This is a genomic window from Actinomadura sp. HBU206391 (assembly GCF_014323665.1).
In the GTDB taxonomy this organism is placed as follows: Bacteria; Actinomycetota; Actinomycetes; order Streptosporangiales; family Streptosporangiaceae; genus Actinomadura_C.
Window position 1 is genome coordinate 1 of sequence record NZ_JABVEB010000041.1, and the last position, 43,880, is coordinate 43,880.

Consider the following 43,880-nt stretch of genomic DNA (forward strand, 5'->3'; position numbering starts at 1 on the left):
TCATCCGGCATACCAACGGCACACCCGTGATCACCCTGTGCTGCGCGCCCGACTGGATGAAGGGCGGGCCCCAGGGCCGGACCGACTGGTCGCGGCTCGAGGAGGCGCCCTACCCGCGCTACTACGACGAGTACGCCGAGCTGGCGGTGAAGGTCGCGCGGCGCTATCCCGACGTGAGGTACTACGCGGTCTGGAACGAGTTCAAGGGCTTCTTCGACGAGAGACGCAACCGCTGGGACGCCGAGTCCTACACCGTGCTCTACAACAAGGTCTACAGCGCCTTGAAGTCGGTGAACCGGCATATCAAGGTCGGTGGGCCGTATGTCCCCATGAACGGTTACTCACCGGAATGGCAGGGGCCGCCCTCGGCGGTGCGCGGGCCATGGGGGAGCGTCGACCAGCGCGCGCTCGACGCGGTCGACTACTGGATCAAGCACAAGAAGGGCGCGGACTTCGTCGCCGTGGACGGGTCCACCGTCTCGGAGGACCGCGGGCTGCGCCCGGACGAGTTCACGGCGCTGGGCAAGTTCTCGGCCATCACGCGCTGGCTGCGCGGGCGGGCGGACGGGCTGCCGGTGTGGTGGGCGGAATGGTATGTCGCGCCCGAACACAGTACGTGGTCGGACCGGCGGCGGGACGCCGTGCACACCGCGGCAATGATGGAGTTCGCCCGCAGTGGCGCGGCGACGGCCCTCTACTGGAATCCGCAGCGCGGGTCGCCGGGAAACTGCCCGGGCTGCCTGTGGTCCCCTGGTGCCGGCGGTGAGGTGACCCCGGCTCTCAGCATGATCCAGAGGTTCGCCCGGTGGTTCCCGCCGGGCACCAAGCTGATGGACGTCTCTGCGACCCCCGCCTCCGTCCGTGTGCTCGCCCAGAAGCGGCACATGGTCGTCGTCAACACCACGGACAAGCCCACGACGGCGACGGTCGACGGTAAGCGGATGCGGCTCAGCGGCTACAAGGTCCGCTGGGCCGACCGATAGGACAGCCCGTGGCCCTGGACTCGGCCGCCGCCGACATCGATCTGGTGAGCATGGACTTCTGGGCCCGCCCGCCCGCCGATCGGCTCGCCGCGTTCGCCCGGCTGCGGGCGCTCGACCGGCCGGTGTTCTTCCCGGAACCGAGAGTGCCCCTGGTCCGGGCGGGGCACGGCTTTTACGCGCTCGTACGGCACGCGGACGTCGTGACGGCCAGCCGGCACGCGAAGGTCTTCAGCAGCGAGCCCGCCGCGACGTCGCCGGAACCGCCGCCCTGGCTCTCGCTCGTCCTCGGCACGCCCATGGTGAACATGGACGACCCGCGGCACGCACGGCTTCGCCGGATCGTCTCTCGCGCGTTCAGCCCCAAGATGCTCGACCGGTTGCGTGAGGACATCGAGGCGACTGCGGCGCGCATCGCCGACGACCTCGGCGCGCACGGCGCGCACGACTTCGTGACCCAGGTGGCGGCCCGGCTGCCCATTCACGTCATCGCCGCGATGATGGGCGTTCCGGAGCATCTGCGTCCCCGCGTGCTGAGGCACATCGACGCCATGACGGAGTACTCCGGGGTACGCGGCTCGCTGGCGAGCCCGCGCACGCTGCGCCTGCTCGGCGGGAACCTCGCGGCCATCGGCCGACTGCACCGCCTCGTCGCACGCCTCGGCCGCGAGCGGCTGCGCGAGCCGGCCGGCGACCTGGTGTCGGCGCTGGTGAACGCCAACGTGGACGGCGAGGCGCTGTCGATGCGGGAACTGGGCTCGTTCTTCGATCTGCTGCTCGTCGCGGGCAACGAGACCACCCGTAACGCGCTCGCCCACGGCCTGAAGCTGTTCACCGACAACCCTGGCCAGCGCGATCTGCTGCTGTCGGACTACGAGGGCCGCGCCGCCGGTGCGATCGAGGAGATCGTCCGCTGTTCGTCGCCGATCATCCAGTTCCGCCGTACGCTCACGCGCGAGCACGAGTTCGCCGGGCACACGATCGCGCCGGGCGACAAGGTCGTGCTCTTCTACATCTCGGCCAACCGGGACGAGACGGTGTTCGAGGACCCGGACGCCTTCGACATCACCCGGTCGCCCAACCCCCATGTCGGCTTCGGCGGCCCGGGCCCGCACCTGTGTCTCGGCGCGCATCTGGCGAGGATGGAGCTGAGGGTGATGTTCCGTGAGCTCTTCGAGAGGTTCCCCGGGATCGGCGCCGTCGGTGAACCCGAGTACCTGCTCTCCAACTTCGACAACGGGATCAGGCGTCAGCCGTTCACCCTGCGGGCAGGGCCGGCCTGAGGCGGGGTCAGTGCCGGATCCGAGAGACGCCCAGCAGCGCGGCCGAGATCACCGTGACGGCGGCCAGCCCGCCACCCGGTGACCACAGCGAGGTCACCAGCATGACCTCGGCCACCAGCGCGACGATGACGAGACCGCCCGTCGCCGAGACGACGGCCCGGCCGGCCGGATCCAGTCCGGGCAGCAGTGCCGCGCAGGCGGCGGTCGGCGCTGTGACCAGCAACAGCAGCAAAATCACGGTCATGTCGGCCCTCGAGGTCGGTGGGTGTGGTCAGTGCAGGATCATGAAGCGTTCGACGACGACTGCGATCAGGCCGGCCAGCAGCGGGACGGCCAGCACCGTGTAGGGACGCAGCCTCCGTCTGCCAGGCGCCGTCCGCAGCCGCCGCAGTTCCCGCGCGATCAGCAGCCCCAGCAGTACGGGGAGATAGACCACGCCCGCGGGGGTCCATGGCGTCAGGCCGATGCTCAGCCGCGCCGCCGGCCGCAGCGGAGGATCCGGCTGCGGTGGCGGCGACCGCAGCGCGAACACCGCGGCGTCCGGGTCGGCGAAGACGACCTGAAGGTCGCGCGACTGCGACAGGGCCGCGCGCAGCCGGGCGCTGTACGAGACCGGCAGGCCGCCGCTGAGATCGAGGTAGGCCTCGTGGCCGCGGGTGGTCACGAAGAAGCCGGTCTGGCCCTGCTCGCGCAGTTGCGCCGTGATCGCCTCGACATCGCCGGCTGGATCGAGGGACGTCTGGAGCACCGGATACCCGAAGCGCTCGTAGCCGTGATGGCTCCACGGCATCACCGGGAAGCCACTTGCGGTGGTGTCCTCCGCGGTGAGCCAGACGACGTCGATCGCACCTTTGGGGCGCCGTTCGAGTATCGCGTCGAACGCCTTGACCTCGCCCGGCCGGACCCGCTCGAACCGCTCGTTGCCGAACCGTACGAGCACGAACCCGAAGACGAGCACAAGCGCCAGCGCGCCCGCGGCGAACATCGGGACGGTGTCCCGGAGCCGGAGCCGGAGCCGTGGCCGTCGTCGAGCCGCCGCTGCGACGACCGGCGCGGTGCGCGAGTCGGGCGCCGGGTCGCCGACCGGGCCGACGGTCCGCGCCGGGAAGAAGAGGTAGGACGTGAGGATGCAGGCACCGGGCAGCATGAAGAAGTAGGTGCGCAGTGCGATCTCTCCGCCGTAGCTCTGCAGACCGAAAGAGGCGAACGGCGCGAGCAGCAGCACCAGGGCGACGCGGTCGTCGGTCCGCCGGGCGCGCCGCCGCAACAGGCCCAACAGGGCCAGGAGCGAGACCAGGACCGCCAGCGCGACCCTGGCGAACTGCACTCTCGCGAGCTCGGCGCTGCCGTCCGTGATCCGCTGGCCGACACTGGCCGACAGGTTGGTGCCGAGCCGTCCCACCCCACCGAGCACCTCGTTCAGATGTCCCGCCCAGTAGGCACGTGTCATGAAGCTGAGCCACGCCACGAAGACGACCGCGCCGAGCAGCGGCAGCCCGCGAAGGGTGCAGCGGCGGGCGAGCACCAACCCGGCAGTCGTAGCGATCATGAGGAACGGGGTGAGCTGGTGGGCGGCCGTGGCCACCACGCTGACCGCCACCAGCAGGAGGAACAGGACCGCGCGCTCTCGGACGCCGATCGGCCGTGGCGGCAGCTCACCGGGCTCCATCGGGCCGAACGTCCAGTCGTAGGCACGCCAGAACCGCCCGGTGCGACGCGCGCCCGGGCTGCGGCGGCGGCGGCCCTGTCCCCGGATGGTGGCCGGGGGCGGCCGGAACCAGTTCAGCAGGATCGCGACCCAGCACAGGTACAGCAGGTAACCGAAGGCCTGGGGGGACAGGTAGTCCTGGCCGACCCAGTTCGCCACCGGGAACAGCCAGGCGGCGAACCACTTGGCCCGCCAGCTCGCCTGCAGCGTCCGGAGGATCAGGGCGAAGGGGCCGAGGTAGAGGAGATTGGTCACCACCGGTGCCCAGTGCAGCACCGGTTCCAGGTCGTCCTGGCCGATCGCTTTGGTCGCGAAACCGACGAGGGCGAAGAAGCCCGGCCAGTTGAAGCGCGCGTCCAGCATGGTGTCCACGCCGTGGGTGCGCGTGATGTATTCGATGAACCCCGCGTGCTGCCAGGCGGTGGGAAAGCGCGCCACCGGCTCCAGGGCCTGGGCCAGCGCGTGCAGCGAGACGGCCATGCCCAGCAGCTGTGCGGTCAGCAGCACCGGGCGTGGCCGGCTCAGCGCCAGCGTGATGAGGAAGTTCGCGGTCAGCACCGCCACGCCGAGCAGGGTCAGCGCCGGCAGCACCGAGATCACCCCGTAGCCGCTCATGGTGTCGAGCCGCACTCCGCGCAGCGGCAGCCAGAACAACGCCAGCCCCAGCACGAGGAGCAGGCAGACCACGATCGCGGAGTACGGCAGGCCGCCGGTCCGCACGCCGCTCGCCCGGGACCCGGGTCGCCCGGCTCCGGACCGCCGGTCGCTCCGGCGCCCGATTCTCCGCCGCCCGATTCTCCGCCGTGCGGGCGACCGGGTCGTGGCCGGTCTCGCGGTGGTGCGGGTCGCCGTGGACCCCGTCCCCGCGGTGAGGGTCCCGGCCGTGTGCGTCTCGGTCCGCCGCGGCCCGCGGGGCATCGTCAGCAAGCGGCTCTCCTTGGACCGTTGGCCGCCCGGTCGTCTCCCGGGGAGGCGGCGCGGCGCAGGGCGGGGAAGACGGCGACGGCGATGGCCGCGTGCACGAACAGCACGCCCACGCCCGTGCCGATGAGGATCGATTCGGTGGGCACCACGAGCACCACCGCGAGCGTGCCGAGGAGACGGGCGCCCTGGATGACCGCGATCCCGCGGGTGCGTGACCGTACCCTCAGCACACCGAGGTAGAGCTCGATGACGGCCTTCGGGAGCGTGGCGGCGGCCAGCAACTGCAGCAGTGGCGCACCCTGGGCGGCGTAGCCGGGGCCGAACACCTCCAGCGCGAACGGGCAACAGACGATGGTCAGCGCCGACACGGGGACCAGGAGCGTCACCGTGCGCCGCAGGGCCGCCCGCACCTTCTCGGCGAATCGGGTGTCGTCGAAGGCGCCCTCGACGGTGAGCGACATCGCCATCGTGATCGACAGCAGGTTCAGCATCATGCCGAGCACCCACGCCATCGTGAAGTAGGCGTTGGTGCGCGGATCGATCTGGGCCGCGACGACGACCGGGACGAGGTTGATCGTCGCGTGGGCGAACAGCCCGCCCAGGTAGTCGCCGCCGACATAGTGTGCGATCTCGGCACTCGTGGGACGTGGCCGGCGTCCGTCGGTCGCCCGGGCGTGAGCCGGGATCAGCCGGCGGAAGATGAAGAGGTTCACCGGTGCCAGTGACACGATCACCGGGAGCATCCAGGAGAGGCCCACGCCCTCGCGCGGCAGCGCCGCGGCGAAGGCCACCAGCAGCACCACCTTCACCAGGCCGAAGACGGTGTTCTCAATCGGCACCCAGTGCGCGCGGCGCAGCCCGGTGAAGACCGCGTCCTGCTGGGTGAAGAGATTCCACGCGAAGGCCATCACGAGGAACCACAGCCCTGGTCCGAGGCCGTGCAGGTGCGCGAACGACGGCCCCCACCAGTCCAGCGTGACCAGGAAGCCGAGCGCGATGACGACGGCGGCGCCGGAGCCGACGGCATAGCTGGTGGCGACGAACGCCCCGGTGGCCTGGCCGGTCTGCGGAATGAACCGGATCAGCATGAAGTTCAGCGCGGTCAGGCCGCCGACGAACATGACGGCCTGGATGACGGCCCAGTTCCGGCCCACGTCGGCGGGGTCGTAGTGACGGGCGGCGAGGAACCAGTAGCCGAGCCCCAGCACTCCGGTGATCCCGCCGTTGGCCATCAGCGCGTAGGCATTGCGGAACAGCGGGTTGGACAGCTCGGCCGCCACGCCGGCTCGCGCGGTGGCCCGCGCCGCCGAACCGCGCGCCGCGACATCACGGCCAGGTGGGGAGGCCGCGGGGGTGAGATCAGACATCGCGCAGCATTCGCTGGGCCGCGTAGCGCGATCGCCGCACGATGGCGTAGCCCTTGGTGAGCGCCCGGTCCAGACGGTAGCCCGGTTCGCCGTCGACGATCCGGCCGAACCGCTCCAGCGAGATGCCGGCCCGGATCGTCAGCCGGGGCAGCGCCAGCCGGTCGTGCCGGCCCCGCACCGCGACCTCGTTGGCCACCGCGCAGGCACTGCGGTAGCCGGTGTGCAGCACCGCCTGCCGCACCCGGGCGCTCGAGTAGCCGTAGGGGTAGGCCATCGCCCGCACCTGGACCCCCAGGCGATCCTCGAGCAGGCCCCTGCTGCGGATCAGCTCGTCCCGCAGACTTCCGCCGGGCAACTGGTCGAGCTGCGGGTGGCTGTGGCTGTGCCCGCCGATCTCGATGCCGTGCGCGGCCGCCTCCCGCGTCTGGCTCCAGTTGAGCGTCCGGTCCAGCGGCCGGCCGGCCGCGTCCGGTCCCGCGTCGGCCAGCCAGCCGGTCGTGACGAAGACGGTCGCGGTGAACCCCAGATGTTCGAGCACGGGCAGCGCCCGCTCGTGGAAGTCCGCGTATCCGTCGTCGAACGTGATCACGATCGGTCTGCCCACCACCTCCGGCGCGGGGCCCGATGCCGCCGGTGGGGAGAGTGCGGAGAGGGGGACGGGGGTGAGGCCGCGATCCTTGAGGAGGGCCATCTGGTCGGCGAACGCGCTCGGGTGAACGGCGAGCGGGGCGGTCGCCGCGGGCGGGTGCTCGCTGATCGAGTGGTACATGAGGATCGGAACGCCCGTCATCGCGCCGCCCCCGGCCGTCCGCCGGCCCGTTCGGCGCGGACCGCGCCGGGCTCAGGAGTGCTCCCGCCCAGGCCGATGGAGCCGGCGGCATAACCGAACGCCGTGCAGGACAGGCCGGTGACGATGGCGGCCGCGCGGCCGAGGCCGCCGAGGTCGCCGCGCACCGTGTCGCGTAACCCGCGGATCGCGCCGCGCGGCAGGGCGCGGAGCACGTGCGCGCGTTCGCTGGACAGCCCGTCGCGGGCCCCGACGCTGCGGGTGACGAGCGCCTTGGACAGGCCCTCCGCGTAGCAGCGGGCGCGGAAGTAGCCGAACCGCGCGCGTTCCGGTGGAACCCGGTGCCAGATGACCGCGCGGTCGTCGAACAGCATGACGGCACCGGGGCTCCGATGGCCCAGCCGGATGCAGAACTCGGTCTCCTCACAGCCCAGCGGCCTCGGGCCGGAGCCTCGGCCGATCCCGGTCGTGAAACCACCGGCCAGTTCGAACGCCCCTGCGCGGAACGAGCAGTTGCCGCCCATCAGGTTGCGGACGGGCCCGGGCGAGAGCCCCCGGTAGGTGCAGCCGACGGTCCAGTCGAACTCCTCGGGGAACCAGCCCGGCCGCCGGCCCGTACCGCCCGCGACGGCGAGGTCGTGGGGGCCGGTGCCCACGAGTTCGCGGGGGGAGGGGGCGCCCGGCCACAGCGGGATCGTCAGGCCGCCGACCCCGATGACGGAGGGGTCGGCGAAGCCCTCGGCGAAGGCGGCCAGCCAGCCCGGGGCGGCCACCGCGTCGTCGTCGAGGTAGGCCACCACGTCGCCGCCGGCGAGTTCGGTGCCGGTGTTCTTGCCGCCGGAGAGCCCGCGCGCGTGCCGGTTCGCGACGACGACGACGTCCGGCAGCGCCGCCTTGAGGCGAACGTGCAGCTCCGGGTGGTGGTCGACGGAAACGATGATCTCGTGGGGTGCGTGCCGCTGGGTGCGTACGGACGTGACCGCCGCGTGCACGTCGTCCCAACGCTCCTCGGTGAAGGCACAGATGACGACGCTGATCCGGGTACCGGTGCCGGTCAGGGGAACCGCCTCCTCATGCGCGCGTAGGTCTTGAGCATCCGGTCGGCCCGGTCGTACACCCGCGGGTTTCTCAGCGCGGCGTTGCGGGCCATGTTCACCGGGGCGGTGCGAAGCCAGTGCAGTCCGGCGCCCAGGCGGGCGTGGGCGACCCTGCCCTCGGCGATCCGGATCTCGCGGCTCTTGAGCTGCTCCTTGAACTGCTTGCCGCCACGCCCCATGGCGATCTCGGTGATGCCGTGCTCGGCGCAGGCCTGGGCGAGCCGCAGGTTGCCGATCAGACCGGGGGAGTACTGGGCGAAGCGGGTGTCGTAGGCGGTGAACCAGCCGGCGACGGTCGCGCGGTGGCGCAGGTCGAAATTGGCCGCGACCGGCTGGTCGCCGGCGTACAGGATGTTGAGCATGCCGAAGCCGGTCCGGTGGAAATGCTCCACCAGCCGCACGATCCAGGGCCGGGCGAACCGGTCCATCCGGCCGGTGCGCCGATACTGGTCGGACTTCCAGCGCATCAGCAGCCGCAACAGACCCGGATCGGACGACGCGAAGACATAACGCACCTCGCCGACCTCCCGGCCGAGCTTGCGCTCCTTGTAGCGGACGGTCTTGTAACTCTTCGGCGCCGCCCGGCGCGTGACCTCGGCATAGGCCTCGAAGCCCGCGCTCAGATCGATGATGGGCTCGGCCCTCTCCACCGTGTGGTGGGGCTTGAACGTCGGCTGGTGGGCGAGCAGGTGGTCGAAGTCCCAGACGCTGAGCCGGCACGCCCTGAGCAGCGCTCGCGCGTCCAGCAGCAGGTCGGGCGGCGCGATGATGCCCTGCAGGTCGGTGAGGCCGGATCCGACGGGATGGCCTATGCCGAGGGCGGAGCGCTCATGCGGGAAGAAGGCGACGACCTCCGTGCCCTCCTCCACGACTGCGACCCGGACGCCTGGGCGGCACCGGCCGACGCCGACGGTGAACTCAGGGGTGAGGAAGGGATTGGCCAGTGCCGGGTCGGATCGCTGCAGGGCCCGCCATCGTTCGATCTCGGCGGTGCCGAGGTCGAGCGGGCCGACGAGGGTGACCTTCATGGCTCACCGGCTCTCGACGCGGCCGAGGGCGGTGGACTGCCAGTTCACCGCTACGGGCTCCAGCGGCTGCGTGGCGGGTGTGTCGCCGAGCCGGCCTCGGAAACGGAGCCGGAGCATGGTCTTCAGTACCCGCCAGCCGTCCCGTAGCGTGCGCAGATTGGATTCGCCGTACCGGCGGTCGCGTTCATGGCTGGCGACCTCGGCCATCCGGAGGCCCGAGCGCACCGCGTTGACGCACAGCTCGGTCTCGATCTCAAAGCCGGTCGAGGTGAGCTGGAGCCGCTCGACGGCGGACCGGCGCATCGCGACGTAGCCGTAGCACAGGTCGGTCCATCTGGTCCGGTACAGGAGGTTGGCGAGCCGGGTCAGCCACCGGTTGCCCCTGCTGCGGATCCGGGTGAGGTCGTCGGACGCGCCTCCGCAGCCGTAGCGCGTGCCCTTGACGATGTCGAACCCGCGGCCGATCAGCGCTAAGAAGGCGTCGAACTCGGCCGGGTCCATGCTGCCGTCCGCGTCGAGCATGATGAGCACTTCGGAGGTCGCGGCGGCCATCCCGGTCCGCATCGCGCTGCCCTTGCCGATGGGCGGTTCGATAATGATCACTGCGTCTGGCCGCAGCAGCCGGGTGATCTCCACCGTGCCGTCGGTGGACTCGCCATCGACGATCACGACTTCGTCCGCCGCGGTCAGCCGCGGCAGAAGCCATCGAAGGTTCTCCGCCTCGTTGAGCGTCGGGATGACGGCGGTGACCGTGGGCCAGTGAGTGCTGTACCGCTCGAGACCGAGTCGGTGAGGCTGCCGTACGAGTGGTGCGCTCGAGGCGCCATCGGCGCGCGCGAGGGGGTCGGGCGTATGCATGGTAGCCCCCGTGGGAGTGGTGTCTGCTCATTTGACGCCAGCCGTCCCCGTCATGCGTCGAGTAATCACGCATCGCTCCCTTTGGTGACGCAGTGCTCACCATGCATGCCGTACCATTCCGTCACATAAGGGGTCGGTCACTCGCCGTGACCGGGCGCGTATGCAGCGTTAGTCCTGACTTTGAGCCACGGAGCCGCGTTCGGTTGCGGCTTTACCCAAAGATGAATATCGGATTACCGCCACATGACCCGGCGCTGCCCATGGATCTACCCGGGCGGGCGGCTCGGCGCGGCGGCCGCGCGGACGGCCGATTCGGCCGAGACCACCGAGCCGGCTCGGACGGCTGAGCCGGCCCGGGCCCCAGGCGGCTCGGCGACCGGTGCGGCTCAGATCACGAAGTGGCGGAACGAGCTGAGCGGGATGTGCAGCCAGGACGGGCGGTTGCGCGCCTCGTACAGCACCTCGTACACGGCCTTGTCGTACTCGAAGGCGCGGAGCAGCACCTCGTGCGCGGCCGGGTCGGGCCCGCCGCCCTCGGCGTAGCCGCGGCAGAACGCGATCCTGTTGCGCTCGGCCCACTCACGGGCGCGGAACTCCAGCTGCTCGCCCAGCTCCGGGGCGATCTGGCGCTGCCCGGCGAGCAGGTGGCGGGAGGCGTACTCGAAGGAGCGGAGCATGCCTGCGACGTCGCGCAGCGGGTGGCTCGGGTGGCGCCGTTCGACCAGCGTGTGGAGGGGTTCGCCCTCGAAGTCGAGCAGCATCCAGCCGCGTTCGGTACGCATGACCTGGCCGAGGTGGTAGTCACCGTGGATTCGCTGCACCGCCAGCGGCTCGTCCTGCTTGGCGAGGTCGTCGAACACCGTGTCGATCATCGCGACGTACGGCGCCAGTTCCGGCACCACGAGGACCGTCTCGTGCAGCCGCCGGTGCATGTCCTCGGCCATCGCCCGGATGTCGTCCACGGGGAGCTCGGACACTCCGAAGGCCCTGGCGAGGTCGCGGTGCACCGTGGCGGTCACGATGCCCAGCCGCTCAGCCTCCGAGGCGAAGTCACCGCCCACCTCGTCGGCGTGCAGGTCCGCCTCGGCATAGAGGTCACGGACACTCGTGGCCGCGAGCCGCCAGCCGTCGGTGGCCGTGCGCAGGAACCCCGACAGCATGGCGAGCGTGGTGGGCTCACCGTCGAGATCCATCTCAACCCAGCCGTGCAGCGCCGGGATGTGCTCGCACCCCACCCGGGTGAGCCCGAGGTTGAGCTCGAGATCGGGGTTGGTCCCAGGGGTGATCCGGCGGAACAACTTGCAGATATAGGTCTCCCCGAAGATCAGGGAGGTGTTGCTCTGTTCCGCCGGGCTGGCCAGGCTGACCAGGTCGGTCTCGATCTCCTGCCCTGGCACGGCCCGCAGGCGCAGCGGGCCGGTGTCGGCGTTGCGGGCCATTCCGGTGAGCAGCATCCGGGTGAGCTCGGGATCATGCACGGCGTCGTAGACGTGCCGCCCGCCCAACTGCCCGATCTCGGCGTACTCCAGCCGGCCGGGCAGTTGCGCGCGCGTCCCGAGCAGCAGCTGGTAGCGGTCGACGGCCGTGCCGGTCCCGGCGGCATGGCCGACCCCGATGATGAGGTGGTGCAGGCCGGGGTCACCGCCGGTCAGCTCGGTGGCGTCGAGCACCGTGACCGTGCGCACCTCCCGGCCCTTGCCGGCGAACCAGCGCTGCCGGGGCACCCACTCCTCGAGGAGCCCGCACAGCCCCGGCAGATCGACGACGTTGTCTGGGGCCGGTACCCCGCTGGGGTGGTCGGACGACCGCACGAACTACTTCACCTCTTCTTGTTCTTCGCCTTCTGTCTCGCGGGTGGCAGGAACGGGGGGTAGGAGGAACCAGTAGAAACCATGCCCAGGAAGCGTGAGGAGATACGGCAGCTCGCCGGCTGCGGGGAACTGAACGCCGCCCATGCACTCGATCGGCGTGGATCCCTCGAAGCGGCGCAGGTCGAGCTCGACCGGCTGCGGGAAGCGCGACAGGTTGTTCACGCACAGCACACGGTCGTCGCCGAACTCCCGGACGAACGCCAGCACGCTCGGGTTGGAGGCCGACAGCTCGACGTAGGAGCCGAGGCCGAACACCGGATGCCGCTTGCGGATCTCGATCATCTTGCGGGTCCAGTGCAGCAGCGAGCCCGGGTTGTTCTGCTGCGCCTCGACATTGATCGCCTGGTACCCGTAGATCGGGTCCATGATCACTGGGAGGTAGAGCCGGGCCGGATCGGCCTTGGAGAAGCCCGCGTTGCGGTCCGGGGTCCACTGCATCGGGGTGCGGACCCCGTCCCGGTCGCCCAGCCAGATGTTGTCGCCCATCCCGATCTCGTCACCGTAGTAGAGCACCGGCGAGCCCGGCAGCGACAGCAGGAGGGCGGTGAACAGCTCGAGCTGGTTGCGGTCGTTGTCGAGCAGCGGGGCCAGGCGCCGCCGGATGCCGATGTTGGCCTTCATCCGGGGATCCTTGGCGTACTCCGTGTACATGTAGTCGCGCTCTTCGTCGGTCACCATCTCGAGCGTCAGCTCGTCGTGGTTGCGCAGGAAGATGCCCCACTGGCAGTTCTCCGGAATCTTCGGCGTCTGCGCCATGATCTCGGATATGGGGTAGCGCTGCTCACGGCGTACGGCCATGAAGATCCGCGGCATCACCGGGAAGTGGAACGCCATGTGGCACTCGTCCCCGCCGGTGGCCGGGTCGCCGAAGTACTCCACCACGTCGGCCGGCCACTGGTTGGCCTCGGCCAGCATCACCCGGTCGGGGTAGAGCCGGTCGATCTCCGCGCGGACCCGCTTGAGGTAGTCGTGCGTCTCGGGCAGGTTCTCGCAGTTCGTTCCCTCGCGCGCGTAGAGGTAGGGCACCGCGTCGAGCCGGAACCCGTCGATGCCGAGGTCCAGCCAGAACCGCAGGACCTCGATCATCGCGTCCTGGACGTCGGGGTTATCGTAGTTCAGGTCGGGCTGGTGGGAGAAGAACCGGTGCCAGAAGTACTGGCCGCGCACCGGATCGTAGGTCCAGTTCGACGCCTCGGTGTCGACGAAGATGATGCGGGCGTCGGCGTACTTGTCGTCGGTGTCCGACCACATGTAGAAGTCGCCGTACGGCCCGTCCGGATCGGAGCGGGACGCCTGGAACCACGGGTGCTGGTCACTCGTGTGGTTCATGACCAGGTCCGCGATGACCCGGATGCCCCGCGCGTGCGCCTCGTCGATCAGCTCGACGAAGTCGCCGAGATCGCCGAACTCCGGCAGGATCTTGGTGTACTCGCTGATGTCGTACCCGCCGTCGCGCAGCGGGGACTGATAGATCGGCAACAGCCAGATGCAGTCGATACCGAGCCACTGCAGGTAGTCGAGTCGCTGGATCAGCCCGCGGATGTCTCCGGTGCCGTCATCGCTGGAGTCGTTGAAACCCCTGATGGCGACCTCGTAGAAGACGGCCCGCTTGTACCAGTGGGGGTCGTTGGGCTTCTCGCGTGTGAACGTGTCAGGAATGGGCTCGACGGCCGCGGTGTCGAGGGCGGCGGTGTCGGCCTCCGGCAGGGTGCCGGGAGAAGGCGGCGTGGTCAACTCTCAGTTCTCCGGACCGTGAAGATGTGCGCTGGCTGGGTATGCGGGTCGAGGCGTACGTAATTGGACTGCCGCCAGTCATAGGACTCGCCGGACAGCTCGTCGGTGACGACGAACTCCTCCGACCAGTCGAGACCGAGCGCGGGCAGATCGAGATTGACGGTCGCCTCGCGTACATGGTGCGGGTTGAGGTTCACGACGGCCAGCACGACATCGCCGAGCCCGCCGGTGGACGCACCGTCGTCCGGGCCCACCTGACCGTCGCCGAGCCGCCGCTTGGAGAAGCAGATCACGTCCGGTTGATCGACGTGGTGGAACCGCGGATTACGGAGCAGTTGCAGCGCCGGGTGGGCCCTTCGCAGCGTGTTGAGCCGGGTGATCAGGGGAGCGATGCCCCGGCCCTCCCGCTCGGCGGCCTCCCAGTCGCGCGGCCGGTACTGGTACTTCTCCGAGTCGCGGTACTCCTCGCTGCCCGGGCGCACCGGACTGTTCTCGATCAGCTCGTACCCGGAGTAGACGCCCCAGGTGGGGGAGAGCAGCGCGGCGAGGATCGCCCGGATCTCGAAGGCCGGCCGGCCTCCGTGCACGAGGTACTCGTTGAGGATGTCCGGCGTGTTGACGAAGAAGTTCGGCCGCATGTACTTCGCGGCGTCCCCGGAGAGCTCGTGGAGGTACTCCTCGAGCTCCGGCTTGCTGTTGCGCCAGGTGAAGTAGGTGTACGACTGATGGAAGCCGATCTTGCCGAGAGTGTGCATCATCGCCGGCCGGGTGAACGCCTCGGCGAGGAACAGCACATCGGGCGCGATCGCGTGGACCTCGGCCAGCAGCCGGGCCCAGAAGGCGACCGGCTTGGTGTGCGGGTTGTCCACCCGGAAGATCCGCACGCCGTGGTCCATCCAGTGGAGCACGACCCGCTTGACCTCCTGGTAGATGCCCTCGGGGTCGTTGTCGAAGTTGAGCGGATAGATGTCCTGGTACTTCTTCGGCGGGTTCTCGGCGTAGGCGATGGTGCCGTCGGCGCGGGTGGTGAACCACTCCGGATGCTCCTTCACCCAGGGGTGGTCCGGAGAGCACTGCAGCGCCAGGTCGAGAGCGACCTCGAGCCCGAGCGCCTGCGCATGGGCGACGAAGGCGTCGAAGTCGTCGATCGAGCCGAGCTCGGGGTGCACGGCATCGTGCCCGCCCTCCTCGGATCCGATCGCCCAGGGCGAACCGGGATCATGCGGCCCCGGGTTCAGGGTGTTGTTCGGTCCCTTGCGGAACGTCCTGCCGATCGGGTGGATCGGCGGCAGGTACACGACATCGAAGCCCATGGCGGCGACCGCGGGAAGACGCTTCATCGCGGTACGGAGCGTTCCAGAGGTCGGAGCTCTGCGCCCCATCGGGTCGGACGCGGTCCCCTCGGAACGAGGGAAGAACTCGTACCAGGAGCCGAACAGCGCCCGCTCGCGGTGCACGACCACCGGCAGCCACGCCGAGGCGGAGTCGAGCTCGCGCAGCGGGTACTCGCGCAGCAGCTCCAGGACCTCGGGCGCACTCGCCGCGGCCAGCCTGGGGAGTACCGGAATGGCCGGGTCGGCCAGGTCGCGGGCCAGCGAGTCGAGGACGGGCCGCCGCGCCTCCGGTACGCCCTCGGCGGCGCGGGCGAACAGCAGCGCCCCCTCCTCGAACATGAGGTCGACGTCCTGCCCGCGCGGCACCTTGATCTTGGCGTCGTGCAGCCAGTGCGCCACGGGATCGCCCCACGCCTCCACGCGGAAGTGCCAGAGACCCGTCTCGTCGGGGGTCACCTCGGCGGTGAGGCGGTCGGTTCCGGGCACGGGCTCGCTCATGCGCACGAGGGGCCGCGTGGTGCCGTCCGGGGCGCGCAGCACCACGCCGGCGCCGAGCATCTCGTGGCCTTCGCGGAACACCGTCGCGCTGACGCCGAAGGTCTCGCCGACGGCGGCCTTGGCCGGCCACCGACCGCAGTCGACCACGGGTTCTACGTCCAGGATGGGTATGCGCTCGATCATCGCTGGCAACGCTACCGGCGGGGTCTCGGGCACGGTGCCGACTTCCGCCAAGTGATGATCACCCGTGTCTCGGGTCATATCCGGCTCAACACCCATCCCTCACCTCTGCCGACCTCCCCTGCCATAGTGCGTGATCCATACGAGTGGAATGTCCGCTCCGGCTGCTTATCCAAGCGTCTCCATGCCCGAATCCGACGCCTACTCTCTAGTACGACCCCGGTAACTTTCTGCCATGCATCCACCACGTGAGGTCATCGTCGACTTTGCCGCCCGAGTCGACTCAGTAAGGCGCCGGTGTCAGCCATCCGAGACGGACACCCTTGACCAACATGAAGGAATCTTGTGTGCGGTTTTGGGTCGCGAACACCCCTGGCCTGCGCATAGCGTTACCCACCGTGAAGGCCATCCGACGATTCACTGTACGCACCGTCCTGCCCGAGCCACTACGGCAGCTCGAGGAACTCGTCCTCAATCTGCGCTGGTCGTGGCATAACGAGACGATCGAACTGTTCCGCTCGGTAGATCCCGACCTTTGGGAGTCCGTGCGCCACGACCCCGTCAAGTTGCTGGGAGAGGTGTCCGCGCAGCGGCTCGCCGCACTCGCCGCAGACCGCCGGTTCCTGCGGCGCCTGCAAGACGCCACCGAGGATCTGCGCGACTACCTCACCGCCCCGCGCTGGTACCAGTCGCTCGACGACGAACCCCCGGCGGCCATCGCCTACTTCTCACCGGAGTACGGCATCACCGCCGCCCTGCCGCAGTACTCCGGCGGGCTCGGCATTCTCGCCGGTGATCATCTCAAGACCGCAAGCGACCTGGGCGTACCCATCATCGGTGTGGGGCTCCTGTACCGGCACGGCTACTTCTCGCAGTTCCTCTCGCCCGACGGGTGGCAGCTGGAGCGCTATCCCCCGATCACGCCGACCGGGCTTCCGCTGACCCTGCTGCGCGAGGCCGACGGCACGCCGCTGCGGATCAAGGTCGGCCTGCCCGAGGGGCGCGACCTCAGCGCCCAGGTATGGCTGGCCAGCGTCGGCCGGGTGCCGCTGCTCCTGCTCGACTCGGACGTACGCGAGAACGACCCGGCCGCGCGCGACGTGACCGACCGGCTGTACGGCGGCGGCACCGACCACCGGCTGCTGCAGGAGATGCTGCTGGGCATCGGCGGCGTGCGCGCCATCCGCGCCTACTGCCGCATCACCGGGCACCCGGCGCCCGAGGTGTTCCACACCAACGAGGGCCACGCGGGCTTCCTCGGCCTCGAGCGGATCCGGGAGCTCGTCAACGAACAGGGCCTCAGCTTCGACGAGGCTCTGGAGTCCACCCGCTCGGGCACGGTGTTCACCACGCACACGCCGGTGCCGGCGGGCATCGACCGGTTCCCGAGGGAACTCATCCAGAAGTACTTCGGCGGCCCCAACGAGACCGCCAGCGTGCCGGTCGACCGGGTGCTGTCCCTCGGCGCCGAGACCTACGAGGACGGCGACCAGGACGTCTTCAACATGGCCGTCATGGGCATGCGGCTCGCGCAGCGGGTCAACGGCGTCAGCCGGCTGCACGGCGCGGTCAGCCGCGAGATGTTCGGCGGCCTGTGGGGCGGCTTCGACGTCGACGACGTCCCCATCGGCTCCATCACCAACGGCGTGCACCCCGAGACCTGGGTGGCGCCCGAGGTCATCGAGCTGGCCGCCAGGGAACTGCCCGACGTCATGTCGGCGGGGCGCGGCTGGGAGGGCCTGCAGCGCCTATCCGAGGGCGAGATCTGGCGCGTGCGGCGCACCCTGCGCGAACGCCTGGTGCACGACGCGAGGCGCCGGTTGCGCGAGTCGTGGCGCCAGCGCGGCGCCTCGGAGGCCGAGCTGTCCTGGGTGGACGACGCCCTCGACCCTGACGTCCTCACCATCGGGTTCGCCCGCCGGGTGCCGTCCTACAAGCGGCTCACGCTGATGATGCGCGACCCCGAACGGCTACGACGGCTGTTGCTGGACCCCGAGCGGCCCGTTCAGATCCTCATCGCCGGCAAGGCGCACCCTGCCGACGAGGGCGGCAAGCGCCTCATCCAGGAGATCGTCCGGTTCGCCGACGACGCCCGGGTGCGGCACCGGATCGTGTTCCTTCCGGACTACGACATGGCGCTGGGTCAGATGCTGGTCCAGGGCTGTGACGTGTGGATGAACAACCCGCTGCGTCCGCTGGAGGCCTGTGGCACGTCCGGCATGAAGGCGGCGTTGAACGGCGGCCTCAACCTGTCCATCCGCGACGGCTGGTGGGACGAGTGGTTCGACGGCCAGAACGGCTGGACGATCCCCTCGGCGGACGGCGTGGAGGACGCCGATCGGCGCGACGACCTCGAGGCGGGCGCGCTCTACGAGCTCATCGAGGATCACGTCTCGGTGATGTTCTATGACCGTGGCGCCGACCTGCTGCCCCGTCGCTGGCTCGAGATGGTCAAGCACACTCTGGCCTCGCTCGGCCCCAAGGTGCTGTCGACCCGGATGGTGCGCGACTACGTCCAGGACCTGTACGCGCCGGCGGCGGCCTCGCGACGGGTCATGAGCGCCGACTCCCATGCGGGCGCGCGAGAGCTCGCCGAGTGGAAGCACCGGGTGGCCAAGGCGTGGCCCGGCGTGGGCGTGGGCCACGTCGAGTCCGAGGGGGTCGGCGAGAGCCCGCACATCGGCGCGCGGATGACCGTGCGCACCACGGTCGAGCTCGGCGAGCTGCGGCCCGCCGACGTCGCGGTCGAGGTGGCGTACGGGCGGGTCGACGACACAGACTCGCTGATCGACCCGCAGTTCCAGGAGCTCACCGACACCGAGGCGGTCGAGGACGGTCGCCTGCGCTACGTGGGCGAGGTTCCGCTCGACCGGACCGGCGACTTCGGCTACAGCGTGCGGGTGGTGCCCCGGCACGAGATGCTCGCCAATCGCGCCGAGATGGGTCTCGTCGCACTGCCGCCCGCTCCGCTCGGCATGACCAACGGCGACCTCCGCTGAGGACGGTCGTCTGGAGGCGGCCCGTCTGAGGCGGCCCGCCTGAGGTGGACGCTCGGACGCGGACGACTGCAAGATCACGACTCCGGTGAGGTGGTCCTGCGGTCGTCCGCGTTCGCGGTGGCCGAGGGTCAGCAGTAGTTGAGCATCGTGGACAGTGCGGACTTCTCCGCGCTGTCCGCGGTGAGGCCGTACCGGTACTTCACGTCGATCCACGAGCGCGCGTACAGGCACCAGATCGCCGTGCGCGACGGCTTCCACTGGGCCGGGTCCTTGTCGCCCTTGGACTGGTTGACGTTGTCGGTGACCGCCCAAAGCTGCGCCGACGAGAGGTCGTTGGCGAACTGCTGGCGGCGGCTGGTCGACCAGGAGTTGGCACCCGAGCGCCACGCCTGGGCCAGCGGCACCATGTGGTCGATGTCGACGTCGGACGGGTTGGTCCAGGTGGCGCCGTCGTAGGGGCTGTACCAGGAGCCGGAGGTCGGGTAGCAGTCGGAGCCGACGACCACGCCTGTGCCGTCCCGTTTGAGCACGGTCTCTCGCGTGTTGCACGTGCCCGAGATGGTCGTCCAGTGCGGGAACAGGTCGCGGCTGTAGCCGGACGAGGAACCCTCCGGGCTCTGGGTGAGCGCCGTCAGGTGCGTGCGTGAGGTGGCCGCGCTGGGCGGGGTCGGCGGGGCCGCCGCGGCGGGCCCGGCCACGCTCACCACCAGGGCCAGCGCCATCAGCACCGTCCCGAAAAGTCCCAGTCCTGTCGCAGGTTTTGTACGGCTCATGCAGTCCTCCTTGTGATCCACTCCGAGCCGGAGACTCGCGATCTCGGCCCACAGCGGGGTGAGTGGAACAAGAAGGGACAGTGACAAATCACGGTCAATCCCGGAATGTCATGACTTGCCGATATGAGCTACGGCGCTTCGGCTGTATGGGTGGTGGAATTACCGAACAGGCCCCCTGACCGGCACGAACGTGGCCGGTGCGAGCGACATTGGTGATCACGCGTAGGCTCGCGTGGGCACTGGTGGTTGATCAAGGAGGTCGCGTGGGCGAGTTCGTACGTGTCGACGTCGAGAACGGCGTCGCCACCATCCGGCTGGACCGGCCGAAGATGAACGCGATCAACGCTCAGATGCAGGGCGAGATCGCGGAGGCGGCCCTGCAGGTGAGCGCCGACGACGACATCCGCGCGGCCGTCATCTACGGCGGCGAGAAGGTCTTCGCGGCGGGTGCCGACATCAAGGAGATGGCGGAGATGTCGTACGCCGTCATGTCGGCCCACTCACGGCGGCTGCAGGGCTTCACGAAGGCGCTGGCCGCGATCCCCAAGCCCGTCATCGCCGCCATCACGGGTTACGCGCTCGGCGGTGGTCTCGAGGTCGCGCTGGCCGCCGACTTCCGCGTCGTGGGCGAGGGCGCCCGCCTGGGCCAGCCGGAGATCCAGCTCGGCATCATCCCGGGCGCGGGCGGCACCCAGCGGCTCGCGCGCCTGGTCGGCCCGGCCCGGGCGAAGGACCTCGTCTTCTCCGGTCGCCATGTCAAGGCCGACGAGGCGCTCGCCATGGGCCTGGTCGACAGGGTCGTGCCCGACGCCGACGTGTACGCCGAGGCGCTGAAGCTGGCGGAGCGCTACAAGAACGGCCCAGCGATGGCGCTGAGCGCGGCGAAGCAGGCCATCGACTCGGGACTCGACGTCGACCTCGACACGGGCCTGGAGATCGAGAGGTTGCAGTTCTCCGCGCTGTTCGCCACCGAGGACCAGAAGACCGGCATGACGAGCTTCCTAGAGCAGGGCCCCGGCAAGGCCGGCTTCATCGGCCACTGACGCGCGCTTGTGCTGGTATGTCCCTTAAGTCTGTGCCATCCTTCGATGGTGGATTAAGTGGTCCACATATCGGTGACCAGGTAATTACGTTCGGAGACTTTGTGAAGCCGATCGGATCGAAGGCCAGCCAGGAGAAGCCGTCCACCGTGAAGATGAACGCTCTGGAACTTGCGCTAATTCGCAGGCAGAGTGGCGATGACGGTCAGTCGGCGCAGTATGTTCATGGCAGTTTCATCGGGGACCGCGCTCAGTCCACTGACTGAGGCGTCGCCAGTGCAGCCGGTGAGCATGTTCTCAGCCATGGCCGTCATGAACCGGCCGAGCCGGCGTTCGGGAGCGTTCACAACTCGGTGAGGTCACGGCGTACCTCTTCGGCGGCGGGATCCTCGAGACTCTCAAAGATCGCCAAAGCTTCACGCAATGCCTCACGGCCCGCCTCGATATCACCGGTGTCCAGCAGGACATCGCCCAGTGCGCGCAGAGTCAGGGCCTGACCCTCACGATCGCCGATTTCGCGCCGGAGACCAAGCGCACGCTCGTAGAAATCGGTGGCCTCGGCGACGTTCCCGAGTCGTTGGTAAATCTTGCCGAGCCCATGCAGGCTCACGCCCTCATTCTCGGGGTCGACATCATGCGCCACGGGGAGCGCCTGCTCGTAGTAGGAGAGTGCCTCGGTCATCCGATTCAGGCCGATCGACGCGTCCGCGAGAACGTTCAAGGTGATGACCTCGTTGCGCCGGTCGTTGATCTCTCGCCAGACGGGCAACGCACGTTCGGCGTATTCGATCGCCTCCGCGTCGCGTCCGCTGTTCTGCAAGGCGTAGCTGACATTGACCAACGACATCCCCTCGCCCTGGCGGTCGCCGATCTCGCGACAGATCGCCTGTGCCTGCTCGTAATGGTCGGCGGCCTCGTCGAACCGTCGCAGGTCGGCATAGGCGCCCCCGACGCATATGAGACTCCACGCCTCTCCATACCTGTCCGCGACGCGACGCGCGGCGTCGAGGGCGGTGAGCGTCGTCGACAACCTGTTCATGCGATGCTTCCTGAGGTGGAAGAACATGATGAGGGCGACAGGTAGCTTCCAGGCGATGTCGCTCGCGCCTGTATTCGCGGCCTGCTCAATGGCCGCGAGCAGATTGGGCCGCTCCGCTTCGCACCAGTTCAACGCGGCTTCGTAACTGACGAAGGTCAGCGGATTGATCTCAGGGCCGGGCTCGTCGAGAGGCACGTGGCGGCGCTGAGGCGCCAGCAACCGGTCCACCGCGTCGGCGGTGAAGAGATACCAGGTCAGCTCCCGGTGGACGGCTGCTCGTCGCTCATCCTCCGGCTCCTCGGCATTGGCGCGCTCGATGGCGTACTCGCGGATCAGGTCATGGAACCGGTAGCGATCACGAGCGACTTCTTCCAGCATGTTCACATTGGCCAGCGTGACCAGCGCTCGACGTGCCGCCGGAATGGGCATGCCGCACATCGCGGCTGTCGCCTCGACGGTGATCTCGGGTCCGGCGTGCAACCCGATGAGCCGGAATGTTCGAGCCACCTCGGCCGTCAGTTTCCGGTACGACCAGGAGAACACGTTGCGGACCTCCGTGTCTTGGTCTGTGGTGGTGAACGCGTCGAGACGGTTGCCCTCCACCCTAAGTTCTTGGACCAGTTCGGCGAGATCAAGATAGCGGCGCGTCGCCGCCTGTTCGGCGGTGATGAGGACGGTCAGGGGTAGGCAACCGGCCTGATTCACCAAGGCCGTCGCAGCCTGCGGGTCGGTCTCCATCTCCGGGCCGATGACACTGCGGAACAACGTCACCGCGTCTTCCGCGGCGAGTGGCGACAGCGCCACTCGCGCCGCACCGTCATGGACCACGAGTCCGCCGAGCATGCTGCGGCTGGTCACCACGGCGAGACTGCCTTCTGACGGCGGTAGCAAGGGACGGACCTGCTCCGCGCTCCCCGCGTTGTCGAGGACCACGAGCACGCGCTTGTCGCTCAAAATCGTCCGGTACATGCCCATCATCGCTTCCAACCCGGAAGGTATCTTCTCGGGCTCCACGTCCAAGGCTCTCAAGAAGCCGTCGAGAACTTGCTCGGTCTCCATTGGAGGCCGGTGGTGATAGCCGTAAAGGTTGACGTAGAGCTGGCCTTCGGGATAGCGGTCCCGAACCCTGTGCGCCCATTGAATCGACAGCGCGGTCTTCCCGACGCCCGCGGCACCTGAGATGAGAACCAAGCGAGAATTCGAGGTCGCTGTGGTGAGAAGTGCATCGAGTTGCCCGATTTGAACCGTTCGGTCGGTAAACCTGGTTACCCCGGCCGGAAGTTGCCGGGGCACCGGGAGCGCCCGTTCGGGCAGGACCAGATTTCCGTGGATATCCCGAACCTGGATGACGGTGCCGGCCGAACCGCCGATGAACTCGTTGTGCGACATCGTGGCTCCGTGAGGTCGGATTCTCGCCAGCGGCTCCAACGGGCCGAGCGCCCGCGGCAGGCGGTCGGCAGGTGACCTATCAAATTAGTACCCGAAAGCGTAAAATCTCGCTCGGTACTCTCTTCGGTAGGGAGCTGTAATGGGCCGAACTGAACAGGCGCGTGCAAACCTGCCCGACGACGCCGCTATGCCCGTTGACGAGGGCGATGCCTTGGACCAGGCGCTTCGCCGCGTCGACCAAGAGCAGGCGTACCGGACCACCCACCCCGAGGCGAAGCCCACGGTGCGCTACGAGTGCACCTCGTGGTCGTCGGGGACGGTCCGTTCCTGAACGCGTCCAGAGCGACTCGGGAACAGCACATGGCGGATTCCGAGCCGCTGCCAGGCTGGGCGCCACAGCCGTTTCGCCAGTTCGTGTTCAAGGTGCAGTCGCGGTGCAACCTGGACTGTGACTACTGCTACGTCTACCACCTGGCCGACCAGAGTTGGCGGCGGCAACCGAAGCACATGGCACCGGACACCGTCCGCGCCGCCGCCCGCCGGATCGCCGAGCACGCGGCACGCCATGAGCTGGATCGGGTGAAGATCACCATCCATGGCGGAGAACCGCTCCTGGGCGGCCGGGCCTACCTCGAGACCTTCCTGTCCGTGATGCGGGCGAACGCGCCCGGCGTCGCGCTCGACTTCTCGATGCAGACCAACGGCGTGCTGCTCGACGACGAGATGGCGGCCTTCCTCGTCGACGAGAGTGTCATCGTCGGGATCAGCCTCGACGGTGACCGGGAGGCCAACGACCTGCATCGCAGGTTCAGGGACGGCCGGTCTAGTTACGACCTGGTCGAGGACGCCATCAGGCGGATGACGCGGCCGGAGAACCGCGAGAGCTTCGGCGGTGTGCTGTGCACGGTGCAACTGGCGGCCGACCCGCTACGGGTGTGGCACAGCCTGCTCGATCTCGGAACGCCGGCGCTCGACTTCCTGCTTCCGCACGGCACCTGGTCGAGCCCGCCGCCCGGCCTGCGGCCCGGTGACGGTCGCACACCGTACGCCGACTGGCTGATCCCGATTTTCGACGAGTGGTTCGACGCGGCAGACCGGCCGGCCTCGGTGCGGATCTTCGAGGACATTCTGAATCTGCTCCTGGGCGGCGTCGACAGTTACGAGTCCTTCGGCCTGGCGCCGGTGTGCCTGGTGGTGGTCGAGACCGACGGCGGCTATGAGCAGGTCGACTCGATGAAGGCGGCGTATGAAGGAGCCGCCGCGACCGGGATGAGCGTGTTCACCGAATCGCTCGACGACCTGCTCGGCACGCCGGGCATCGTCGCCCGGCAGGTCGGGTTGTCGGGGCTGCACGAGACCTGCCGCGAGTGCGCTCTCGTCGAGACCTGCGGCGGCGGACTCTACTCGCATCGCTACCTGGAGGGGTCCGGCTTCGTCAATCCCTCGGTGTTCTGTGCCGATCTCTATGCCCTGATCTCCCACATCGAACGGCGGACCACCGACCAGCTCACCGCCCGCGGGCTGACGCTCGCGCAGGTGCGGCAGAGCGGGCCGTCCGCAGGTGGCGAGGGACTCGCCGACGGACGCGGGACGAGCGGGAACGGCGCCGCGAGGACCCTCGGCGGCGCCTGAGCCCGGGGTACGCCGGGTGCCGGCGGGTGCCTGGGGCACAAAGGGGGCGCGCTCATCTTTGTCGGTTCCCGTGTGGCCGCGTTACCTACGCACCCGTAAGTTAGCTCGTGACAGATCCGTTATGCGTACCACTGAGAGGTTGGCAATGGCGTTCACGTCCCGCCCGAAGACGACGACCGAGCTGTTGCTGGAGCTGGAGCCCGTCGTCGCCACCGAGCTCGATCGTCACCTCGCCACGGCCAAGGAGTGGTTCCCGCACGAATACGTGCCCTGGAGCGAGGGCCGTAACTTCGACGGCCACTTCGAGGGCGAGGCGTGGGCTCCCGAGGACTCCAAGGTGACCCCCGAGGCGCGGGACGCGCTGGTGGTCAACCTCCTCACCGAGGACAACCTGCCCGGCTACCACCACGAGATCGCCACCATCTTCGGCCGCGACGGCGCGTGGGGCACCTGGGTCAACCGCTGGACCGCCGAGGAGAACCGCCACGGCATCGTCATCCGCGACTACCTCACGGTCACTCGCGCCGTCGACCCGGTGGCGCTGGAGCGGGCCCGGATGGTGCACATGGAGGGCGGCTACCAGGCCGACCACGGGGACAAGATGCTCCACGGTCTCGCCTACGTGTCGTTTCAGGAGCTGGCGACCCGAGTGTCGCACCGCAACACCGGCAAGGCCTCGGGCGACCCCGCATGCGAGCGGCTGCTGACCCGGGTGGCGGCGGACGAGAACCTGCACATGCTCTTCTACCGCAACGTGCTGGCCAAGGCCTTCGAGCTCGCGCCCGACGACACCATGCGCGCCGTCACCGACGTCGTGAAGAACTTCCAGATGCCCGGGCACACCATCGAGGGTTTTCTGCGCAAGTCGGTCGTCATCGCCAACGCCGGCATCTACGACCTGAAGCTGCACCTCGACGACGTGCTCTCACCCGTTCTGCGCCAGTGGAAGGTCTTCGACATGGAGGGCCTGAGCGGCGACGGCGAGAAGGCGCGGGAGGAGCTGTCGGAGTACCTCGCGGGACTCGACACGGCGGCGACCCGCTTCGTCGAGCGTCGCGCCGAGCGCCGGGCCAGGCAGGCGGCCCGCGAAGGAAGGTAACGATCCGTCTCAGCAGGAACCAAGGCCCCGCCGGTCCCGTCGAAGAGGAAGAGAACAACGGGCGGTACAAGACGGGGAAGGGGTCATGGCGGCGGTCGAGCGACTGGGCGAGTATCGGTTGCTGGAGCGGATCGGTGTCGGCGGCACCGCGGTGGTGCACCTGGCGGTGGACTCCCACGGCCGTGAGGTCGCGGTGAAGGAGCTCCGTGAGGAACTGGCGGGCGAGCCGGATGCCAAGCGGAGACTGGCCAGGGAGATCCTGGCCCAGGGCAAGGTCACCAGCCGCTACGTCGCCAGGCTCCTGGACGGCGACGTTGAGGGGGACCGGCCTTACACGGTGACCCAGTACGTCCCGGGGACCACCCTGCGCGAGTCCGTCAAGGCCTACGGGCCGCTAGGCGGGGTGCCGCTCACGCGGTTCGCGCGTGAGGCGGCGGAGGGCGTCGCGGCGATCCACGCGGCCGGCGTCGTGCACCGGGATCTCACCCCCGGCAACGTGATGATCCTCGGCGGATCGCCGGTCATCATCGACTTCGGGATCGCCTACGAGGCCCGCGCGGGGCAGGAGACCCGTCCCGGGATCCTCATCGGCACGCCCGCATACCTCGCGCCGGAGTTGGTCGAGGGCGAGGCGGTCACCGCCGCCGCCGACGTGTTCTCCTGGGCGGCGACGATCGCCTTCGCCGCGACCGGCCGCCCCCCGTTCGGTACGGGCTCGCTGCACGGGGTCTGTTTCCGCATCCTGCGCGGTGCGGTGGACCTCGACGGGGTCGCCGAGCCTCTCGCCTCGTTGCTGCGTCTCGCCCTGCGGCGTGATCCCGATGCCCGCCCTTCGGCGGCGTGGTTCGCCGGCGAGCTGGCACAGTGGAGCCTCGAGCCCATGCTCGCCCGGACGGGGTGAGATGCCGCATAGGTCCGACTTGGCGTCGATACTGCGGGTAGGGTTTCGGGTGCGATGAAGGGGGTTGCTACGTCCGGGGAACAGGTCGGCCAGTACCGCCTGCTCGACGTTCTGGGCGAGGGCGGGATGGGCGTCGTGCATCTGGGGGTCGACCCCCAGGGGCGCAAGGTGGCGGTGAAGGTGCTCCGGCCCGCCGTCGCGGGCGACGCCACGGCGCTGCGCAGGCTGGCGCGCGAAGTGGACACGATGCGCCGTGTGCACAGCCCGCACGTCGCCGAGATCATCGATGCCGACGTCACGGCGGAGCGGCCCTACATCGTCACGCAGTACGTGCCCGGCCGCACCCTGGAGCAGATCGTGCTCGAGGACTCTGGCCCGCTCAGCGGTCGTCAGGTGCAGAGGCTCGCGGCCGGCCTGGCGACGGCGCTCACCGCCATCCACGCGGCCGGCGTCATCCACCGCGATCTCAAGCCGGGCAACGTGATGTTCCTCGACGGCGAGCCGATCCTGATCGACTTCGGCATCGCCCAGGTGGTCGACTCGACCCGGCTCACCGCCACCGGAATGGTCATCGGCACGCCCGGGTATCTCGCCCCGGAGATCATCGAGGGCGAGGACGCCGGCGCCCCGGCGGACGTGCACTCCTGGGCCGGAACCCTGGTGTTCGCGACCACGGGCCGGCCTCCGTTCGGCTCTGGAACCTTCGAATCGATCTTTTACAAGATCATGCAAGGTACGCCGGACCTGGACGGCGTGCCCGACCCGTTGCTGCCGCTGATCCGGAGCGCGATGGCGCGCCATCCGGCCGAACGGCCCACCGCGCCCAAGCTCGCCGAGCTCAGCAGGCGCATCGATCTGGACGCGACCCTCACCGATCAGACCCGCGTCGACCGGCCGTTCCCGACCTATACGCCGCAGGCCTCCGCTCCCATGGCGATGCCGGGACCCGCGCGCGCCGCGCCGTCCCGGCCGGAGCCGGTGCCGGCGCAGCCCAAGGACTTCATCGGGCTGCTGCCGCCCGCCGCGCCCCCGCCGGCGCCTCCACCCGCTCCCGGTCCGTACGCGCCTTCGCCCTATGGCGCTCCGTACGCCCAACCGCAGACCAGGCGGCGGCAGGGTGACCGGCAGCGCGCGCGGCAGGCCCCGCCCGTGCAGCCGGAGCCGTACGACCCGCGACGCGTGGACCCGCAGCGCCAGCCGGATCCCCGGCGGCAGCCGGACGCGCCCAAACCGCCCAAGCCGTACGGCTGGTATCGCATCGTCAGTCTGATGCTCCTCGCCGTGGCCGCAGGGTTCGCCCTGCAGTTGCCGGTGCTGACGCTGATCGTCGTCGTGATCACCGTGTTCGTGTTGCGGGTGGGCGACCGCGCCGGTCAGAGCCTCACCGCCAAGCGGACCCGCACCGGGCCGACCCCCGGTGACGTGGTCGGCGCGGTGCTGAAGGCACCGCTCGGGATTCCGGGCGCGCTGCTGTCCACACTGCTGCTCACGCCCCTCGGCCTCTTGGCCGGCGGCGTACTGCTCGGGGTGCTCATGGCGACGCAGCCGGCGATGCCCGTCGCCCAGGCGGTCGCCTACAGCTCCCTCGCCGTCATCGGCCTGCACTGCCTCGGGCCGGGCAGCCGGGCCCCGCGCCGCCAGCTCGCGCGCATCTGGGGAGCCGTTCTGCCCCGCCGCGAGATCGCGATGGTCGTGACGGCCTGCCTCGGGCTCTTCGCGCTGCTGGTCTTCGGGCTGTCCAGCGGGCAGACCCCGGACACTCAGCCGCTGCACGAGTTGTCCGGCGATCTCAGCAAGCTCCGGACCGACATCAGGGATCTGCTCCCGGGTTAGCCGCACGCGGCCCGGCGCGGTGAGCGAGTCGTCATCGGCCTCAGCCGAGATCGGTGATCAACTCGATAGAGTGACGAGTGCCATGACCGGGGACGTGACGCAGGACGGCCGGGGCGGAGGCGCCGCCCCGTATCCCCACGCCGGCCAGAACGGGCCTCCGGCCGACATCGGTCCTTACCGGCAGGTGTCGCCTGTGGGCACGGGCAGCCTGGGCGCCGTGTACCGCGGCACGGATCCGGCCGGCCGCGACGTCGCCATCAAGGTGCTGAGGGCCGAGATCGCACAGGACCCGGCGGCGCTGCTCAGGCTGGCGCGCGAGGTCGACCTGATGCGCCGCGTACGCAGCCCACACGTGGCGGACGTCCTCAACGCCGACGTGACGGCCGATCACCCCTATGTGGTCACGCGCTTCGTGCCAGGACGACCGCTGGACGAGGTCGTCGCCGCCCACGGCCCGCTGCGGCCCGCGGGGCTCCGGCTACTGGCGCTGGGTCTGGCCAAGGCGCTGGTCGCGATCCACCGGGTCGGCACGGTGCACCGCGACCTCAGGCCGAGCAATGTGAAGCTCGTCGACGGTGAACCCGTGGTGATCGATTTCGGCGTTGCGCAGACGGTTGACTCGACCCGGGAGGCATGGGCCGGCACGCCCGGTGAGACTGCGGCGGCCGGGGCGGCTCCGGCAGCGGGGACCCTCGACCGCGGGCCCGCCTCGCCCGCTGAGGACGTGCGCGCGTGGGCGGTCACGGTGGTCTTCGCGGCGACCGGCGGCACGCGGCACGGGCTCGCCGCACCGGCGCCCGCACTCGATTCCGGCGCCGGTGCCGACGACGGCGCCAGTGACGACGGCCCCAGTGACGCCGACGCCGACAGTGCCGATGACGCCACCCGGGCGGACACGATCGGCGAGGCCGGCGCAGACCGTGCGGATCTCGCCGAGGTGCCCGAGCCGCTCCGCCCGATGCTCAGATCCGCACTCGACCCTGATCCGGCCCGGCGCCCCACCGCCGACGCGCTCGCCCAGGCGGTCGCCGCCCTCGCGGTGGAGCCGGACGAGCCCGCCTCGCCCGAGCCACTGGGCCGCGTCTCACGTCCCGTCGTGCCCGCCGGACACGGCGCCGCGACCGCGGCCGGGCCGGAGCCGTCCAGGTCGCCGGCGCAGGTCGCCGGCCCGGGATCGCCCGCCGGTTCCGCCGCCGTGGAACGGCCCGAAGCGACCGACGCCGACCTCGCGGTCGCCCCGGCCTGGGCACGGCTGTTCTCCTACCTGGTGGTGGCGACGGTGGTCAGCGTCGCGATCGTCATGCCAATAGCCGGCGCGGTGCTGGCCCTGGCCGGTGTGTTCGTCCTGCACGCGGGCGACGCCGCCGCGGAACGCCGCAGGCCGGGCGCAGGTGCACTGCGTCTGCTGTCCGCGCCGCTGTCGGCTCCGGGCGTCCTGGTCCACGGCGTGCTGATGACGGCGCTGACCATTCCGTACGCGGCGATGTTCGCGGTGACGATCACCCTCGCTCTCGTCGCGCTGGTCGCCGTCGGCATCGAACCCGACGTGCTCGCCGCGTGCGCCTGGGGCATGGGTGGTTCGGTCTATGTGCTTTGGGCGGGCCCGGGGGTGCGCGCACCCCGGCGGCATCTCACGCGGATCTTCGGTGCGGTCGCTCCCGAACCCCACCGGATCGCCCTGGTGGGCGTCGTGCTGGGCACGCTCGCCGTCGCCGCGGTGGTCGGGGCCGTCTCGCTGACGCCGAGCTTCGCGCCGATGTACGCGCTGCAGAACTCGCTGTCGAGTTCGCTGGACCGGCTCCAGCAGGCACTCGACTGATCACCGGCGCGCTTTCCCGGCATTGCGGGTCACAGCCTCTACGATCGGGCCTTCGGTGAAGGTGGTGCGTCATGCCCGTACGCGAGCGCGTCGGCCCCTACCGCCTGCTCGAGGAGATCGGCGTCGGCGGCATGGGCGAGGTCAGCCTGGCACTCGACCCGCATGGCCGGACCGTGGCGGTCAAGGTCCTCCATCCGGCGGTGGCCCGCGACGAGGTGTCGCGGCGGCGCCTCGAGCGTGAGGTCGCCACGATGCGCCGGGTGCGCAGCCCCCATGTCGCCGAGGTCGTCGGCGCGGACTTCACCGGACGACGGCCGTACATCGTCACCCGGTACGTGGAGGGACGATCGCTCGCGGAGGTCGTTCGGACGCGGGGACCGCTGCGCGGGGCGGCACTGCTCAGACTGGCGCGGGGGCTGGCGCGCGCGCTCGCCGCCGTCCACGCGGCCGGTGTCGTGCACCGTGACCTGAAGCCGGCGAACGTGATCGTCGTCGGCGATGAGCCCGTCGTGATCGACTTCGGGTTGGCGCACGTGCTCGACGCGACTCGGCTCACCCGGACCGGCACGGCGATCGGCACTCCGGGCTATCTGGCGCCCGAGGTCCTGGACGGGGAACGGGCGGGGCCGAAGGCCGACGTCTTCTCGTGGGCGGCGACCGTGGTGTTCGCCGCGACCGGCCGGTCCCCGTACGGCAGCGGCCCGGCGCAGGCAATCTACTCCCGGGTGCTTCGCGGTCGGTTCGACCTTTCCGGAGTGCCGCGGGTGCTCCTGCCGACGGTGCGGGCCGCTCTCGCGCTCGATCCCGGCGCGCGGCCGGTGCCGGACGAACTGCTGAAGGGACTCGCCGCACCGGCTGCTCCAGCGGCCGCGCCGGCGGATCCGCCGCGCCCGCACCGGTGGCGGCGTCCACGCGGGTGGCGGCCGCTGCTCCTGGCCGTCCCTGCGCTCTGTTATCTGGCGCCGGTGCTCGCCGGAGGGGCGCTGTTGTTCTGCGCGGGCACGGCGCAACTCCGTAACGAGTGGCGAAGGGCACACCGGCGGTCGGCCCGTGGGCCGCTGCGACGGCGGGTCCGAGCCGCCGGTGCGGTGCCTTTTCGGGTGGCCGTCCGCATGGCCGTCCTGGTCTTGGCGCTCGCGGCCTGCTACGGCCTGGTCTTCGGGATCGCCCGGGCGCTGTCGGCGCCGGTCGAAATGGCCGTGAGCCTGCCCGTGGGCGTGCTCGCGGCCGGCGCGGTGTGCGTGCGGTCCTGGTATGCGGCCGTGGGCGGCGCCGCCGAGATCTGGCTCGTCCGGCTCGGCACTCCGCTGCTCACGCTGGCCACGGTCGCCGCGGCGGCGGCCGCGGTCGGGGCACCGCTGCGATGGCCACTGTGAGGCACCGGCCGGGGCATGTCCGCAGAAGCGGGCGCACGGGGCAAGATATCCGCAGGGCGTGATATCACTCACGTGATGTTACGGACGAGCCTCAGGTCGTAGCAATGCCGTGTTTCGCCACTCACCAGTTGATCCGGGTTTGCGCTGGCCTCCCAGGTTGCACGGGCCTCCGGGTTTGCATGGTGTCTACTCGCCGGTAACATCGTTGGTGCAGCCAATCGGAGCCCGAAGCCGAAGCACGTTCGGGTCTTTGGCAGGCTGTGAGGCGCGAACGTATAGCCCCGCGCCGACCCGTCAGGGCGGCGCCCCTCTGGCCGCGCGCACACGCGTGCGGCTGACTGAGTGCAGGGAGGTCGGCCACCGGCCATGAACATCGTCGTCTGCGTTAAGCAGGTTCCCGACACGGAGAGCCCGCGCAAGTTGAAGTCCGACGACAAGACGCTCGATCGTGGTGCCGCCGACGGTGTCATCAACGAGCTCGATGAATACGCCATCGAAGAGGCGCTGAGCATCAAGGAGGCCCACGGCGGCGAGGTGACCGTTCTCACCATGGGCCCCGACAAGGCGCTCGACTCGATCCGCAAGGCCCTCGCGATGGGCGTGGACAAGGCCGTGCACCTCGTCGACGACGCCCTGACCGGCTCTGACGCGCTGCAGACCTCGTACGCGATCCAGCAGGTGCTCGCCAAGACCGGGTTCGACGTGGTCATCCTCGGGTCGGAGTCCACCGACGCGCGCACCGGCGTCCTCGCCGCGATGCTCGCCGAGCGTCTCGGCGTGCCGCAGCTCTCGCAGGCGAACAAGGTCGAGATCGACGGCTCCGCCATCACCATCCAGCGGCAGACCGACTACGGCTTCGACCGGGTCGAGGGCAGCCTGCCCGCCGTGGTGAGCGTCGTCGAGAAGATCAACGAGCCTCGCTACCCCTCCTTCAAGGGGATCATGGCGGCCAAGAAGAAGCCGGTCGAGGTGCTTTCGGTGGCCGACGCCGACATCGACGCGTCGAAGGTCGGGCTGGCCAACGCCGCCACCGAGGTCATCGAGTTCGCCGAGGCGCCGCCACGGGAACAGGGTCAGATCGTCAAGGACGAGGGTGACGGCGGCGCGAAGATCGCCGAATTCCTCGCGTCGAAGAAGTTCGTCTGAGAGAGGACTGGAAATGACAGAGATTCTCGTCCTCGTCGACCACCTCGACGGCGAGGTGAAGAAGGTCACCTTCGAGCTGCTGACGCTCGCCCGCCGTTTCGGTGACGCCGCGGCCGTCTGGATCGGCCCGGGCTACGAAGGAGCCAAGGAGAAGCTGGCCGAGTACGGCGCCGCGAAGGTCTATGTCGCCGCCGACGAGGAGCTGACCTCCTACGTCGTCGCGCCGAAGGCCGAGGTGCTGGCTCAGCTGGTGCAGGAGAAGTCCCCGGCCGCGGTGCTGGTCTCCGCGACGGCCGAGGGCAAGGAGGTCGCCGGCCGGCTGGCCATCAAGATCGACTCTGGGGTGCTCACCGACGTCGTCGATGTTGCGGAGGGCTTCGTCGGGGAGCACTCGATCTTCGGTGGCGCGATCGTCGCCCAGGCGAAGGTCAAGTCGGGAACGCCGATCATCGCCGTGCGGCCGAACGCCGTCGCGGTCGAGGCGGCGCCGTCCTCGCCGGCGGAGGAGCAGGTGTCGATCGCACTGACCGACGCCGCCAAGTCGGCCAAGATCGTGGAGAAGGTCATCCAGGAGAAGGGCGAACGGCCCGACCTCACCGAGGCCGCCATCGTCGTGTCCGGCGGACGCGGTGTCGGCGGCGCGGAGAACTTCAAGATCATTGAAGGTCTGGCCGACTCGCTCGGCGCGGCCGTCGGCGCGTCCCGCGCCGCGACCGACGCGGGCTGGTATCCGCACCAGTTCCAGGTGGGCCAGACCGGCAAGACCGTGTCGCCACAGCTCTACATCGCGGTGGGCATCTCCGGCGCGATCCAGCATCGGGCCGGTATGCAGACCTCGAAGACCATCATCGCGATCAACAAGGACGCCGAGGCTCCCATCTTCGAGCTCGTCGACTACGGCGTCGTGGGCGACCTCTTCCAGGTCGCTCCACAGCTGACCGAAGAGGTCAACAAGCGCAAGTGAACCGCTGCGGAGCCCCGGCGATGTCCTCCATCGCCGGGGCTCCGCTGTTTCAAGGAAGACAACCCGGGCATACCGGTCGTCCAGTACTGGAACCGTTTGGAGCTTCACCAGCGTTGTCAGTGGCGACCGGTTCTCGCATCACCCCTAGGGACACATGGACGCGATCCCCGATCACAACGGCAGGACGCGCCCGGTTTCCGCCGGGCATCTGACCCCCGCTCCCCGCCTTCCAGCGACGACCGACGACCCCCACCCACTCGCTCTCAGGATCGAGCACATCGCCGAACTCGGCGACCGCGTGCGCGCGAACATCCGCACCGCGGTGCGGATGCCAGGCGATGTGCTGGACACCGTTCTGGCCGCCGTCCTCGCGGGCGGGCACCTGCTGGTGGAGGACCATCCCGGTGTCGGCAAGACCCAACTCGCGCGCAGTCTCGCGCGCAGTCTCGACGGGAGGTTCGCACGGGTACAGGCGACCGTCGACCTGCTTCCCGCGGACATCGTCGGCGCCAGCGTCTGGCGTGCGGACACCGCGGCGTTCGAGTTCCGCCCCGGCCCGATCTTCGCGAACGTCGTGCTCGTCGACGAGCTGAACCGGGCCACCCCGAAGACCCAGTCCGGTCTGCTCGAGGCGATGGAGGAGCGCCAGGTCACGGTCGACGGGGAGAGCCGGCCGATCCCGGCCCCGTTCATGGTGATCGCCACACAGAATCCCAGTGCCGGCTATGACGGGACCTACTCGTTGCCGCCCGCTCAGCTCGACCGCTTCCTCGCCAGGGTCTCGCTCGGTTATCCCACGGAGGATCAGGAACTGGCCCTGCTGCGCAAGGGGCCCGACCCCGTGACCACCCCGGTGTCCAACCCGGCGGAGCTGCTGGCCGCCCAGCAGGCGACCGCCGAGGTGCACGCGTCCGACGCGCTGCTGAGATACGTCGTCGCCCTGCTCACCGCCACCCGCGAGCATCCGCTCGCCGAGGTGGGGGCCAGCCCCCGGTCCGGTCTGTTGCTCCTGGCGGCCGCGCGGGCGCACGCGGCGCTCGACGGGCGTGCCTTCGCGGTGCCCGACGACGTGCAGAAGGTGGCGCCGACCGTGCTGGTACACCGGATTCAACCGGCCTCCGCCGCCCCCGCCCATGCCCAGGAGGAGGTCGTCATGGACGCCGTGGCGAAGGTACGCGCACGATGAACCGGGCGGCGGTGTGGCTCGCGGCGGCGGTCGGGCTGGCCGTCTGCGCCGCCACCGTCGTTTCCCTGACACTTTTCGCGCTGGCGGTCGGTCTCGTCGTGGTCGTGGCGTCGGCCGCCGCGACGGTGACGGCGGCCGCCCGCCGCGTGACCGTGACGCGTTCACTGGCCGAGCGGGAGGTACGTGAGAACGAACCCCTCCTGCTGAGCTTCGGCGTCCACGGTGTCGGCGGGCTGCCGGTGCGGCTCGAGGTCCTCGCCGGCGATGAGCCCGGCGACGAGGTCTGGGTGCCGGTCGAGGAGATCGACGGCACCATGCCGCTCACCGTCGGACGCCGCGGCGCGTACCGGCTGGAGCCCACTCCGGTCCGGCTGGTCGACATCTTCGGAATCTTCCGCCGGACGGTGCTCGCGGGGGAGCCGGAGCCCGTTCTCGTGCTGCCCACGCCCGACGCCGGCGCGCGCATCCCGGTCCCGCCGGGCGCTCCCGCCGAGGACCTCGACCCGGACGGCCTGCGGCCGTACGTGCCTGGCAGCCCGGTGGGCCGGATCCACTGGGCGTCACTGGCGCGCGGTGGCGACCTGCACGAGCGCCGGTTCGCCAGTCCACCCGCCGGGCTGCCGCTGGTGATCGTCGAGACGGCCGGAACGGAGGACCCCGCCGAGCTGGACTGGGTCGCCCGTGCCGCCGCCGGGTGTGTCCTCCGGCTCGCCGGGTCCGGCGGCTGCAAGGTCATGCTGCCCGGCGACAAGGCCGTGACCGAGGTGACCGACGCGGGGACCTGTCACGCCGTACACCGCCGCCTCGCCACCCTCGACACCGCGCCCGTGGGGTCCGCGCCGCGGCTGTTCGACGCCGGGCCGACCTCGGTCGTGCGGTTCCCGGCCGGACTGGTCGTCCCGCCGCCGTCTCCGCTGCCGCCCGGCGTCGTGCCCATGCCCGCCGAGGCCGTACCGCCCGCAGAGACCGGGTACGGAAACGATGGCGCCGGCCAGGACTCGCGCGCAGGTCGGCCGCCCGTGCGCGACGATCCCCGAGGTGAGGTGCCCGCAGCCGACCGGGCCGCCAGGGGCCGGGCCAAGGCGGACCAGGCCAATGCGGACCGGGCCAATGCGGACCGGGCCAGAGCGGACCGGGTCGTAGCGGATCGGGTCATCGGCGAGCGGTCCGTACGGGAGCGGTCGGTTCAACGGGGGAAGGCGTCGTGACGGCGCTCTCCAGGACGGTGCCGGCGCAGCCCGGCCATTCCGCGACCCGGCGGGCGCCGGGCGTCAAAGGGGCGTTGGCGGTGCTCGCCGCGGTGGCTGCGGCGGCCGGTGCGTGGTCGGCGTTGCTGGGCGGAGCGGTCCTGCGGGTGGTGCCGGTCGCCATCGCCGCCGCCGCGCTCACCGTGCTGCGTCCCGCGCCGCGCCTCAACGCGGCGCTGCTTGCCGGGTGGCTTCCCACCGCGGTGGTCATCGCCGGTGTGCCAGGAGAGCGTTGGTGGCCGGACCAGTGGATGCAGCTGCTGCGCGATCTGTCCGACGGGGCGTCGATGCTCGCGACCCTGGGCCCGGGCCGGGTGGAGGGCGATCCGTGGCCGGTGGCCGTCTGGTTGCTGCTCACCGGGGCGGTCTGGCTGGCAGCCGGTGCGATGGGGGCGGCGAGGACCGCCCCGGGTTCGTTGCGCACGATCGCCTTCGCGCTGCTGGTCGCCCCCTGGGCGTTGGCCGTGGCGGTGCGTCAGTCCGACGACGCGGCCTGGCAGGGCGCCGTGATCCTCTTCGCGGCCTGCCTGTGGTTCGCGCCGCGCCACGCCTCGGCCGTACCGGTGCTGGCCCTGGGCACCGGCGCCGCCCTGGTGTCGGCGTTGACCGCGCACGCCCTCGGCCCGAAGGAACCGTGGCTGGCGCTGGACGACGTCTTCAAGCGTGAGGCGCAGTTCACCCGGCTGGACACGACACAGACGTACGGCCCGCTGCGGGGCCGTCGCAGCGGCGCCACCATGCTGCAGGTCACCGCGCCCGAGCCCGCGCTGTGGCGGATGCAAGTGCTCGAACGCTACAGCTACCGCGGTTGGGAGGTGAGCTCCCGGTCCGGCGTGGAACTGCCCGAGCCGGCCGCGCAGCCGGTCGACATCGACGTCAAGGTCGAAGGGCTGAGGAGCGACATGGTCGTGTCCCCGGGGGCGATCCGCTCCGTCACCGCCGAGGGGAAGAGCAGTGAGGGCCACGGTGCCTCCAGGCGGCTCACGCCCGTGCCCAAGCGCGGCGATTCCTACAGCGTTCGCGCGAATGTGGTGCGCGCCACCGCGGATCAGTTGCGCGCGGCTCCGCCTCCGAGCGATCCGCGGATAGAGGACTACACAAGGCTGTGGTCGAGATACGGAACGCAGGGCCGGGTCGACTGGTTCGGCGCGCCGCCCTACCGTTCGCCCAGGGAGTCGCGGCGGTACGTGGCCAGCCAGATGGAGCAGATCGACGGCTCGGCGTTCCAGGCCGTGCTCGAGCTGTCGCAGCGGCTCACCGCGGGCACGCGCAATCAGTTCGAGGTGGTCGAGCGGGTGCAGCGCTACCTCACCGAAGGCGACCGCTTCCGCTACACCACGGACGTGCCAAGGGCCGGCCGGTACCCGCTCATGGACTTCCTGCTGTACGACCGGGCCGGCTACTGCCAGCACTTCGCCGGGGCGGCGGCCCTCCTGCTGCGCATGGCCGGGGTCCCCACCCGGGTGGCGGTCGGCTTCGCCACCGGGCTACGGGCGGGCGACGGTCACTACAGCGTGCGTGACGCCGACGCCCACGCCTGGATAGAGGTCTACTTCCAGAACTACGGATGGGTACCCTTCAACCCCACTCCGTCGGCGGCGGACGCCGAGATTCCAGAAGAGCTCGACCCTCTCACCCCTCCCGCGGAGGCCGGCCGGGACGCGACGGCCGCGACCGCCTGGGCCGGTGCCGCGATACCGCTCGTTCTCACCCTGGGCGTCGTCGCGGTCGTACGACGCCGGCGGCGCGACCCGCGGACAGAGCTCGGTGAGCTGCTCGAGCGGTTGGCGCGGCAGACCGGCGCACAGGTGGAACCGTCCACCACGCTGAGCGAGCTGCGCGGCAGGCTGGCCCGGATCGGCCCGCGCAGCGCCGCACTCGCGACCGAGGCCGAACACGCGAGGTTCGCGCCCGATTCCGAGCGGGCCCGGGGTCATCCATGGATCCGGATGGCCCGTGCACTGGTCGCCGACCTCGGCACCGCGCGTGCGGTGTTGATCCTGCTCACGCCCGTCCGCCGGCCGTTCCACTCGGTTGCGCCCGGGCCGCTGCGTACCCGCCTCCGCGCGGCCTCGCCCACGCGGGTGCGTGCGCGCTTGCGGGCGAGGCGGCCGCGTACCTGACGCACGTCCGGGTGACGTGCTCGGGCGGTGTGCCGGGGCCGGTGCGCCCGGTGACGTGCCGGCGCGGTGCGTCCAGGTCCTGCGCTCAGGTCGTGCGTCGGATTCTGCGCGCAGGTGGTGCGCCGCGGTGGTGTTCAGGCGGCGACGAGCTCCGGCACCGAATCCGTGGCGGGCCCTGGATCGGACGCGGCGAAGTCGGTCCGCTCGGTGACCGGCAGGAACCGGGCGCCGACGGCGATCATCAGCGCGAGCGCCACCACGATCGTGAGGCCCATCCGGAGCGACGTTCGGTCCGCGAGGAGGCCGATCACCATCGGTCCGAGCAGCAGACCGCCGTATCCCATGGTGCCGACCTGGGCGATCGCGGCCGCGGATCGGCCGGGCGCGACCGTGCCGGACAGCGACACCATCGTCGGCACCACCGTGCAGACCGCCGTGCCCGTGAGGAAGAAGCCGATGAGGGCGACCGGGGTCGACGGGGCCAGCAGCACGACGCTCATCGCGGCCGCGGTGAGGAGACCGCCGAGGGTGAGCAGCAGCCGCGTACCGAGCAGGACGCGCAGCCGGTCGCCGACCAGCCGTCCGCTCAGCATGGCGAGTTCGAACAGTGGGTAGCCGAGTGCCGCGACGGCCTCGGACGCGCGCAGCTCGTCGTGCAGCAGCAGGCCGCTCCAGTCGGCTATCGCGCCCTCGGCCATGAAGGCCAGGAAGGTCAGTGTGCCGATGAGGTAGACCACCATCGGCAGCCTGGCCCGTCGTTCCCCGTCACGTGCCATGACGGCCGGCGGGTCGGCGAGGTACATGCGGCCTATGAGCAGCGCTGCCGTCAGCGCGAGGACGGCAGCGGCGAGAACGGCACGGGTGAAGGACAGGTGCAGGAGCGCGGTGAGCGACCCGAACAGGCCGCCGCTCAGCGCGCCGACGCACCAGCCGGCGTGCATGCCGCTCATCAGAGGCCGCCCGTGGGCTCGTTCGACCACGCTCGCCTGGGCGTTCATGGAGACGTCCATGACACCGAACGCCATGCCGAACAGCGCGATGGCGACGAGCAGCAGCCCGTAGGTCGGTGCGACGGCCACCAAAGCGGCGGTGACCGCGGCCAGCGGCGCGGCGATGCGCAGGACCGCGCGGCTGCCGGTGCGCGCGATGACCCCGCGCAAGCCCTGCATCGCGATGATCGCGGCGACACCCCAGATGAGCAGCACGATGCCGATGTCGCGCGCGCCGATGTCGAACTTGGCCGACAGCGCGGGCATGCGCGCCACCCAGACGCCGCACAGCAGGCCGCCGAGAGCGAAGGCCAGGAAAGTGCCCAGGCGGGCACGGAACAGCATTTCAGTGACTCCTTCGGGGAGACGGCGTGCGCGTGACGCCGGCGGACTGGTCTCGCGGCTCGACGGCGGCCGCCGACCGGGATCGGAACGGGGAGATGCGGGGGAGTTGCGAGGAGGGTGCGGGACGGCGCGTCAGGACCGGAGCAGACTCAGCAGTCGCTCGCGCAGGGCCGCGTAATCTTCCGTATCGAAGATCCGGGTGTCGTGTCCGACCACTTCCCACAGGCCTTCGGCCGCGAGGCGTACGACCACCGCGGTGACCGGGTCGGGATCCTCGCCGGGATCGCGCCGATGCCAGCGGATCATCGCCTCACGTAGCGGCGCGATGAGCTCCCGATCGGCGGCCGCCGCGGTGATGCCCGCCCATCGTCGGCGGGTCCGGGCTCCTTCGCTGCCGGTGAGGGTCGCGAACGTCGCCTCGACATAGGCCCGGCTGTAGGATCCGGGGCGGCCGTCGTCGTAGGAGGCGACGAGTGCGTCGAACTCCTCGATCACACGGCCGACCAGCCCTTTGATCAGGGCTTCCTTGGTGGGGAAGTGGTAGAGAAGACCACCCTTGCTCACACCGGCGCGATCCGCGACGGCGGACAGCGTGAGAGCCTGCGTGCCGTGCTGACAGAGCACGAGTTCCGCGGCGTCGAGGATGGCTTCACGTTTCATGACCATCAAACTGTACCGTCTGGACGGTACAGCGACAAACGTGTCACCGCGCTGCGCCGTGTGGAGGCGGCATCAGAGGGGGACCGGCACTGGAAGACCGGCTCTCCACGGCTAGGCTGAAGCCGCCATGGTGACCTATCTCGACCACGCCGCCACCACTCCGATGGTCGCGGAGTCCATCGCCGCGATGACGGCGGAGCTCGGCCAAGTGGGCAACCCGTCGTCTCTGCACTCCGTCGGCAGACGCGCCAGGCGCGTCGTCGAGGAGTCGCGGGAGATCATCGCTGAGGCGTTCAACGCCCGCCCCAGTGAAGTCATCTTCACCGGAGGCGGAACCGAGGCCGACAACCTGGCCGTCAAGGGGTTGTTCTGGGCGCGTCGCGCGGCCGACCCGCGCAGGACCCGGGTGCTGGCCAGCGCGATCGAACACCACGCGGTGCTCGACGCGGCACGGTGGCTGGCCGACCACGAGGGCGCTCGGGTCGAGCTGATCCCGGTCGACGAGTACGGCCGGGTGAATCCGGACACGCTACGCGCCATGATGGGCGAGGACGTGGCCGTCGTCACCGTCATGTGGGCGAACAACGAGGTCGGCACGCTGCAGCCGATCGAGGAGCTGGCGGCCGTCGCCCGTGAGCACGGCGTCCCGTTCCACTCCGACGCGGTGCAGGCCGCCGGCCAGCTCAAAGTCGACTTCGCCGCCGGCGGCGACGCGCTCACCATCAGCGGGCACAAGCTCGGCGGGCCGCTCGGCGTAGGCGCCCTGCTGCTCGCCAAGGGCGTCGACCCGACCCCGGTGCTGCACGGCGGCGGTCAGGAGCGCGACGTGCGCTCAGGCACGCTCGACACCCCGGCCATCGCCGGTTTCGCGGCCGCCGTGCAGGTCAGCGCGGCCAATCGCGCTCACAACGCGGCGCGGCTCGGCGTGCTGCGCGACGCGCTCGTCGACGGTGTGCGCGCCGCAGTGCCGGACGTCGTGCTCAACGGTCACCCCACACTGCGGCTGCCGGGCAACGCGCACTTTTCCTTCCCGGGGTGCGAGGGCGACGCGCTTCTCATGCTCCTCGACGCGCGCGGGATCGAGTGCTCCACCGGTTCGGCGTGCTCGGCCGGGGTCTCCCAGCCCAGCCACGTGCTGCTGGCGATGGGCGCCGACGCCGCACGAGCCCGCGGCTCCCTGCGGCTCACGCTCGGCCACAACTCGACCGCCGAGGACGTCGACGCGCTCATCGACGCCATCGGACCTGTGGTCGAGCGCGCGCGGCGCGCCGGTCTGACCTGACGCGCCTCCCGCGGCCCGCGGGATTCGAGTACGTCGCATTCGACGGCTCGGTTTGATCCAAGTGCCGTCGGGCAAAGCGTGTTTGGCACAAGGAGGTCCAATGACCGTCGGTCAGGAAGCTAAGGCCGCAGGGCGACGAATGTCGTCCGGAAACGGAATGCAGTTCCTCGCGCGCGCCGGTCTCACGGCGCGCGGTTTCATGTACATATTGCTCGGTTCGCTGGCCATCCAGGTGGCCTTCGGCGGTACGGACAAGAAGGCCGACCGGGAGGGCGCACTGAGTGCGGTGTCCGAGACGCCCGGTGGCACGGTCATCCTCTGGGCGATGGTGGTGGGCTTCTTCGGGCTGGCGGTGTGGCGCTACGCCGAGGCGGCGTTCGGCCAGCCCGTGCCCGACGGCCGCAAGGCGACCAAACGGGCGGCTTCGTTCGGACGCGGGGTCTTCTATACCAGCGTCGTCGTCAGCATCGTCTCGTTCGTGATGGGTCAGGGCACCAATTCCAGTGACGAGCAATCGAAGACGTTCACGGCCAAGGCGATGGAAGAGCCGGGCGGGCGCTGGCTCGTGCTGGCCGTCGGCATCGGCTTCATGGGCTACGGCATCGGCTGCATCGTCAACGCGATCCGCCGCAAGTTCCTGAAGAAACTGAACCGTGCGGAGATGACCCCGAGGCAGCGCGGCATGGTGGAGAAGATCGGCATCGTGGGCCGCAGCGCCCGCGGAGTGGTCTTCGGCAGCGTCGGTATCTTCCTCGCCAACGCCGCCATTCAGTACGACCCGGACAAGGCCAAGGGGCTCGACGGCACACTGCGCGAGTTCACCAAGACCCCGGCGGGCCCGTGGCTGCTGGTCGCGGTCGCGATCGGGCTCCTGGTCTACGCGGTCTACTCCTTCTGCGAGGCCCGCTGGCGCCGCGTGGAGCCCGGCTAAGGCTGGTATGGCGCGAGCGCCCGCCACCCGGGGTCCGGGGTGGAGGCCACCTTGGCACGGCCCTCCGACCAGCCCGCGGCGAGCTGATCGAGCTCGGCCACGACTCCGGACTCCGGGTCGGCGTACAGATGCAGGACCCTCAGGCCGTCGCCCGTCTCCCGCACCGCCAGCACGGCACGGTCGCCGAGGGCGGCGAGATGCTTCTCGAACTCCCGCAGCGCCGACGCGGACGGCCCGACCGGAAGCCGGTCGGGATTGGTGTGGGCGTACGGCAACGACACGGCCACGTGCAGGTCGCACAGCGGATGGTCCGGCCGGTGCAGCGGGAAGCGGACGTCCAGGCGGGCGGGATGGCCGCGCGGGGTCCGGCCCTCGCCCGTCAGCCAGTTCGGCTCCAGGAACGGCTCTGCGATCTGCTGCACCACCGCGGACAACATCGAGGGCGTCAATGAGTCCATCGGCTCCTCGGTGGCGACCTTCACGTCGCCGATCCAGCGCGCGACATCGTCCTCGCCCAGAGCCCAGTCGAGGATGTGCACGGCCACCTGCAGCCGGTTCTCCTCGGGCACGAACAGGAAATCCGGGTGGTAGGCGGTGATGTGCACCCGGGCCCGGGCCTCGTCGGCACGCATCCCGAGCCGCACGTACTCGAGGTCGAACTCGTGATCGCCAAGCGTCAGCTTCTGGTTGAGCATCTCCGGATCGGCCTGACGAGCCGCGTGATAGTCCCAGCCGCCGCCCTTCGGTGCGGCGAGCCGCCAGCGCTCGGCGAGCCCGCGCAGCTCCGCCATCCCGCTGCCGGTGACGGTCAGCACCGGCTTGCCGCCGCCGTGGCCGATCTCCCACTGAAGCTGTGGATGGATCCGGCGGATCCGCCGGGAGATCTCCTCGAGGATGTCGGTCGGCAGACCGTCGGTCAGCGTGGCCTCGATGGACGGCTTGGTCTGCGCCCACCAGGCCCAGAACTCGGCGATGGCCGGGGCCGATGGGGAGGACGAGTCGCGTGGGCGGCGGAAGATTCCCATATCGCGCCCAATCGTACTGTGTTCATGGCCGCGGCTTCGGCCGTGTTGAACGGCTGTGTTGATGGCGCTCGCTCCGCTCGCGCGGCTCGGGGCTGTGTTGATGGCGCTCGCTCCGCTCGCGCGGCTCGGGGCGCTTTGACGCGCTGTCTTCCCTCGTCGCTCCCGAGCGCTCCTTCGTCGCACTCGCTCGCTCCTCAGTCCAGACAGCGCGGCGCCCCTCGCAGTGCGCTTGGCCTGTACGCGTCGAGGCCATCAGTCTTGCGATCAGGCGGGGACTTGGAGCGGAAGGATCTGTGGGGGCGCATGGCGGGCGTCGGGAAGAACTGGTGTGACCTCAGGTCGCGGGGGCGCGTACGCTCGTAGGCGTTATGACTCTGCGCGTTCTTGCCGCCATGTCGGGCGGCGTCGACTCCGCTGTGGCGGCGGCCCGGGC

General features: G+C 70.2%; 33 protein-coding genes. 18 read left to right on the forward strand and 15 right to left on the reverse strand.

The window, feature by feature from the left end; all coding sequences use genetic code 11:
- Window positions 1–983, forward strand: a 983-nt coding sequence (locus HKK72_RS15600) for a xylan 1,4-beta-xylosidase (protein ID WP_187235092.1), incomplete at its 5' end; no start/stop codon positions are given.
- 14 nt (window positions 984–997) lie between these two features.
- Window positions 998–2,263, forward strand: a complete 1,266-nt coding sequence (locus HKK72_RS15605; RefSeq protein ID WP_261986856.1) for a cytochrome P450 — start codon at window positions 998–1,000, stop codon at window positions 2,261–2,263.
- 7 nt (window positions 2,264–2,270) lie between these two features.
- Here HKK72_RS15605 and HKK72_RS15610 read toward each other — a convergent pair whose 3' ends face one another.
- The 10 genes from HKK72_RS15610 to HKK72_RS15655 all read right to left on the reverse strand — a co-directional run bounded on the left by HKK72_RS15610 (window position 2,271) and on the right by HKK72_RS15655 (window position 15,652).
- Complete coding sequence (locus HKK72_RS15610; protein WP_187235093.1) at window positions 2,271–2,507, reverse strand: hypothetical protein; 237 nt, start codon at window positions 2,505–2,507, stop codon at window positions 2,271–2,273.
- A gap of 27 nt (window positions 2,508–2,534) precedes the next feature.
- Window positions 2,535–4,898, reverse strand: a complete 2,364-nt coding sequence (locus tag HKK72_RS15615; protein WP_187235094.1) for a hypothetical protein — start codon at window positions 4,896–4,898, stop codon at window positions 2,535–2,537.
- Window positions 4,892–6,262, reverse strand: coding sequence for a lipopolysaccharide biosynthesis protein (locus HKK72_RS15620; protein ID WP_187235095.1), 1,371 nt, complete (start codon window positions 6,260–6,262; stop codon window positions 4,892–4,894). The genes HKK72_RS15615 and HKK72_RS15620 overlap by 7 nt, the downstream gene beginning before the upstream one ends.
- Window positions 6,255–7,052 carry a polysaccharide deacetylase family protein gene (locus HKK72_RS15625; RefSeq protein WP_187235096.1) on the reverse strand — a complete coding sequence of 266 codons (798 nt, stop codon included), beginning with the start codon at window positions 7,050–7,052 and terminating at the stop codon, window positions 6,255–6,257. Before HKK72_RS15625 ends, HKK72_RS15620 begins: the two co-directional genes overlap by 8 nt.
- Window positions 7,049–8,107 carry a glycosyltransferase family 2 protein gene (locus HKK72_RS15630; protein ID WP_187235118.1) on the reverse strand — a complete coding sequence of 353 codons (1,059 nt, stop codon included), beginning with the start codon at window positions 8,105–8,107 and terminating at the stop codon, window positions 7,049–7,051. The genes HKK72_RS15625 and HKK72_RS15630 overlap by 4 nt, the downstream gene beginning before the upstream one ends.
- Entirely contained in the window at window positions 8,104–9,174 is a 1,071-nt protein-coding gene (locus tag HKK72_RS15635; RefSeq protein ID WP_187235097.1) for a GNAT family N-acetyltransferase, read from the reverse strand. The genes HKK72_RS15630 and HKK72_RS15635 overlap by 4 nt, the downstream gene beginning before the upstream one ends.
- A gap of 3 nt (window positions 9,175–9,177) precedes the next feature.
- Window positions 9,178–10,032 (reverse strand): glycosyltransferase family 2 protein, encoded by an 855-nt coding sequence (locus tag HKK72_RS15640; RefSeq protein ID WP_187235098.1) that lies wholly within the window; start codon window positions 10,030–10,032, stop codon window positions 9,178–9,180.
- A 386-nt stretch (window positions 10,033–10,418) separates the two neighbouring features.
- Window positions 10,419–11,843, reverse strand: a complete 1,425-nt coding sequence (locus tag HKK72_RS15645) for a maltokinase N-terminal cap-like domain-containing protein (protein WP_315987279.1) — start codon at window positions 11,841–11,843, stop codon at window positions 10,419–10,421.
- 3 nt (window positions 11,844–11,846) lie between these two features.
- Entirely contained in the window at window positions 11,847–13,562 is a 1,716-nt protein-coding gene (treS, locus tag HKK72_RS15650) for a maltose alpha-D-glucosyltransferase (RefSeq protein WP_187235120.1), read from the reverse strand.
- Window positions 13,563–13,633: 71 nt separating this feature from the next.
- A complete protein-coding gene (locus HKK72_RS15655; RefSeq protein ID WP_187235099.1) occupies window positions 13,634–15,652 on the reverse strand; it encodes an alpha-1,4-glucan--maltose-1-phosphate maltosyltransferase in 2,019 nt (672 codons plus the stop codon).
- Between the two features lie 395 nt (window positions 15,653–16,047).
- Here HKK72_RS15655 and glgP point away from each other — a divergent pair, with 395 nt between their 5' ends.
- Complete coding sequence (gene glgP / locus HKK72_RS15660) at window positions 16,048–18,648, forward strand: alpha-glucan family phosphorylase (RefSeq protein ID WP_187235100.1); 2,601 nt, start codon at window positions 16,048–16,050, stop codon at window positions 18,646–18,648.
- Window positions 18,649–18,776: 128 nt separating this feature from the next.
- On the opposite strand, the gene HKK72_RS15665 is transcribed toward glgP, so the two are convergent.
- Window positions 18,777–19,421 carry an HNH endonuclease family protein gene (locus HKK72_RS15665; protein WP_222720762.1) on the reverse strand — a complete coding sequence of 215 codons (645 nt, stop codon included), beginning with the start codon at window positions 19,419–19,421 and terminating at the stop codon, window positions 18,777–18,779.
- Between the two features lie 263 nt (window positions 19,422–19,684).
- On the opposite strand from HKK72_RS15665, the gene HKK72_RS15670 reads away from it, so the two are divergent.
- Window positions 19,685–20,464, forward strand: coding sequence for an enoyl-CoA hydratase/isomerase family protein (locus HKK72_RS15670; protein ID WP_187235101.1), 780 nt, complete (start codon window positions 19,685–19,687; stop codon window positions 20,462–20,464).
- Window positions 20,465–20,804: 340 nt separating this feature from the next.
- Here HKK72_RS15670 and HKK72_RS15675 read toward each other — a convergent pair whose 3' ends face one another.
- Window positions 20,805–22,889, reverse strand: a complete 2,085-nt coding sequence (locus tag HKK72_RS15675) for an ATP-binding protein (protein WP_187235102.1) — start codon at window positions 22,887–22,889, stop codon at window positions 20,805–20,807.
- Between the two features lie 139 nt (window positions 22,890–23,028).
- Between HKK72_RS15675 and HKK72_RS15680 the strand changes: the two genes are divergently transcribed.
- The 12 genes from HKK72_RS15680 (at window position 23,029) to HKK72_RS42160 (ending at window position 38,215) form a co-directional block, all read left to right on the forward strand.
- Window positions 23,029–23,220, forward strand: a complete 192-nt coding sequence (locus HKK72_RS15680; protein ID WP_187235103.1) for a hypothetical protein — start codon at window positions 23,029–23,031, stop codon at window positions 23,218–23,220.
- 29 nt (window positions 23,221–23,249) lie between these two features.
- The gene (locus HKK72_RS15685; protein ID WP_187235104.1) at window positions 23,250–24,521 is read left to right on the forward strand and encodes an FxsB family cyclophane-forming radical SAM/SPASM peptide maturase; all 1,272 of its coding nucleotides are present in this window, start codon (window positions 23,250–23,252) and stop codon (window positions 24,519–24,521) included.
- Between the two features lie 145 nt (window positions 24,522–24,666).
- Window positions 24,667–25,620: an acyl-ACP desaturase gene (locus tag HKK72_RS15690; RefSeq protein ID WP_187235105.1), complete on the forward strand. Its 954-nt coding sequence runs from the start codon at window positions 24,667–24,669 to the stop codon at window positions 25,618–25,620.
- An 85-nt stretch (window positions 25,621–25,705) separates the two neighbouring features.
- On the forward strand, window positions 25,706–26,521 hold the full coding sequence (locus HKK72_RS15695) for a serine/threonine-protein kinase (protein ID WP_187235106.1): 816 nt from the start codon (window positions 25,706–25,708) through the stop codon (window positions 26,519–26,521).
- A 54-nt stretch (window positions 26,522–26,575) separates the two neighbouring features.
- Window positions 26,576–28,354 (forward strand): serine/threonine-protein kinase, encoded by a 1,779-nt coding sequence (locus HKK72_RS39855; protein WP_222720764.1) that lies wholly within the window; start codon window positions 26,576–26,578, stop codon window positions 28,352–28,354.
- Between the two features lie 82 nt (window positions 28,355–28,436).
- Complete coding sequence (locus tag HKK72_RS15705; RefSeq protein WP_187235107.1) at window positions 28,437–30,173, forward strand: serine/threonine-protein kinase; 1,737 nt, start codon at window positions 28,437–28,439, stop codon at window positions 30,171–30,173.
- Between the two features lie 71 nt (window positions 30,174–30,244).
- On the forward strand, window positions 30,245–31,549 hold the full coding sequence (locus HKK72_RS15710) for a serine/threonine-protein kinase (protein WP_187235108.1): 1,305 nt from the start codon (window positions 30,245–30,247) through the stop codon (window positions 31,547–31,549).
- Window positions 31,550–31,915: 366 nt separating this feature from the next.
- On the forward strand, window positions 31,916–32,695 hold the full coding sequence (locus HKK72_RS15715) for an electron transfer flavoprotein subunit beta/FixA family protein (RefSeq protein WP_187235109.1): 780 nt from the start codon (window positions 31,916–31,918) through the stop codon (window positions 32,693–32,695).
- A gap of 13 nt (window positions 32,696–32,708) precedes the next feature.
- Window positions 32,709–33,659 carry an electron transfer flavoprotein subunit alpha/FixB family protein gene (locus HKK72_RS15720; RefSeq protein ID WP_187235110.1) on the forward strand — a complete coding sequence of 317 codons (951 nt, stop codon included), beginning with the start codon at window positions 32,709–32,711 and terminating at the stop codon, window positions 33,657–33,659.
- 154 nt (window positions 33,660–33,813) lie between these two features.
- A complete protein-coding gene (locus HKK72_RS15725; RefSeq protein WP_187235111.1) occupies window positions 33,814–34,845 on the forward strand; it encodes an AAA family ATPase in 1,032 nt (343 codons plus the stop codon).
- Window positions 34,842–36,053 (forward strand): DUF58 domain-containing protein, encoded by a 1,212-nt coding sequence (locus HKK72_RS15730; RefSeq protein ID WP_187235112.1) that lies wholly within the window; start codon window positions 34,842–34,844, stop codon window positions 36,051–36,053. Before HKK72_RS15725 ends, HKK72_RS15730 begins: the two co-directional genes overlap by 4 nt.
- Window positions 36,050–38,215, forward strand: coding sequence for a transglutaminase-like domain-containing protein (locus HKK72_RS42160; protein WP_187235113.1), 2,166 nt, complete (start codon window positions 36,050–36,052; stop codon window positions 38,213–38,215). The genes HKK72_RS15730 and HKK72_RS42160 overlap by 4 nt, the downstream gene beginning before the upstream one ends.
- A 134-nt stretch (window positions 38,216–38,349) precedes the next feature.
- Here the strand turns inward: HKK72_RS42160 and HKK72_RS15740 are convergent, their stop codons facing one another.
- Complete coding sequence (locus HKK72_RS15740) at window positions 38,350–39,549, reverse strand: MFS transporter (protein ID WP_187235114.1); 1,200 nt, start codon at window positions 39,547–39,549, stop codon at window positions 38,350–38,352.
- Window positions 39,550–39,681: 132 nt separating this feature from the next.
- Complete coding sequence (locus HKK72_RS15745) at window positions 39,682–40,209, reverse strand: TetR/AcrR family transcriptional regulator (protein ID WP_187235115.1); 528 nt, start codon at window positions 40,207–40,209, stop codon at window positions 39,682–39,684.
- A gap of 127 nt (window positions 40,210–40,336) precedes the next feature.
- Here HKK72_RS15745 and HKK72_RS15750 point away from each other — a divergent pair, with 127 nt between their 5' ends.
- Window positions 40,337–41,491 (forward strand): cysteine desulfurase family protein, encoded by a 1,155-nt coding sequence (locus tag HKK72_RS15750; RefSeq protein WP_222720765.1) that lies wholly within the window; start codon window positions 40,337–40,339, stop codon window positions 41,489–41,491.
- Window positions 41,492–41,591: 100 nt separating this feature from the next.
- Window positions 41,592–42,422: a DUF1206 domain-containing protein gene (locus HKK72_RS15755; protein ID WP_222720766.1), complete on the forward strand. Its 831-nt coding sequence runs from the start codon at window positions 41,592–41,594 to the stop codon at window positions 42,420–42,422.
- Here HKK72_RS15755 and HKK72_RS15760 read toward each other — a convergent pair.
- A complete protein-coding gene (locus tag HKK72_RS15760; RefSeq protein ID WP_187235116.1) occupies window positions 42,419–43,447 on the reverse strand; it encodes a DUF695 domain-containing protein in 1,029 nt (342 codons plus the stop codon). The two genes, HKK72_RS15755 and HKK72_RS15760, sit on opposite strands and share 4 nt — an antisense overlap.
- Between the last annotated feature and the right edge of the window lie 433 nt (window positions 43,448–43,880).

Bases quoted from the DNA above. Each gene is read 5' to 3' on its own strand.
- HKK72_RS15695 (WP_187235106.1), top strand. From the start codon at position 25,706: ATGGCGGCGGTCGAGCGACTGGGCGAGTATCGGTTGCTGGAGCGGATC.
- HKK72_RS15720 (WP_187235110.1), top strand. From the start codon at position 32,709: ATGACAGAGATTCTCGTCCTCGTCGACCACCTCGACGGCGAGGTGAAG.
- HKK72_RS15710 (WP_187235108.1), top strand. From the start codon at position 30,245: ATGCCCGTACGCGAGCGCGTCGGCCCCTACCGCCTGCTCGAGGAGATC.
- HKK72_RS15680 (WP_187235103.1), top strand. From the start codon at position 23,029: ATGGGCCGAACTGAACAGGCGCGTGCAAACCTGCCCGACGACGCCGCT.
- HKK72_RS15740 (WP_187235114.1), bottom strand. From the start codon at position 39,549: ATGCTGTTCCGTGCCCGCCTGGGCACTTTCCTGGCCTTCGCTCTCGGC.
- HKK72_RS15665 (WP_222720762.1), bottom strand. From the start codon at position 19,421: ATGAGCCGTACAAAACCTGCGACAGGACTGGGACTTTTCGGGACGGTG.
- HKK72_RS15685 (WP_187235104.1), top strand. From the start codon at position 23,250: ATGGCGGATTCCGAGCCGCTGCCAGGCTGGGCGCCACAGCCGTTTCGC.
- HKK72_RS15755 (WP_222720766.1), top strand. From the start codon at position 41,592: ATGACCGTCGGTCAGGAAGCTAAGGCCGCAGGGCGACGAATGTCGTCC.
- HKK72_RS15745 (WP_187235115.1), bottom strand. From the start codon at position 40,209: ATGAAACGTGAAGCCATCCTCGACGCCGCGGAACTCGTGCTCTGTCAG.
- HKK72_RS15640 (WP_187235098.1), bottom strand. From the start codon at position 10,032: ATGCATACGCCCGACCCCCTCGCGCGCGCCGATGGCGCCTCGAGCGCA.
- HKK72_RS15635 (WP_187235097.1), bottom strand. From the start codon at position 9,174: ATGAAGGTCACCCTCGTCGGCCCGCTCGACCTCGGCACCGCCGAGATC.
- HKK72_RS15730 (WP_187235112.1), top strand. From the start codon at position 34,842: ATGAACCGGGCGGCGGTGTGGCTCGCGGCGGCGGTCGGGCTGGCCGTC.
- HKK72_RS15655 (WP_187235099.1), bottom strand. From the start codon at position 15,652: ATGATCGAGCGCATACCCATCCTGGACGTAGAACCCGTGGTCGACTGC.
- HKK72_RS15610 (WP_187235093.1), bottom strand. From the start codon at position 2,507: ATGACCGTGATTTTGCTGCTGTTGCTGGTCACAGCGCCGACCGCCGCC.
- HKK72_RS15715 (WP_187235109.1), top strand. From the start codon at position 31,916: ATGAACATCGTCGTCTGCGTTAAGCAGGTTCCCGACACGGAGAGCCCG.
- HKK72_RS15625 (WP_187235096.1), bottom strand. From the start codon at position 7,052: ATGACGGGCGTTCCGATCCTCATGTACCACTCGATCAGCGAGCACCCG.
- HKK72_RS15675 (WP_187235102.1), bottom strand. From the start codon at position 22,889: ATGTCGCACAACGAGTTCATCGGCGGTTCGGCCGGCACCGTCATCCAG.
- HKK72_RS15750 (WP_222720765.1), top strand. From the start codon at position 40,337: ATGGTGACCTATCTCGACCACGCCGCCACCACTCCGATGGTCGCGGAG.
- HKK72_RS15690 (WP_187235105.1), top strand. From the start codon at position 24,667: ATGGCGTTCACGTCCCGCCCGAAGACGACGACCGAGCTGTTGCTGGAG.
- HKK72_RS15760 (WP_187235116.1), bottom strand. From the start codon at position 43,447: ATGGGAATCTTCCGCCGCCCACGCGACTCGTCCTCCCCATCGGCCCCG.
- HKK72_RS15705 (WP_187235107.1), top strand. From the start codon at position 28,437: ATGACCGGGGACGTGACGCAGGACGGCCGGGGCGGAGGCGCCGCCCCG.
- HKK72_RS15620 (WP_187235095.1), bottom strand. From the start codon at position 6,262: ATGTCTGATCTCACCCCCGCGGCCTCCCCACCTGGCCGTGATGTCGCG.
- HKK72_RS39855 (WP_222720764.1), top strand. From the start codon at position 26,576: ATGAAGGGGGTTGCTACGTCCGGGGAACAGGTCGGCCAGTACCGCCTG.
- HKK72_RS15725 (WP_187235111.1), top strand. From the start codon at position 33,814: ATGGACGCGATCCCCGATCACAACGGCAGGACGCGCCCGGTTTCCGCC.